The organism is Rhodanobacter sp. MP7CTX1, assembly GCF_014205795.1.
GTDB lineage: Bacteria > Pseudomonadota > Gammaproteobacteria > Xanthomonadales > Rhodanobacteraceae > Rhodanobacter.
In genome coordinates this window covers 1-57,671 of the sequence record NZ_JACHCN010000015.1, presented here as the reverse complement: position 1 = coordinate 57,671, position 57,671 = coordinate 1, and the positions used below count along the sequence as shown (strand labels likewise).

Here is a 57,671-nt window from a genome sequence, read left to right as displayed (position 1 = left end):
ACGAAACATTAAGGGAGATGCGATTGGAAGCAGGTCTACCACAGATCGACCTTGCGGAGCGCCTTGGACGAAGCCAGAACTTCGTCAGTCAAGCCGAACTGGGCTACAAGCGGCTAGACGGTCTTCAACTATGGGACTGGACACATGCTTGCGGTAGGGATATGGAACAGTTCGGAAAGGCCATAGAGGCGGGTATACGCCAAGCACGGAAGACGGTTGCAAACAGTCAAGCAGAGCAGCCAGCAACACGTACGAAGAAACTTGCCAGTAAAACCAAGGAAGGAACAACACGAAGCAAGGTAGCATCGTTGCCGCCCGCAAAGCGCAAGCCTGTACGCGGCTGACATCACAAGTCATCGAGGTTGCGATGACGACCAGAGCTAGTTAGTGCACGGCTTCGAGGGCATGTCATCAATGTCATCACCAGCTTCTAAGTTGGTGGAAAAATAGAGAAGGGGATAGCGCACCGCACCGCGCCAATCCGCATGCGCCACGCCGCTGCCGGAACTTCATTTTTTCCTGATGACTGAGATGACGCGACCGTACCGCGATGAAAAATCCAGCTATAGCGCCATTTTTGGGGTCACCTCTCACGGTTGCGAGCTAGTGGGGGCGTGATGACCACTGGGGAGGGTCCTGCATACCTTGGTCCGTTGGGGGGGGCGACCAGGCAATGGAAACCGCGGAATCAATCCTCCGGCCCGGGTGAAGGCAAGACATTCCCCAGTCGTGATTGCGTATTGCCAGGTAAATGACCAAGCATTGCCATCACAACTGACCACATCCGGCAGATGAGTTGACCAGCGTCGCCAGGCGCGTTGACCATCCAACTGGAGGTCTCTTGTCGACCCATACCCGACATCGGCAGTACGGGTTTGGACGCCCAGAAGCTGACGCTCGTACAGTCGAGTAACGAAGCCGATGTCGCCGCAGGCCTGTGCTCTCGATGAAGGTTGGCTGCCCCTTAGAGATCCGGGGACAAGCCACCCTGGTACCGCTGCATTGCAGTCGACCGCTTTCGATACCTAGGGCTTGGCTTTAGTTCCGCCCTGGGCCAAAAGCGCTGGAACTTTGCTCTCTGCGAACAACGTCTGCAACAACCGTCCGAAACGGTTATTTCTTTCGGCTCTGACGATGCGCCGGCATGCTTCCAAGAAATTCATCCCAGCCTGGCCGAAGTGTTTCTCGTGCATTTCGTGCTGCTCGAGAATGTCCAAACTTTTGAGTACGAAAAGCTTGAAATCACGACCCTTCAACGTGCGCATCGCAGTCTCGAAATCGTTGATCGTAGCCGCTCTCATCGCCGCTTCTTCCCGATGGCCCCATCCGTCGTTCTCAAGAAGGTGCTTGATGGCATCGACGACGGTCGCACTGTGAATTCGAGCATCGCGCGCATCGTCGAACGCTGCCTTAAGTTTTGGGTGTAGCGGCTGATGGAACGGTGATTCCCCGAATTCGGCCTTGTCGGCGATGGTTGCGAAGTGAGCCAACCAACCATCAATCAAAGCTTCTTCAAGTTTGGCACCGCCAGGTAGATCGGCCATTTGTTTTCCGAGCGCCGTGACAGTGTAGGCGTCAAGGTCGCCGACTCTGGCGATGAGCTTGACCGCATCAGCTACGAGATCGTCGTCGCAGTCTGTGACGTCCCAATTGAAACGTTCAAAGAATGCGTGCGCGAGATTTCTAGATTCGGTGCGATTCTCATTGCGTTGGTAGCCTTGGACGATGGCCTCAATCGCCTTTGCGTCGTGCTTTCCGTCGCAAACGAAGGCAACAACCAGTTCTTCAAATTCGTCCGAAGAATTGATCCCTAGCTTTGACAGCAGAACTTTCCATGCGGCCGGCGTTGAGTCCTCGGCTTTGTCTTTTGACGCATCGCCTTCCTGCCCGAGGTAGCGCCTCACAAAGTCGCTAGAACCTCGGTTGTAGCCTGCGACATACTCCAGAGTCGGCCCGTCTTTGATGGCTTTGTTTGCAAGAGCAGAAATGAGCACAATCGATGGAACAGTTCGTGCCTGTATCGCGAGAGGCATGTCCCCAGTCGCACCGAGGAGCCGAACCACAAGACGGTAAGCCTGACGGATGACCCGGATATTGGTGATCCCGCACGCGTCCACCGCAGTCCTGGCCGTCGCGCGGTAAGGGCTATCCAAGTTCGGAACCGCGATGTCAAACGCCTCCCCAGGTGTCGGCGTGAAACGAAGTTCTTCTTCGACTACCTTCTCTCGGAACGTCGCCCAGAGCGCGCTGTCGGTAGGTGCGGAGAACTGATCCGAGTTGAGGATCAAGAGGAATCGCGTACCAAAATTCTGAGAGTATTCGTCGACGAAGCCCAGGACCTCGTCAACTGATAACGAGGCGTGCTTGCGCTCGATGTCATCGATGGCTACGAATCGGTTGCGCAAGGCGACAGGAACTGCTACCAGCGCAAGCTCGTCGAGCGCCGAAAACCCCTCGTGGACCTTCTTCAAGGCGTCGACGCTGACCTTCCAAGTCTTCATCAGACCTTCGGTCAACGAGCTGCTGTCACCGCCTACTGGGAGCGCGCTTTGGACCACCTTGAGCTTGAGCTGATTGATATCTTTCAAGCCAAAGAGGGACACGTAGCGCGCGCCTTCGACAATCGGGTCCTGCGACTCTTTGCGAATCTCGTTCCAGAGGTAGGTTTTGCCGGTGCCCCATGCGCCTGTCAGCGCGATGACTTTTAGGTCGGCGTTGTCGATGAGCGAGATCAACTGCGTTTTAGATTGTTCGATCGTCATTTGCTTTATTCGGTGCTGAATCCAGCAGGCGGTCCCGCCAGTACGACGTTTGGGTTGCATCACTGGCGCACTCGACCAGCCAGTTCCTGTGAAGATTTTTCGCGATTCGAAGAGAACGCGTTGTCATTTCTCAATTCTGCACCAGAATCGGGCCATCGCGAGTTTATGGGCCGCTCCGAAGCTGCCGTTCTCGACCGGCAGAAAATGGCCGGTCCCCGCCATTTGCGAGCCTGGCAAGTTCGCCTGGTGATGTGGTCGTCACGTTCGATGCCTGCAATGTGCAGCTTGTTGGCAACAGTGGGCTGTTTGGTTGCCGGCCGTGGTCAGTTTTGCTGGCGAAGCTTGTCAACTGGTGTGGCGAAGGTGGGCAGGTGGCTGGCGTTTTGCACGTGATGCATGAAATGGTGTGCGCCGACCATGTTTGGGCAATGGCAACGACACTGCGCGGACAGCGGCAAAGTTGGTGCTGGATGGCGATTGAAGGCTAGCCAGCATGCCGCGACAGTAACTTTGACAGTAACTATTAGGATGCGCTGAAGGGAAACCGCTTGGTACATGGTCGCGCATGGCGTGATTGGATGCCTATTTCCGCACCAAGATTTCAAAGGCCTGCGCAAGCAGGCCTTTGTTTTTTTGGGGGTTTGAAGTCGTTCAGCGCTCCTCTATGAACGATCCGCGTCGAGCGTCCATAGCTCGGCCGCGCGCGGCAGTACGGGATAGCCGCCTTCAGTTGGCAAGCCTTTTGCTTCTTCATTCAGGCGTAAGCCGAAAATCTGCGGCCGACGCAAACCATTGGTTTAGCTGGAACACACCGCTAGAGCGTGAGACATGGACAAGGCCACCTATCGGCGCTTTCAGGGCAAGCGCTACAGTTATGAGATCAAATATGACCATGCTGGGTACGAAGTGAGCAGGAACGGCGAAATCAAAAGGATTGGTCTGGTGCCCAGGGCTTTTGACCGACCATTGCTGACTCATGCCGAAGCGATGGATCGTGGTCTGTTCTTTGCGGAGATTGATATTGAGGGACTGATTGGAATGGACGAGTAAGTCCATCGTCCTTGGTGCGTGGGTGCGGCCTGAGTTCCGGTGGGCATCGAGCGCCGTCGATGCGGCGCGATCCATGCCTGACATCAGGGCCTGCCGGCGTTGAATGCAGGCGACCGGTTGATGGGCGTCGTAACCTGTCGAACCATGCCACCCTGACGTATGCCGTGCCAGATTGAGAGCGTTAGATCGAGGAAGTATCCATGGCCAAGACGCTCGCAGAACTCCAGCAAATGCTTGATGCGTTGGACGCCGCCATGCCTGGGTTTCTGCAGCAACACTCTCTCGAAGAAGATTTCTGGGCAGCTTTTTCCGGCGTGGTCGACGAAATCGACGGCGCCACAGCTCCGGACGACTTCGGTTGGGTGCTGATCCAGGTCGACATCATTCTGAAGAGGTACGGCATTCTGAAGAGGTCTGGAGATTCAGCCGTAGCCGACGCCACGAAGCTTGATCCGCAGGACCTGGAGGGCCTCGCATGGGTCGCAGAAGGGATGGCTTCGCTGGTGCCCGAAGCGACTGCAGGCCACTTGATCATGGCGGGGCTCGTGCGGCAAACAGATTCGACTATCGAAGGTCACCTGGCCCTCGAGCTGACCTCCGCGGGGCTTGCCTTGATTCGGTCCAGCGATCAGTGAGTTCGACGCCCTGTCAGCCGGGCTGGTTTGTCAGGCCCGGCAGGGAAGTCGGCGCCATGAATTTCCTGGTCGCAACTCAGATGCGTACGGCGTCGTCTTCTGGACAATCGACGACAGCCAACAAGGTGGGCACGTAGTTGGGTACTCTTGCCCATGGTCCAACCAGGGGTACAGCGATGGAATATGGAATGAAGGCATGCCCGGCATGTGCTGAGCCGATCCAGGCCGCCGCTCACAAATGTCGTTTCTGCGGAACCGATCTGGATGCCTATGTCGCGACCAGAGACGCCGCGGTCGAGCAGACGCTCTTTTCCGGTCATCCCAAAGTGATCTACTCCTTTGGCCAGTACGTCCTCGTGGTCATCACGCTGGGCATAGCGCTGCTGATCTACTGGCTGCGCAGTCGCTCGACCAGGTTCACGATCACCACACAGCGCGTGCGGGTCGAGCGTGGAATCCTGTCAAAGGTGCAGGACAACCTTGAGCTGTTCCGTGTGGATCACTTCGACCTGTTGAAGCCTCTTGGCATGCGGATGCTTGACCAGTGCATGGTTCATCTGCGCTCGTCCGATCAGGAGATGGCATCGGTCTACCTCTATGGCATACCCGGCTTGGAGGCCTTGGCGGATCAGCTGCGTGAATGCTCCCTGCGTGAACGTACGCGACGTCGCGTGATGCCCATCGAACGTATGTAGGAGCGACTGGAGTCTGGCCGGCGCGCGGCCAAACGCTGCGAGCGCTGGCCCGATGACGTCGCCAGTGAGCTGGTTCACACCCGCTCCTCGAACCACACCAGGTCGTCGACATGGTGCATCCGGTAGGGCAGGGCATCACTGCGCAGTTCGATGTAGCGGACGGCTTCGGCAATGGCCGCCGGCGATTCGCATTCCGGTGCGCCGGAGTCGATCAGGGGGCAGCTGAGGTCGAACACCGGACGTCCCGTGCCGGCGGAGACGTTGCGACAGAACATTTCGATCTCCGAGCGAGCGAAACGATCGGCGATCTGCACGGCAAGGTCGCGTATGTTGGCCATCGGACGGTCGTTCATGAAAGCACCTTGCCCTTCGGCGCTGAGCGCGCCCTGGTGCATGCCTTGATGTCGACAATCGCGTCCGATCCAGCCGTCGAGGCTGCATCGCTTTGCTGGACTATTTGCTTGCTACTCATACGCTCGCCCTCCTTGGTGAGAGTGTCGCAGTTTCTTACGAATCGGGCATATTGGGAAGAGCTCATTATCGAAAACAGCGCAAAGACCCCTCCCACCGCCGCGGCGAGCAGCCCTGACACGTGACGACGGTCAACTTTCATCAGCGGGCGACGGGCGCTTGTCGGGTTGGCACTAGTTGCGGCAGGGCGAATGAGTACAGTGGCATGCAAGGGGCATAGGGGAGAATTCCATGCAGGTCATGTCGCGTCAGCGAGGCGTCTCGTTGATCGAGGTGTTGGTAGCGATCGTCATCTTCAGCGTCGGCGTGCTGGGTATCGCGCTGATGCAGATCAAGGGCGCGCAATTTGCCAAGCAATCTGGCATCCGCACGGTAGGTGTGCTGCAGGCGCGGTCGCTTGCCGAAGCCATGCGCGCCAATCCCGCCGGGGTATACGGCGTGCTGAATGTGGATGCCATTCCCAGCGTGAATAACAGCGTTGCGGGCAGTTATTACCTCTACGACGGTGTCGATGTGCCCAGCTGCACGGCGAACGCCGCCTGCACGCAGGCCACAGCGGACTTGAAGGCGTGGCTGGCGCAACTTCAGAACGGCACTGTGGCGCCGAACGGCACGGCCGTTCTTGCGACGGTAGCAGCAAGTACCACCAAGGCCGGGACACTGACCGTGACGGTCAGCTGGAACGGCATGATTCCCAACTCGGCTGGAGTCACCACGAATGACACGTACCAGTTCGACTTCCAGCCTTCGCCGCCGCCTCAGTCCTGACCGGCACCATGGCCCGGCTCTGAGATCGCTGCGTGGGTCGCGGCGGTCGGGCGGTTTTTCGCTGATCGAGCTGATGATTGCGGTGATACTCGGGCTGCTCGTGGTCGCCGGGCTGATCAACCTGTTCGTTGCCAATCGCAAGTCCTACCAGGTGCACTAGGGCAACAACTTCCTGCAGGAGGATCTGCGCATTGCCTCGGATCGCTTGAGCTGGTCGTTGCGCATGGCTGATTTCTGGGGTGGCGGCGACAATGTGGGTAGCAACGTCGTGATTGGGGCGGCAGCACCAGGTGTTGTGACCGCCAAAGGCAACTGCAATGGGGCCTGGGCCACGGCGGTCAATTCAACCGCGACGGGTGGTGGAGGCACATTTGGCTCTCGGTGCTGGCTTATCCCAGCATGCGCGACTTCATGCGCCGCAACCGTGCCGTGGAACAGTCCAACGGCATGCAGTCGAATCTCCAGTACGCCCGGGGGCAGGCCGCCGCGACGCGCAGTTACGTGTCGATCTGCCCGATGGTCGCCGGTGGCGCACAGACGTGTGATGTCGGCGCCACCTACGACAATGGTTGGTTGATCTACACAGCCTCGGCGCCCAATACCGCTTACGATGCGTCAGTTGCAGGAAGTCTGCAGCTTGCTGTAGCCGCGCCGACAAATACATCGATCATTGCCAATACGGCTGGTGTGCTTACTTACAATGCGCTCGGCGAATTGCTGACACCCGGCGAGTCCCAGCCGGGCACCAACGTCACTTTTCGATACCTGCGCCGAAGACACCAGCGGCAGCCCGATCAATACCGCGGCGGTTCCGGGTATTCAGCTAGCGGCTTCGAACAACGGTCGTATCGCCTCGAGTCAATTGGTGGCCGGTACTACCTGCACGCCACTGTGATTCAGGGGCGGCGGGGCCAACGGAGTAACGGCCCCTTTCCGATGGCGGTTCTCAGGCACGCTCCTGCAGATCGCCCTGCAACCGATCGCGCAAGCCACCCTGACGCCGAATCGGTCGGCCAAGCGCTGCGCGCAGCGAGGCATCGGTGGCCCAGATTTCAGCGTGGCTTCTTGCACGTGAGATGGCGGTGTAGACCAGCTCGCGGGTGAGTACGCGGTTGTCTTCGTTGGGCGGCAGTACGACGGCCACATCGTTGTACTCCGAGCCCTGACTGCGATGGATGGTGATGGCCCAGGCGCTTTCGTGGGCGGGCAGGGCGCGCGGAGAGAAACTGCGCAGGCCGGCGTGGCCTTCGCGATCGCTCACCTCAAACCACACGCGCAATCCTTCGGCACCCTCCAGTGCGATGCCGACGTCGCCGTTGAACAGACCGCGGGCGTAGTCGTTGCGGGTGATGATCACGGGGCGTCCGTGGTACCAGGCGTGGCTGGTGTCGACCGCGAAGCGCGCGCCGAGGCGACGTGCGATCAACGTGTTGATGCCTTGCGCGCCGAATGGGCCGTCGCGTAGCGCGCACAGTATCTGTAACTGACGCAAGCGATGCAGCGCTTCGCCGGCGTCGATGGCTGGCACCAACAACGTCTGTAGAAGTTCGCTGTGGCGATCGAGCCATGTGTCCACGCGTGCGCGCAGGTCGTTGCTGTCGGCGCAGCGGCGCAGGTGCAGGTCGCCGTCAGAGCGCTGGGCCAATAGTGAATCCAGCCAGGCCGGGTCGGGCGTGCCACGCAAGGCTTCGATGCCGCGTTGCAGCCCGCTGCCCGCACGCCAGCTGTGAGTGAGCGTCAGCACATTACCGGCCAGTGGACTGCTGTGCGCGGGCATGTTTTCCAGGCTTGTGTCGGGTACGTCCTGCAGCAGCGGTGCGAGCATGCGGGTCATGCTCGCCGGCAGCTGGTTCGGCGGTGTGCTGGCGACGATGTCCGATAGCACTGAGCCGGCATCGACCGATGCGAGCTGGCCTGGATCGCCCAGCAGGATCAGCACGGCGTCGGGGCGCAACGAATCCAGCAACTGGCGCATCATGCCCAGATCCACCATCGATGCCTCGTCGACCACGATGATGTCTTCGGCCAGCGGATTGTTGGGGCCGCGGCTGAAGCTGTTGTCCCGGGGCTGATAGCCGAGCAGGCGATGCAGCGTGCGTGCGTCGGCGTGCGGGATGTGTGGCAGCAGGTCTTGCAGGTTTTGCTGCGTATCTGAGCTGTCGCGACTGAAGTCGCTCCCACAGGATGATAGGGAGGTTTGCAGTTCGGCTTTGCCCCTGGCGATGGCTTGCACCAGTCGTTGCGCCGCTTTGCCGGTGGGTGCGGCCAGTGCGATCGACGGCAGTGTTGGCAGGCCACACGCATGGGCGTGATGTAACAGCATCAGCAGCATGCGTACAACGGTGGTGGTCTTGCCGGTGCCGGGGCCGCCGGTCAGTACAAAGAAGCGCGCGCCGGGGGCCGCAGCCACCGCCGCGCGTTGCCAGTCGGTTGAGCCGGATGGCATCGTGCTGAACAGTGCGGCGAGGTCATCGGCCAGGATGTCGGCGGGAATCGGCAACGAACGATTCGCGCAACGCCGCAGGATTGCGGCAGCCAGTTTCGATTCGTGCTGCCAGTTGCGCCACAGGTAGAAACGATTCTGCGCATCCAGTACGAACGGCGTGAACTGCTGGCCGTCGCCGACCCAGGCGTGCTGGCGCAGCGTCGTCAGCGCTTCGGCGTCGAAGCCGGCGTCGGTGAATGGATCAGTCAGTTGGGCGCAGGAGTGTCCGAGACTTTCGGCGGTGCTGGCGGCGCGCACGGCGCTGGCGAGCAGGGGCGAGCCGGTGCGCTTGAGCACCCACTGCGCGAGCATCTGGTCGATCGCGCGCTCATCGGTCTCCAACATCGGGTTGAGTGAACCGTTCATGCGGCAGCCTCCTGCACGCCGGCGAATGCATCGTCGAGCGCTTCAATCAGCGCTGCTGGCCAGCGCTGGCGCCAAACGCCAAGGCTAGCTTGAGCATCTGGCTGCAATCCCAGTGCACGCACAAACAAGTACCAGCTGTCGCCAAGCTGACGTTCAGCCGTATAGCCGTCCAGTCTCTGCCGCAGGTAGCGGTGCAGTGCCACGGTGTAGAGCAGGGCCTGCAGTGGGTAGTAATGCTCGGCCATCGCCGCGTTCAGCGAGGCACCGTGGTAATCGTGCAGGTGCGCGCCGAGCCAGTTGGTCTTGTAGTCGAGCACGTGGAAGCGGCCGTTCCATTCGAGGATAAGATCGGCAAAACCGGTCAGCATGCCGTTGAGGGTGGTCGCGTCGAGGCTGCTCGGCACCACGTCGGGGTGGCCGTGCGCGATACATAGTTTGCGCAGCCGCGCCAGCGGAACCTGTTGCACCGGGAACTGGAATTCAAACTCGACGATGCGCCGCTCGGGCGGCACGTCGATCAACCGCAGACCGTCTCCCAGATCGGCGTGGCGGATACGGTCGATCAACCGGCCGACGCGTTCCAGCGCCTCGTCCGCGGGCAGGTTGTTCGCCTTGATGGCCTGGGCGGTGAGTTGGGTGTTCAACAGTTGACGCTGCTCGGGCCACACCTGACCAGGGCCGGCCAATTCGAGTACGTGATGTACGGCGTCGCCGAAGCGCGGACCCCGCAAGGGATACAGCGCGAGCAGCCGGCTGTCCTCAATGACTTCGATGGATGCCGCTGCGATGCTGAGGTCTTCGTCCGCATCGGACGAGTCAGCGCCGGCTTCATCGGCGGCACCGCTGTCATCGATCACCACGGCAGCTGCCGCATAGCGGGTCAGGCCGCTGAAACTATGCAGCCACTGGAATGCTCGCGAGTGTGGCAACGGTGTCTGCGTGGCACGGGGAGCCGGTGTTTCCGCGGGGGCCTGATAACGCGTGGTCACATCAGCGAATGGTGCGCCCAGCCGCATGCCGCCAAGGATCTCGCACAGCTGGTCAAGTGAGGCTTCGTCCTCGCTCAGGCCCAGTCGATGCTGCGCCTGCTGGATCAGCGAGTCGATCGCGGCGATTTTCCAGGCTTCGTTATCGTCGCTGGGTTGCTTGCCGCGATCGACCCAGTACACATGCAGCGCATGAACCGCGCGGGTCAGTGCGACGTAGAGCAGGCGCAAGCGCTCTTCGAGTTCTTCGCGAAAATGGCGGCCGCGATGCTCGATAAAATCCGCCGAACCCAGATCCATACAACGTTGACCGGCATCGTCGTGAAAGCTCAATACGCTGGGCGGCCGCCTGCCGCGATCACTGATACGCCAGGCCAGCGGCAGAAACACGATCGGAAACTCCAGTCCCTTGCTGGCGTGGATGGTGAGCAGCTGCACCCTCTTTGCATCGCTTTCGATGCGCAGCTGCCGCTCGTCGGCCGCATCGGCATCGCCGTCGCCACCTTCCTGACGCATCTCGACGAGCCATGCGTACAGTCCATCCAGTCCCTGCCGCGCACTTTCTTCCGCAGCCAGCAGTTCGCCCAGATGACGCAGATCGGTGAGCACGCGCTCGCCCTCCGGCAGCGCCAGCAACGCGGTGGCACGGTCGGCCAGCAGTGCTTCGATCAGTGCCAGCACGCCGCGTGTGCGGATCAGTGCCCGCCACGCCTCGAAACGCTCCAGCTCGCGCTCGAACGCGGCCGGATCGATTTCCCACGCGGTGAATTGATCGAGGTCGATGCCGAGTAGCTGGGTGGCCAGCGCACCACGCACGGCTTGATCGTCGTCCGGATGCAGCGCAGCGTAGAGGATCAGCTCCAGCTCGCGAGCCACCTCGCCAGCAAAGATGTTGCCGCGCCCGCTGCCGACACAGGGCACCCTTCGATGAATCAGCCGCGTGCGCAGCGCGACGATCTGCCTGTTGGACGACAACAGCACGGCAATATCGCCCGGCGTGACACGCTGGCCACCGATCTGCTGTTGCGGGTCGTTGAGCAACTCGGCGATGCGGTTCGCGCAGTCGTCCAGTGCCATCGATTCCAGCGCGCCGAGCGCCGCCAAAGGTGCATTCTTTTTGTCCACGGCATTGCCGCGGAACGGATGGATCACCAGCGGTTGCGCGACTGCTTCGCCGTTGACCGTGTACGGTTTGCTGTCCACCTTGCCGGCCGGGGTGACCGGCTGATAGCGGATCTGCGGATGGCCAAAGCCGCCTTCGGTATGGCCGTACCACGCGTTCAGCGCTTCGACCAGCGCGCGGCTGGAGCGGTGGTTGGTGGCCAGCGAATAGCGTTGGCTCGCCTGCGTGCTGGCGCGCAGGTAGGCGGCGATGTCGCCGCCGCGGAAACTGTAGATGGCCTGCTTGGGGTCGCCGATCATCACCAGGGCGCCTCGCTCACGATAGATCCGGTCGAAGATTGCGAACTGGCGTTGGTCGGTGTCCTGGAACTCGTCGATCAGGGCGACCGGAAACGCTTCGTACAGGCGATCGGCAAGCACGCCGTCAGCCTGTTCGCCGCACAGCCGCTGAGAGACCGCGTCGATCAGCATCGAGAACGTCTGCACATGGCGCTGACGGGCGCGACGCGGCATGTCCTCGCGGCAGGCTTGCGCTGCCTCGGCCAGCACCGCACCACGTGTGAAGATGGTGCGTAGCTGCAGTAGTGGGCGCAGTGTCTGCAATGCCTGGATCAGTGGATGAGCGGCAAGGACGCCGGCACTATCCATGGCTTCCTGTGTGATCAGTTGTTCTGGCTCAAACGTGTCATCGAGCGATTTTTGAAGTTGTGCCTCGTCGTAGTTCCACAAGGCAGGGACGATCTTGGTTAGCCGGCTGCGCAATGCCGAGTTGGCCCTTCGGTAAAGTGCTTTTTCGTCAGCTAACCTCTGCAATTCAGAGATGGCTTCGGGTAAGCGCAAGGCGGCGATCTGTCGTTCGAGATCAGCCAGTCCACCAGCCTCGATCCGTGCGTCGGTGTTGTTCGACAGGCCGCCCAAATCGCGCAGTAGCCCCTCAGGCCCATCCTTCAGAAGCAGCTCGGCCTCACGCGGATCGACGGTGCCATTCAAGTAGCGACGTCGCCAGAAGTCCTCCACGCATTCGCGTTGCAGCTGTTGTTCGTCGAACAGCTTGTCGTTGGCAAACGCGGCGCCGCTTTCCAGCGGGTAATCACGCTGGATGCGCTGGCACAGTGCGTGGATGGTCGAGACCGGCGCGTGATCGAGATCGGTGCGGGCGAGCTGGATCTTGCGTAGCACACGCTGGCGACTGTCTTCGTCGGGGCACAACGACGACAGATAGCTTGGCAGCGAATCGTCGTCCTCGGCCGCCTCGGGTGCTATGGAGTCAAGCAGGCGTTCGGCTTCGATCAAACGCCGTCGCAGGCGCTCGCGCAGCTCCTGCGCAGCGGCATCGGTGAACGTGGTGACCAGAATCTGCTCTACGCGCAGCTCGCGTTCCAGCAGCAGGCGCAGATAGATCAGGCCGATGTTCCAGGTCTTGCCGGTGCCGGCGCTCGCTTCGATCAGGATCCGGCCCTGCAAGGGCATCCGGCGCCAGTCGAGCGCGGGCAGGGCGGCTGGCGCGACGGCATCGACGGCGCTCATGATTTTTCTCCGTCGACGGCAACAGGTTCGGACGCCGGTGTTTTCAGCAGCATCGTTTGCAGCGGATCAAGCACCTCGCAGACCAGCTCAGTAGCGGCGACGAACGCCTGATACGCGGAACTACGCTCTTCGAACAGCTCCAATCCGCGACTCAATAGCGCGGCATAGCCGGGAGCGTAATCGCGTTCGCCGGTGCGTCTGAAATCGTCACCCTCCCATGCGTCGGAGGCCTTGGCGAGACGATCTTCCGGCGCACTTTTCGCATAGGCCAGCGCACTCTGCGCAAAGAACAGCAGCGGCTGATGTTCGGCCGCGATGTAGGCTTCGACCAAACGGCGCAATCCGCGACGCAGTTGATCCGTGTCCTGCGCATGCACGGGGTCGAGCATCGCCGGAGTGCCCCTTTTATTGGATGCAGCCTCCAGATACGTGCCCTGCACACCCTCGGCGTAGGTCAGTCGCAGGGCAGCCCAATCGATATAGAAGGCCAGAATCTCCCTGAGACCGGCAGCACCGGACGGCTTGGCATCGAACAGCAGCAAGCCACCTTCGGCGGCGTGAAATACGCGATCGACCACACCGGTCAGGCGCAGGCCATCGTGGAGATCGAGGTCGATCGCCTGAGCCTCGGCTTGTGCCCGGCCATCGACAAACAGACCTTGCGCGTTCTGGAGCAGGCTTTGCAGCGAATCTCGCAACCCGGCATACGCCGCGACGCCGATCGCGCCCCCGGCCAACATGCCGGAACGCGCCAGCCATGCCGGTGGTTCGGTGGGCAGGCTGTCGTTGCCCGCGGCAAGTGCATCGAACAGCAGTCGATGTTCGATACGTTCCCGACGGTCGAACTGGGTTTCAAGTGGTTCGCGATCGGGCCAGCCGGTACTGTCGAGCGCTTGCAGGCTGATGCCGTGGCCGCGCAGCAATGCGTCCCTGGCCGGGTCGCGCCAGAAGCGTTTGAGCGCGCCCAGCGCGATCTCGCTGCCGGCGGCGGTCGTCTTCGCCGCACCAGCCGGCGAGTTGAGGAAGCGTTGGACGTCGCTGGCCGATGGCTTGGCGAGGAATGCCGGATCGTAGGAAAACAATCGCGTGTCGTGTCGTGGTTGACCATCGGCGTCGCGCTCGTAATAGCGTGCGTCGAACGGTTGCAGCGGATGATGGATGCGCCAGGGTCGATCCGCTTTTTCATCGTCCGCGAGGTCGTGCTGTTCATCGAGAAACTGCAGCAGTTCAGCAAGTGGTGCAGCGGGGTTGCGCGGTTTGCCGTCGCGCACGCCTTCGCCGACGAAGCTGATGTGCAGCACATCGCGGGCGGACATCATGGCTTCGAGAAACAGGTAGCGATCTTCGCTGCGGGTATCGCGGTCGCCGTGGCGCGGCTGGCTGAGAATTTTATTGAGGCCGGCGTCACCATTCGGGCGGGGAAATTCACCCTCGTTCATACCAAGCAGGCAGACCACTCGGAAGGGGATCGAGCGTTGCGGCACCAGCCCGCAGAACGTCACCCCACCGAGCAGGAACGGTTGGCGCTCCGGCACGCCATCGAGCGCGCCACGCAGAGCTTCGCGCACGACGCTCCACGATAACGCGGTGCCAATGCCGACCTCGGCGGCCTGGGTGCCGAGGCTGGCGGCCAGGCGTCGCAGGCTGTCGAGTGCGCCGTTCTCTGTGTCGTCGCGCAGATCGGCGAGAAACAGCGAGTCGATCAGATCCAGCAACCACTGGCTCCACGCGGCGAGCGGGCGTGGGATGACAAAGGCGTCGCGTGCCCCGCGCAATTCACCCAGGAGGCGATCGAACTGTCCGAGCGCCTCGACCGCCGTGCCGGATACGCCATCCAGTGGCAGGATGCTGTCCACCAGGTGGCCGTCGAGTGATTCACCGCCGTTGTCCTGACCCGTGATCAGCCCGGCATAGATGCGGTCGAAGCCGAACTGCCACGAATTTGCGTCGATCGGCGCCGCGCCGACTTCCGCCTTCATCTCGGCATCCAGACCCCATGCCACGCGGGCGCGACGTAGCCAGCGCTCCAGCGCATCGCGCCCGCTGCGGTCGATCGCAAAGCGTCGCGCAACGGCGGGCACGTCGAGAAAATCCAGTACCTCGCTGACCGTGAAGCGGCTTTCGGCCAGATCCAGCACTTGCGCGAATGCGCTCATCAATGGGTGCGCACGCGCCAGCCCGACATCGGAGAGGTGCCAGGGAAGGTGTAGCGGATCGACGCGGTATTGCGCCGGTTCGCCGAATACTGCTGGCAGGTAGGGTGCATATGCGCCGATGTCCGGCGCCATCACCACGATGTCCCGGTGTTGCAGCGTGGGGTCCTCGGCGAGGCAACGCAGCAACGCGTTCTTCAGTACTTCCAGTTCACGCAGGCGGGTGTGGCAGATGTGCACGCGCAGGCTGGAATCACCACGTAGCGCGGGCAGCACTTCGCTCAATATCGCACCGGCGTCAACTTGCTCGCGGACTGTTGCGCCGACCACCTCCGGTTGCAAGCAGCGGATGCTGGATTGCAGTTGCGCCAGCAGCGACGTTTCGCGGACGAGTGGTTCGGCTTCATCGAGCGGGTCACGTTCCTCGATGGCGTCGCACTCATCCAGCGTGATGCAGAAATCCTGTGCGATGCGACCCAGCGCCACCAGCAACGGATGGCCAATCTCGTAATACAACGCTTCCGGATCGCCTTTCTGCGCCAGCTGAAAGCGCCGGCTGCGCAGATCCGACCAGTATTCGCGGCATGGATCAGGGAAATACAGGTGTACCTGTGTACGCAGCGCATGGACCTGCAGTGCGGCCAGTACATCAGGCGGCAAATGACTGACGCCGAATACATGCAATGGCGGGTGTGCGTATTCGGCGCCCGTGTGACTGCTTTCTGCATGCAGCGCATCGAGCAGCGCGACACTGCGCTGGGCACGGTGTGGGCGGCCGATCGAGGCCTGCACCTGCCGCCACAGCGCCGCCTGCCAGTCGCTTCTGGCCTTGCCGGGGTGCTGTTCCCAATCGAGCACCCAGTCCGGCCGGTAGATCAGGTATTGCGTGTACAAACCGGCCAGATGCTCGGCCAGCTGAAAGCTGCGCCGCGCGGCATCATCGCCAGCCAGGTAGGCGGTGACCTCGGGCGAAGCGAGCGTCGGGAGCGCCATGAGCAGGCGCCAGCGCAATACTTCATGCCGATAGGCGCCGCCGATCAGCGCCTCATCACCCAGCACCCGGCGGGCGGTGCGTTCGTACCACTGCCATGGCAGGATCATCTCGATGTTGGCGGCGATGCCGTGACCGCCATGGGGGTTGGGTCGGTGGGCGAAGCGGCCCAGCAGCCAGCGCTGCAACCCCGGATGCGCCACCACCACGGTCTGCGCTTCCAGCGGATTGGCTGGCCGCTGCGCTTCCAGCTGCTGCGCCAGCGTATCGGCCAGCCACTCGGTGTGGCTGCCGCGATGGACGATCAGTCCGCCTTGGTGTTCCTTCATCAATTCCAGCCTGAATAGGTCGATGACACGATGGGTACAGCATACCGAGGCTCTGTCCCAGAGCTTGAGAATATTTCCAGAACTTGATGGGTGGATGTGTCGATACCGGAAATGTCGATCTGTCCGGTGGCGGTTCGTCGTATCGTTAGAGCCTGGGTTCAAACGGTGTTCCGTTCGCCAGCCCGGCTCCCCACCCCCAACTTGAAGGAGAGACGAAGATGCGATTCATGGTGATGGTCAAAGCCAATCAGGACTCGGAGGCCGGCGTGATGCCGAGCGAAACCTTGCTGGCCGAGATGGGCAAGTTCAACGAGGAGCTGGTGAAGGCCGGCGTGCTGCTGGCGGCCGAAGGGCTGCAGCCGACGTCGAAGGGCGCACGGGTGAGGTTCTCCGACAGCAAGCGCAGCGTGATCGACGGGCCGTTTGCCGAGTCCAAGGAACTGATAGCCGGTTTCTGGCTGTGGCAGGTAAAGTCGATGGAAGAGGCCATCGAATGGGTCAAGCGTTGTCCGAACCCGTTTGAGGGGGAGTCGGAAATCGAGATCCGCCAGGTGTTCGAGGCGGAGGATTTTGGTGCCGAGTTCACGCCTGAGCTGCGGGAGCAGGAAGAGCGTATTCGCGCGCAGATGGCGGTGAACCTGTAGTTTGGTTCGATACGGGCATCCCCCTGCTCTTTGGGAGGGGCTGATCTTCAGCGCGAAGAGCGACCTCACCCCAACCCTCCCCTGCGAGCAGGGGAGGGAGCACATCCGTGAGCAGGAGAGGGGCACATCTACTGCTGGAAAAGCGGACCGAGCAGCATCGGGCACCATGGCCGCCCTTGCGTCGACGAGGTTCAGGTGATGTGATCAGTCGTCATGACAGCGACCGATACCCACCGCACCATCGATGCCGTCTGGCGGATCGAATCGGCCAGGCTTATTGCCGGCCTTGCACGCATCGTGCGCGACGTCGGTCTGGCCGAGGAGCTGGCGCAAGATGCGCTGGTCATTGCGCTGGAACAGTGGCCGCAATCCGGCGTACCCGACAATCCGGGTGCGTGGTTGATGACCACCGCGAAGCATCGCGCGATTGACCGGCTGCGTCGTAGCAAGTTGCTCGAGCGCAAACACATCGAGCTGGTGCACGAGCTGGAGGCCGAACAGGAACAGACTGGGCTGAAGATCGAAGCCGCTCTGGACGACCCCATCGGCGACGACCTGCTGCGCCTGATGTTTACCGCCTGCCACCCCGTGTTGCCGGTCGAGGCGCGCGTGGCGCTGACCCTGCGGTTGCTCGGCGGCCTGACCACGGAGGAGATCGCGCGGGCGTTCCTGCAGCCGGCATCGACGATTGCCCAGCGCATCGTCCGCGCCAAGCGGACGCTTGCCAAGGCCGAGGTCCCCTTCGAGGTACCGCGCGCTGATGAGCTTGCGGCGCGTCTATCGTCGGTACTCGGTGTGATCTACCTCGTCTTCAATGAGGGTTACTCGGCGACCGCCGGCGATGACTGGATGCGCCCTACGTTGTGCGAGGAAGCACTGCGTCTTGGGCGCGTACTGGTGGGTCTGATGCCACGGGAGTCAGAGGTGCATGGCCTCGTTGCGTTGATGGAGATCCAGGCATCGCGTTCACGTTCGCGCGTCAGTCCATCGGGTGAACCGATCCTGCTGCTCGAACAGAACCGTGCGCAGTGGGATCGCTTGTTGATACGTCGCGGATTCGTGGCCCTCGATCACGCAGAAAAACTCGGCGGTGCGCTGGGTCCGTACACCCTGCAGGCGGCGATTGCTGCGTGCCACGCGCACGCGCTCGCGGCGCAAGACACTGACTGGGAGCGCATCGCAACACTGTATGGAATGCTCGCGCAGGTCGCGCCTTCGCCCATCGTGGAGCTGAACCGCGCGGTCGCCGTTGCCATGGCTTTCGGTCCCGAGCAGGCCATCGAACTGGTCGATGCGCTGAGGGCCGAGCCGGCGCTGGCCAACTATCATCTGCTGCCGACCGTGCGCGGCGACCTGCTGGCCAAACTCGGGCGCCTCGACGAGGCACGCGCGGAGTTCACGCGTGCCGCTTCACTCACCCAAAATGCGCGTGAGCGTGAACTCCTCCTCGGGCGTGCTCAGGCATGCGCCGGCAGTTTAGGATACTCGACGCCGCGCTAAGGTACGCGACCGACCGACCGACCGACCTTGCCGCGGCGCGGGGATTTGCTTGCAACGGACGACCGAGCCTTCGCTGCCGCGCGAGGTAATCAGCGGCGCATTTAAAGTCCGATCTGCCGGAGCGTCCCACTCTGCTGAAGGACGGAAATCCCGATAGCGATCAGCATCCATGGAAGAATAACCTCACCATAGTGCTTTATGCGCGATCCAAGGACTGGGTGTGAGACTAGATAGTTGGCGCCGGAGCACCACACTCCCATCATCGCGAGTAGCGTCAGGGTTATGACGGCGTCGTCCGACACGGCTCGGCCTGCATAAAGAGGCGTGTAGACCGCAACGTTGTCAGACCCGTTACTGATGGCGACTACGGCGACCAGCCACGCGGAGATGGGTTTTCTGTCAGTGCGAGGCGACTCACCGGCACCGGCGATATCGCCGGCAAACCAGCGCCTGAAGAGCTTCGCGAGTCCGATGCCCAGCGGCACGATTTCTAGAAAACCAACGTACGAATGCGGTACAGAAAGCATGAGCCCGGCACAACCTAGAGCGAACGCAATCAGCACCAGGGAACCACAGACGTGACCCAGCATGACTACACCCGTATGCCCTTTGGATGCGCCCAAAAAGGCAAGAAGCACGGTCAGGTTGTCGACGTTCGTTGCTGCGTACGCGATGACGGAAACCATCAGTAAATTCAGCATCGACTACCTTGGTTTCTGGTTGAAGCTTAACGGAGAAACCCATTCGCAAGCTGCAGGCGCGAAAAGAGTTGGAAGTTTTTTTTGGCTGGCCGTTCTGTCGGCAGGTATCGCTTTCGGGCGCCACAAATCTTGAGTGGCAAGTCAGAACAAGAAGCCGATAAGTTCCTTGCTGAAGGTTTTAATGGAATCTCGCTGAGCCACAAGGGACAAAAGGTAGCAGCGCGGTGACGACCATCGCAATGGCGCGCTGATGGTCGAACAGCTCGATGCGCATACGGCGAAATGCTCGCGCTCCAGTACCTGGATGACTCCCGTGCGCTCGGCACCACGCGCGCCACCCGCACCGAGACCGGCCGAAACCGAATTCATGCAACTGAGATAGCCATCAAGGCTCGCAGTAAGCGTATCGGCATGGGCGCGGTTGTGCTCCGCAGAAACAAGCGAAGGCCGCCATGGCCTTTGATGCGCCCGATGCCCTTGTCAGTGCAGATTTTTGCTGCAGGCTGCGCGCGTGGGAAGGGCAGAAGCAAGTACAAAAACTTACGAACTCACACTTGGCGTAATTTCTTTGGCGTCATAACAGGACTCTTACGATAATTGTTCTACGTTTGCTTCACGGCGGTGAGACCAGACGTTCGAGTCCACGGCCTCGATACGCGTAGTTCGCGTGTCATTGAGCAGTGACGTGCCACGGACCCTTCCAATCCCCGTGCGCCGCATGGAGGTATGCATGGTAAAGGCGGCTGTAGCGGATGCATCTCTTTCGCTTGCCTGGGGCGCAGGCCTGTTTGCAGGAGGCTATGTTGCGCAGCTCGCCTCGGGTGTCTTACGGGGCTTTCATTCGGAAATTCCCATGATCTGGTTTCCGGGAGCGGTGCTGCTCGCCGCGCTCTTGAGTGCACCGTTGGCAAGTTGGTTGCCTTGCACCGTGGGGATGCTTGCTGGCCTCGCGGCGATTGCGTTGACGTTTCAAATAGAAGTACTCCAAGCGTTGTTTACGGCGCTCCCTGTCATTTTGGTGGTGCCTGTCTTCGCGTACTTCATCTTGCGCCGGCAGAGAAATATGCCGGCATTTGAAGATTTTAGAGCGGTCGGCGGATTTCTGATACTGGCGGTTGTGCTTCTTCCGCTAGTCAGTGGAACGGCTGTCTATCTTGTCAGCAGCTATGCGACATTGCGTGACGTAGCCATTGGTGGGTGGCTAAACACGGTATGCGCCCACGCTTTAGGCTATGTCCTCTACGTGCCCGTTTGGCTGAGCCTGGCGAACCCCAAGTGGTGGTTCCAGCGCGACAGGCGGGATTCGTCAACCGTGGCTATCGCAGTTGTTCTGCTCGTCGCGCTCTGGTGGACGTGGCTAGAATTTGGCACTCAGCCCATAGTCAGGCCGATGCTGCTGATTGCCCCTATTCTCATCGTCATCTGGGCTACGCTTCGACTGCGCATGCCTGGGATTTGCCTCATGTTGCTGGCGATTGCGGTTATCGCCGCCCATATGAACCTTGCGGGCTTCGGCCCATTCATGGAGCAGGGCGTCGAACACCCTGCACTAAGTCTTCAGCTCTGGACGCTTACGTTGTCCATGGCATCGTTGCTGTTGGCTACGCTGATGGAACAGCGTCGATCCGGGCAGCAAGCGTTGGTTAGCAAGCATCGTGAGGTGCATGATCTCGCTCTGCGGCTGATCGCGGCACAGGAGCAGGAACGCACGCGGATCGCTCGTGACTTGCATGACGACATAAGCCAGCGGCTCGCGTCGTCCTCGATAGAGCTCAGCGCGCTGCGCCGCCGGGCCGATCCCGCGTTGCGCGGTGACATCAGCCAGGTCCAGAACGAACTGATCTCGCTATCGAAGGACCTACGCCATATTTCGCACGAGCTGCATCCAACCATGCTGCGCCAAACGGGGCTTGTGGCAGCTCTGAATGAGCTCGGCGTGACCCACGGACGGATGGAAGGTCGTGAGATCGAATCGCATATATCTGCGCAGGCGGATCTACTTTATGACGAGGCCGCTCTATGTCTTTATCGTGCAGCGCAAGAGGCGATCAGCAATGCGATTCGACATGGGGACGCGCACCATATTGTGGTGTCCCTGGAAGTTGGAGGTTCGTTTGCGGAGTTAACTGTCGTTGACGATGGCAGAGGATTTGAGGCGGGAAAATCGGGCGAGGCTGAAATGCCTGGTCTGGGCTTGGTAAGTATCGATGAGAGGGCAAAGCTACTGGGGGGTAGCTTCGACATTCGCACCGGCTTGGGAAAGGGGACAAAAGTATGCATACGCATCCCGATTTCACCGTATCCATTGCACTATCCGAGATATCAGGGGGACAGCGTTCCCGGATCCTAGTGGCAGACGATCACCGCATTGTCGCCGAAGGCATCAAACGCCTGCTTGAAGATGATTTTGACCTTCTCGAAATCGTTGTCGACGGACCGGCTCTCATCAATGCCATACATCGGCATTCGCCGGATCTGGTCATCTCGGATATCACCATGCCGGGCTGCAATGGCCTGGAGGTGCTTAAGCAGGTACGTGCCGAAGGCAGTAGCGTGCCCTTTATCTTTCTGACCATGCACATCGAACCAGCTCTCGCCGTATCGGCAATGAGCGCTGGCGCCAATGGTTACGTATTAAAGTGCTCAGCTGGTGAAGACTTGCTCACCGCGGTGCGCCAAGTGCTGCTTAGGGGTACCTATGTGACGCCATCATTGGGCGCGCGATTCGTCAGTGGCAATTTGTATGAGTTGAATAGTCTGACGGCCAAGCAACGTGAGGTGCTGCGGCTTGTTGGGCGAGGTCTCAGATCGAAACAGATCGCCGGAGATCTTGGAGTTTCAGTGCGCACTGTTGAGGCGCACAAATACACGATGATGCAGATACTTGGCGTGCATACGACGCTCGAACTGGTACGTCGGTCCGAGGAGCTCGGCCTTCTCTTTTGAAGCTTGCGGATTGTGCTTAGTCCGGAGCGGTATTTTTACCTAGCTAAATTCAGTTCAATTTCTCTAGCAGGGAGTTCGCCCACGAACGAGACTCGTCACAATTCATCATTCATGACGAGTGGGCAGCATAGTGAATCGAGCCACAATCATTCTCGCGGACGACCATCAGCATATCGCCACGCAGCTTCGTTATCTGCTTGGTGAGACATTCGAGGTAGTTGCCGTTGTAGGTGATGGCCAAGCTCTGGTCAAAGCGGCGGCTCGATTGCATCCAGACATGGTGGTGACTGACATAAGCATGCCGGGCATGGATGGCATTCAGGCGGCGCGGGAAATGCTTACTCGTCAACCCATGCTTCGCATCGTATTCATCACGGTACATGAGGATATTGCGCTTGCGCGCATAGCGATGGAGGTCGGGCAGGGCTATGTGGTGAAAGCATCTGCGGGGGACGAGCTGGTCGAAGCAGTGAACGCGGTGTTGAATGGCGGGAGGTTCGTTTCCGCCTCTCTGGGGCCGCTTGATGATTCGTTTTGATCATGGCATCGAATCCGAGGCTCTGTTAAATGGCGTCGAAGCAGGCTTGCAGAGAATGCCTTGGATGATCTTGCCCTGTGTTATGTGCAGACGGCCCTCCATATCACTGCGAGCTACGCTTTACAAAACGTCATTCATGTCTGCAAGACTCGGCACGAGAAGCCGGCGCGGAGCACGCCACATGGGGGTGCGGAGATCGTGAGCCACACGCAAGCTTTGCAGAGCGACGGTATAACCGGGGCAACGCTCGAAGCTGAGAGACCCTTCGAGCCATGGGAGCTTGCCAATGCGCAGATGAGCCCATTCAACCTGCGGTCCCGGACCACATGGTTTGGGCCGGTAGCTCCAGCTCGGCCCCGCGTTTGCTGGATGCGCGATCACACGCAGTCGATCGCACCATCGATTGTCAATCAACTGGCGCCACCGGTCTTCGCGCTGAGTCGGTGGGCAGTCCACCTCGTGCCCGTCGATTCGCTGGAGCTCGACAAACACCACAGCGTCGTGCGGTAGCACCCGAAAGAGAAACCCAAGTACCGTCACGCAGTCCTGATCGCTGGCAAGCACCCAGCGCTTTTCCGCGTAGAGGAGGCGGCTCAAGGCATCGTATTCATCAGGCGATGGGTTGTGGCGATCCATGGCATGGGCCAATTTCATAAACTCGGCGCGATCTTGCTTGCGTTGCGGCAGGCGAGGGATCCATAGCGCAGGTGCGCGGCGTGCATCTTTCACACTTGGGAGGAGGGCGCCGAAGATGCGCTGCACGGACTCATCCGGGCACCCCATGACTTCAGCGATTTGCCGGGCGGGAATGCCGCTGACTATCAGTTGGCACACGATGGGTACCGTCGTGATGCGCAACGATCCGCGAGGAGGAGCCTTAAGGCCTATCTGATCAGCAGTCGCTTGGTGTACGCGGCGCTGTAAGTCGCTGGCATGAACGGTTTCCCAGTGGATGAGCCACAGTGCCTGGGCACGGGTGACGTTCTCCCGAATTCCGGTGGAGGCCGCCTCGCGCCACTGCTTGATCTGGCGACGTTGAGTGCGTTCGCGCAGATCAGCCAAACGCGCGATGAGCTCGGTCGGCAACTCCTTAAGATCGCGGGCCAGCACCCACGCCTGGTAGAGCGGGCGAAGATGCAAATAATGGTGGAGCCCGGTGAGCGGTGAGCTGTGCCCCAATAGGCGCGCCAATGACTGCGTCCACGTGGCGGGCAGACGGTTGGGCGGAGCCAGCGCCGCGTCAGGGCACAGTGTCAGGACCAGGCTGGCTACCCGGGAGGGTTTGAAGCGCTCGGGGTCAAGTCCTTGTAGGGGCAACGAGCCGATGCCAGGAATCTCCCAGGAGAGCATCTGCAACATCAGCCAATTGGCCGCAGAGTGACGCAGGCTGTGGAATGTGATATTTGGATCGCCGGTGACCTCACGAAGCGCGGTGACCAGCTGATAGCGCTGATCCCGGGAGGGTGGTGCCTGCGCGCGATCAGGCGTAGCGAACAGGTACGTTTTCGTCGGAAGACGACCCAGTGCTGTGAGTGTCTGCGCATGGGCATGCAACCGTTGTCGTTGATCGGCGGAGAGCAACTCATGCAGCGGGATATCTCGACGACTCGAAGTTCTCTTAAGAGAACGGTCCGCGTGTGCGCGGATCTCGAGAGTCAGGCGCCCGTCGGGAAAGATCTTCAGGTCGCTGAGCCGAGCGTGCGTGAGCTCGCGCAAGCGACACGCCGAGGCATAAGCGACCTCCCCCAGAAGGCAGCTTCCAGTTTCCGTGGGCTTCATCACCTTCACGCGGTTCACCGCGCGCGCCACCTCCTCATCGGTGACCACGATCGCGCGGGCACGGTGGGGAAAGTTAAGGTCTTCGATGTCTTCCAGATCGCATTCCTCCAAGATCGGGAAGTGCTGGGTGGCGAAGCGGTGCAAACGGAACAACTGCTGGGGCGTCTGTTTGTCCGAAGATAGGCGTGGGTGGGCGGCCGCCAAAAGGATGCTTTCCCAACTTTGTGGGTCCGCCTGCCACGTGCCTTCTTTGTTGCAGACAAACGGCATTTGCAGGCCTGCGGCATGTGGCACGTGACGCAAGGCGGACAAGTAACGGGCCACCGAGCTTGGTTTGGCTTTATAGGTGTCGAGATAGTGTTTGGCCAGCGACGCCAGTAATGCGCACAGCGGGTCGGGTGCTGCGTCGCGCTGCCGGTCAACTGCGTCGATGATGGACGCCCTGTTGGATCGCTTGCCTTTCAGGTCCTTTTGCAATCCCTCAAGGAAGACGTTACTGACCGCAGGAGCCGCGGGAAGATCAGCCGACCAGCTTCCGCTCGTCAGCGTCATTTCTTCCTTCCGCTCCTTCACTTCCTTGAGGTGCTCATGAACCAGCAACGGTAAGCCCGACATCACGCGTGCCCGTGCGGAGGGCAATAAGGAAGTGTCGGTGACCCTGCCGAGAATAAGTTCTACCAGCCAGTCCGGCGCGTCGCGTCGTACGCGCATCTTTGCCGCATCGAGGAACTGCTTCAAATTGACGTTTTCGTCTAGCTTGGCCAGCAGGAAATTGAGTACATTGGCCACTTCCTGGTCGCGCAACAGCGTTTCGCGATCTCTATAACGCGCCTGGAACGCCCGAAGAGCGAGGACAGCCTCCGGGGGCGGTACGATCCACGGAAGGGCCACCGATTCATCTCCCTGAGGGATGTCATCACGGATCAGTGTTTTCAGAGGCATTCGTGCTAGCGCTTCCAGCGTGGTCTCCATAACCAGGCCACCTCGACAGACGCAGAGAAACAATATTTCTGCAGCGGCCAAGTCCGGCGTGAGTTCGGCGGGCGGCAGCTTCAACCGCCAGGCGACATAGCGCTTTTCCAAGCGGTCTGCGACCGCCGCTCCTCGCTGGCATGGCGAGCTCAGTGGGCTCGGCGTCGGATGATAATCCGTCAGCGGGCCGGGGACATCGATGCCGGGGTAGTCCGCAGGTACCACGACCTCATGTACCACCAGCATCAACTGACGCAGCCTGGGGTGCTCAACGTGGGGATGGTGTTTGCGCCAAGTATGCTCACGGTTATACAGATGCCTGAGCTCAAGCGTACCGCGCCTGGCGACCAGTTGCTCGAAGAAATCGGCCATCTCGATGGCCACCTGACGCATTGTCTGGGCGAGTTCTTCGGAAACGGACATGCGGGCCAGGACATCGTCTGCGACAACAAAAGTCATTCGTCGGTCCGATGGGGATTCAGGAAAACATTCCTGAGGTGACGGATGAGTGGCATGGTTGTGTCGCGCAGAAGGGGGCCGCTGGAATGGTGCAGTGGCCGAAAGTCTTCTCGGCCCCATGCGTGATGACCCAGTAGCGAATCGATGGCCGCTGGCGGGTAGTTGCCCTCGGCGAGGACCGAACGGGCGGCGTAACGCAGGCCCGCTGGCGATATGCGTTCACCGTGTGCCTTCCACGCATTGTGCAGATCAGCCATGCATACAGGACGCCAGAGCCACTTACCCTTCTGCACAATGAGTTGTCCCATCGGTGGGGACCGAGCGCCGGTGTTTTCTCCGCGTAAGGTTCGCTCGGCTGCGGCGAGTGATTTACGGACCTCGTCGCCGAGGTCCGGATGGTGTGCGTCGCGCAGGGCATCGGCCAAGCGCGAGAGCCCCATGTGGTCGATGTCGTCCAGCGGCAGCGAACGCAAGTGGTTCCCTTTGTCTGCAAAGGTCCAATAGTCACTCGTGATGGAAAGTGTTGTCCCTTTGCGCCAAATATTGCGACGAGCCCGTAGCGCACGTCCTGCAGTGAGTTCGAAAACGGTCAGCAACACCGCCGTATTGATCCGTGAAGCAGCATCCCTTCCACTGCGAACAACTAATTGCATGGCGCGTTTGGCGTCTCCCTTGAGAAGGGAGTGACCTTTTCGAACCGCCTCAGGCGTTAGGCAACGACGGGAACCGACCCGTCCCTCAAGTGGAGTGATGTCAGGCGTCGGGAGGTCAAGTTTTTCTCCGCACAACGCCTGCCATGCCTTGACTTGGGTATTTATGAAAATCCGCGCAAGCTGGGACCTGGGGACGTTGGTGTAAATCGCTTGCGTGCTTGCGGCCTTGAACAACCACGGGGCCACCAGGCACGCAAGCCCCGGGTCAGTCGTACCGGCCTGGGTCAGCGCGGCCAGATGCATACCCATAGTGTTGCCGGCAGTGGCGCGCATACCGGGGTAGGCAGTCGCCAGACGTTTGGCCATCTCATCGATTGTGTGCGCCCACCTATGGCTAGGCATTTTCACCAGGTGTGACGTTTCGTTGTCATCGCTTTCCCAACGGGCACCGACTTCGATGAGGGTATGCGCGAGCCAGATAGCTATGGTCGGGTGGATGGGCAGCACGATGCGCTCGAGGCTGGAGTGCAGCCAGTCTGGGTCGCATTGCGACATGGCAAACGGCGCAGCCAACGTGGGGAGAGGTACTTGCAGCGTTGCGGTGATGTCCCCATTGCAGCGATAAATACGTAACCCCGACTGCGTCCGGTTGCGTGGGCTATGCAGCGCGATTCGCGCTAGTTGCCGGATGCCTACGCCAAGCACGGTGACGAGGACTAGCGAGAGCTTCGTATAGGGCGAGCTTCTAGGTGCATCCCACCAGAGCGGCCCCAGCCCGAGATCCGTCTTTTGCGCGCGAATCCAGAGATCCTCCCCTCCTGTATCGAGATCCTCCTGCGAGTGCGTGGCTGGACGCTCTGCCAGGGCGATGGCGGCGCGTCGCTCATTGGCAGTTGCGCTGGGGGATAGTCGGATCTCTACACGAGCGGAACCTATGGGCCAACGATCGCCATCGCTGGCCGGTTGGTCAGCATCGCCTTCGGATGCCCAGTCAGTGGCGTCACACTCATTGCCCTCGTCCTCGGCTTCAGATGCCCAGTCAGCGGCATCACACTCATCGCCCTCATCCTCACTTTGGTCGAGGCTTGGAGAGCGGGTAAGCACGCGAGGTGGAAGATTGCCATGATGGCCATCGGCCGCGTCTTCGTCCTGGCTGGACACGTACAGGTACTGGCGAAGATCCTCGCAATCCTCCAATCCGTCGGCTTCGACTCTCGGACCTCGCATGCCACGCTGGATGCCGTAGACCCCAGGCCGGTCCGCATTGACGTTTCTTCGGGCCGAATCGTGTAGCAGTTTTCCAAGCGCTATCAGGGTATCTTGAGCGCCATTGGTGCTGGAAAATACCTCTTCGTCATCACGGGTGTCGCCTTGGACGGGCAGGCATTGCACGATAGCCGCTACCGAATTCAAGGTCTCCAGATCCGCCGGCGGCGCGTACGCAAAGCCGCTCCCGGACCGAGGTGGCTCAGCGAGGCGACGAAGTTCTAACCCGACCTTGTAGCAGCGCTCGTCAGTGAAGACATCGGGCGATCTCATTCGCGCCATTAGGATCGTGGCGATCAACGCGCCGTGCACGGGTGGATCGACGTAGGTCAGTGGCGTTGCCAGCGCGCAGAGCAGAGGCTCTTTGAAATACCAGCCATGCATTCGTAGTGGTGAGGTGACCGGTTTATTCAGTGCAACGTCCAGCTCAAAAAGAAGAGGCTCCTCATCAATGGCCTGACATGCCCGAAACCATTCAGGGGCGTCAGAGGTGTCATTGAAAAGGTGTAACAGCGTCGGAAGCACCCACCGCAGGCCGACGCGGCAATGGTCGACAAACGGTGGAACGGCGGTCATTTCACCTGAGCTGCTGGCGAGCGCTAAGACGGCCTCGATCAAGGCAAGAGCGAGAGATTGATGCGCAGGCATAACAATGTTGTCACTCATATCGTCGTCCCTGCGGTCTCGATGATCGTTTTGCGGCGGGTGTACGTTCGTGATGCGCCCGCTTCCTGGCGGACGCGTTTGACCGACCGTTTTGAACAACTGAAACGTCTAGCCAACTCTTCGATCGAAAGATCCATCACGCTGCAATGCGATGTCCGAAGCAGCCGACGCAGTAATGAGGTTCGATCTCTGAGGTTGTAGCGCGCCAGAGCGATCTCGCGTGCCGGCCATTGCGACCAAAATCCTGCAGTGAGATCGGAGGCTGATATAAGGATTGCGAGCACGTATACCGCGATATTCCGTTCGTTGGCCTGGTGAAGAGCGCTCGTATACGCGTCGATGCCTCCGACGACACGGGGCGGCTTCTCCTCGGTGATCAGCACCGTGCCCGAGGACCACAGTGGCACTGCATGACCAAGCGAGAAAGGCAGAAGCGGCACGTTCGTCGAGCCGTCCTTTAGCGGGATATCTGTGTGAAAGCCGACAAATTGTTTGACGGAAAGGCGTTTCACTATCGATACAGTCATACGCGGCCGTCCTCCGCGGTGTGACAGTTTCCCCTGAGATCGGGGAGGCCACTGGCGACAAGGTGCTGAGGCAGTACGTTCGCGTTTTGAGGGGGGATGGGACGAGAAGGCATGAATGTATCTCCCGGCTGATGATCCTAGTTTGAGGCCGTCCGCCGAGGGTTCTTGCCAGCAAACCCCCTTCTCAAGCTCGTTCTACGGGCAGAAAACACATATGGACCCAAATTTTGGCCCAAGCAGCTGATCATCACGTGGTGAAGGTGCCTCCTTTTGCCTTCTGGGGAACTCGCGCCTTCGTGCCGCAAATTTTCGCGGCCTTGCCACAATCCAAACGTGTGTCACATACATGCGGCTGGCGGACGCCAGCTCTATGTGAGGAGTGACGCTGATGAGCAAGCCCGTCTGGATACCAGAAGAACGCGCCCTGGGGATTCCGACGCTCGAAGCGTTCGCAGGCACATGGCAAACAGAGCGACTGCCGGAATGGAAACGCTCCCACGCCCGTACGGTAGGAGAGGCACTGGATTTTTGGGTGCTACCGTCGATTGGCGATCGTTCCTTGGATGCCATCGCGCGTGCGGATCTCCTGGCTTTCCGTGCTTGGATGCATTCGCATGACCGCCATCCTTCCGCAGCGCGCATCAATAAAGTGGTTGGAGTCCTTGCGGCCCTCTTGCGCGAGGGCACACAGCGTTACGGGTGTCCGGATCCGACCATAGGACTTAAAGCTTTGCAGATTGTGGAGCCCGATATTCATCCGTTTTCGCTGGCGCAGATGGAGGCGATCCTCGGCGCACTGGAGCCGCGCTGGGCCGATTATTTTTCGGTGCGCTTCCTCACAGGTCTTCGCACGGGCGAAGCGGATGGATTGATGTGGGCGGATGTGGATCTTCAGGGCGCCATGTTGTCGGTGAATCGCGCTTGGGTCGACGGCGAATGGGAAACCCCTAAAACCCGTGCAGGCCGACGTGATGTGGTTCTCGCGGCGCCGGTCGTGGCTGCCCTTGAAAGGCAGCATGACCGCACCGGTCGTGGAAGCCTGGTCTTCTGTTCGCGCAATGGCACGCCACTGAATCGACGCAACGTCACCCGGCGGACGTGGTACCCCGTGCTGGATGCCTTGGGCTTGACGCGCCGGCGCGCCTATCAAACGCGGCACACCTACGCCACGTTGATGCTGGCTGCCGGGGAGAATGTCGAATTCATTCGACGCCAGATGGGGCACAGCGATGCGCGGATGCTATTCACGCGCTACGCACGTTTCGTTCCCAATCTCACCCGGCAGGACGGCACGGCGTTCGGTGCGCTGGTCCGGGGTATCGCATGACAATGGGTGAATACCGCCAGAGCATGTGAGTGAGAAGGGGCGGACGGGTGGTGTGTTTTGTCGGTGCTGTAAGTCGTGGAGATCCTGAGCGGTGGGGGCTCTTGCGCTACAGGCGAGGAGTGGTATCCATGAGGTGAATCACTCTACGGACAAGGGGCTCCTCATGGAAAAGATCCACGGTTTCACTCTCACGGAAATCTTCGAGCACGCATCGATTAGCACGTTGGATGTGTCGTTCGAACTGTTCTGCAGCTCTCCGGTGACCACGCTTCAGTTGGTCGGCCAATGTGACGCGATTGACATCATGAGTGCGAGATTTCGGCCTTTGCTACCTGTGCAGGTCAACCTTCGGCGCACGCTCGAGGCGCAGTGGCAACTGGAGGGTAATCCGGCAGAGCCCCATCGGCGGCGGAACACGACACATCAACCTGACGTTCCGATGGTGTGTGGCCACCGCATCGCGTTGGTCGCCTGATGACGATGGCATTCAACGAGGCCGTGTCCGGCACCTGCCAAATCCAGTGCTGGGCGGTTAGGCCTTGCACGCACCCATTGGCCTTCGGCGTTCCCCTTTTTTGTTATTGGGACAAGGACGGACGTTTGGTTGAGACGGCAATCACGCCACTGCCGCGCATGGGCGAACAGTGTCCGCAGGTGGGCGAGGTCCTCGCCTCCATCACCGAGCGGCCGAGCCTGCAGTTGATTCTCGACGAGGCACTGGAGGGTACGCCTCACGCCGTCTTCGATGCCATCCACGCGCATCTCGTGCACAAGTGGCTGATCTCACCCGAAGGTGAGTCTCGGGAAGTCGATCGGCGTGATCCCGTGGCTGGCGTCCTCGTCACTCCAGAGGGTGAGATCGCCGCCCCGGTCACCGGCATGTATCGGGATGTCATGGGCGTCATCACTGTCGAGCGACGTGTGCGCGGTGCAGACGTTCGCGTCCGCTGGGTCGCACCCTGGCACTTCACCGCTGACCGCGAAGGGTTCGCCGTCGCGTGTGAGGGGTTGACCCATGAAGATCTGCTCGCCGGTCTGGACGGGTTGACTCCGATGATGGCCATCGAAGGGGTTGCCCTGTTGCTCAACGATCCCCGACGCATGGTGCCGAATCTGGTGGCTGGCGCGCTCATCACCCGGGTCATCGCGGAGCTGGGCGACACGCATCCGGCCCGCTGTCGAGGGTTGGCCCTACTCGATCAAATCGAAATGGCGGAAGGCCACCTCTCGGCGGCCGACTACGTGGACTACACCGATGCTTTGGCCCTGTTACGCCAGCTGCTTGTGCTGGTTGCCGATAAGCGTCAACTCGGAAAAGAGCCTCTTTACGACGAATTGGCTTGTCGGCCGTCGTGGCAGGACCTGTATGAGTCCATCGTGGACGCCATGGTACGTGTGCATCGAGTCCTGGACGGCCGTGCACCGGAACGGAATCTTGTGCGCTCGTCGATCGAGCAGGTGGCGCTAACCAGTCGCGACGCCTACAGCGAAAAGATGCGCAGTTTGCGCGGTCGCATCGTGTCCGGCATCGGGGATCTGGCCGCGCACCCGCAGGAGGGGCGGGCCGGTGAAAGTGAGCTGGAAAGTCGCTTCCGATACATCGCGCGACTACTGGGTGCGTCGGGGTGGGAGATCGCGCGTCCGTACGAGGCCGGCGTCCTGGCGGCCGCCATCGGTGGATGGTGAGGAATAGGGCAGAGATGAGGGGGAGGATGTCAATCGGCGACAAAGCGGGACCACAACAAGTATCTATTAATGGAGGAAGGCAATGAATGAATCTCTGAAGGCTTTTAAAGACGGCTTCATCCAGGGGGTCCGGGAAACGCCACGGGGTTTTTTTGCACCTGTCTTGGCCCTGTGTCACTGGCTAAACCGGGTCACGGACGATGCCATGAGGGGGAAGGGGCGCAAGGATGAGCGTCGCCCCATCATTCACTCTGAGCCCGATCAAAGGATGGAACCGTCTACTGTCGACAGCAATGCGGAGCGGTCCAAGGACACGTGGCACGCCACCCTGACTCATCTGCTCGAGCGAATTACGGTGCTGGAACAGCGTCAGGACGAGCTGGATCGGGTGATGCGATCCGCGCGTGAAGTGCAGGGGCCGGACGATTCGGCCATCGATGAGAAGGAGTAGGTCCTCGATGTTCAAACCCCGATGCCCAATGACACCGCGTCAACGTGATCCGTTGGATGCTCAGTACGCCGACCTGCCCGCCTTACGGCGCGAACTGGCGACGATGAACGTTAATCCGCAAGGAAAGCGCGCGCACGGGATCTCTGCGAAGAGTTGGTCTATCTGAGGCGAGCGGCGCAGATCGACTGTGCCGGCCGTAGGCTTTGTGTTCATGTTTAAGGAGAGGAAAATTGGACTATGAAACCGTTGCACTCGTTATTTGTGGAGGAATCCTTTTCATTGCCATGTTCAGTTATATGGTCATGAAAGGAAAACCTACCCATGTGCCGAGCAGAAGGTCAGCAAAACGGCGTGCTGACTGCAGTCCGTACATTGGCCCATGCAATGATGATCCAATGCGCGTCAACCCCGCCACGGGTCTACCGATGGCAGATCAAAGTATCGACATCGGTGGCAACGTTTACGGAATGATCGATCAACACCTATTGTCTCTGAATGCGACTAGCGGCCTTCCCATGCTAGATAGTGGTCTGGATATCGCTGGCCATATGTCCGGCCACTATCCGTGCACTGGCGTAATCGATGCGGATTCGATGGGCATCAACCTCGCCACTGGTCTATCCATGACAAACCACGGTATCGACATCGGCGGCATCGTTCACGGAGAATTCGGTCAACACATGTTGTCTTTTAATCCAGCTAGCGGCCTTCCAATGTTAGATGGTTGTATCGATATCGCGGGTAATGCGTTCGGCCAATCGAGCTGCCTTTAGATAACCTCGTCGAATAAAAACGCCGGCGGCGCTTTCCAAACAGTGCCGCCGTTTTTTTGGCGGTCCGAGCTAACTATCGACAGGTAGATTTACCCCGGGGAAAGAGGCGAAGTCAGTCCGACTTCACCTTGAAATCGCATCCCGGCTGGCCACCACCATCGACCGGTGGCACCACGACCACCACCATCAACAGCGCGCGCGTGCTATCAGCCTGGAATTGCTGCCAGCGCTTCGCGAATTTGCTGTGCCCGCTGCGCGGACCACTCCCGCCACTCGTCGGTCGCCAGGTCCCGCCGGGACGTGTCTTCCCAAATTTCCGCAGCGATCACCATCGATTCGCGATCGTTTGTCTTGAACAGCGGCTCGGGCGCCAGCGGTGGCACCGCGTTCTGCGCCCCCACCGGTACCCAGCGCATCGGCGTCATGTCGTATATCGGCGCCAGTCGGAGTCGGTAGGGCGGGCTGGTACCAACGATGAAACTCAGGTTTCCCATGTGCATGTCGGTGTTGAGCAACAGGTGGCCGATGGTGGCGATGTGACGCACCTTGGCCACGTCCTCTTCGAGGAGTGCGTCCCGTTTCTGCAGGTGTTCTGCCGCCTGAACCCACCCGTTTGCCGGCCCCTGGTACTGATAGCTGTACGCCAGCGCGCGCAGGGACACCATACCCTCACGACCACGCGCGCCGACACGGTCAAAGCGCGTGGTTTCCAGCCATATGCGATCGTCGTGCATCCAGACCTCGGTGGCGGCCGAGTCCAGCCCATGGATCGCCATCGTCTGCTGCGCAACGGCTTCGGTGAGCATGATGTCTCCCCAGCGCCGCGCCGCCGGATTACCCGTCATGCGGGGCGAGAACTTCACCAGCACCGAGCGGCGGCGATCCCCTTCGGCAACGATGGCGGTGAACTTGGGCTGCTCGCCATCCGCCGAGGCGCCGATCATGACGCCATCGAGGACGAGGTTGGCGCGCCTGGCGTATTCCTTCCTTCGATCGCCGATGGCAACGACGCCGTCTTCCATCGGGTGGAGGGGACCGAGCGACAGATGGCCTCGCCAGTCCCAAGGCACCTGCAGCGCGGCGGACAGGATTTGTTGATCCGTCCAGGATTGGATGTCCAGCGACCAGCCCTGTGCGGCAGCGTGCTCACGGACCCAGGTGCGGCCCAGGAAGCCGGCGGGCCGGAAAGCATCCATGAACCAGGGCAGGCCCTGGTAGACCGGCAGGGTCTCGCTCAGCTGCGACAACGGCATCCACCACGGTTGCGTGGCCGCGTCATCCCAGGTCCACTGATTTGCTTCCAGCGCTACAAGGTTGCCGAGGAAGGAGTCGCTCCCGTCTTGATGGCGCATGTAGAGGGGCGATGGGGGAATGTCGGTACGCGCGATGGCATACCCCCGATTCCGCTTGGACCCAAGGCGAATCAGGTTTGGGGTGTCGCTCAAGGCGCGCTGAAAGCTGCGCTCGCTCCCGAACTCGTCCTGTACCTTCTGGTAAAGGTCTTGGGAGGGCAGAGCGCCGTACCGGATCAGGGCGACGGCGATGGGTAGCATCCGTGGCTGATTCACTGGCGGAAATGGCTCCGGAAAATGTTCTTTGATTTCCGCAGCCTACGCGTATTTTGGCGAATACGATCACCAGCATGGCTGTGTATTCAGTCTACATTTATAAAGTTAGTCGGAATTGCCGGCGGAATACGTCTCTGCAAATCTATTGGTAATCAGATACTTACTGGAAAAATGGCGGATATAAATCATATATTGGCCATCATATTCAGCATTTGTTTATCTAAGCGGGTTGCGCCATGCAGGAGGAGGCCCGCCACGCCATCCCCGGCGAAGGGTGCGCTCAGACATGGGTCGCGTTTGATGTTGTTGGCAGCACTCTTGATATCGAGCTGTCCCGGCAGGCGCCCGTTTGGGATCAATACTGTTGCAAAGTCAGCTGAACCGGTGAGCACACGCTGGTGCACTTCATGCCCACTGTTCGTTGAGCGGAAGCCGCCACGATGGCACCTCTGACCAACCCGTCGGCGAATGCCCAGAAATCCTCGTTCATGCTTTTCCTCCTCTCATAGTGTGCTTTGGCGCCCATCGTTGTTTGGCTGCGGCGCCATGCAAGGCAGCTTTGGGTTCTGCCGTAGGATCACGATCGCGCAACACGGCCAACTCATGTAGTGGGAGGACCACACCGTCGGCAACCGCCACCCCTCGCGGCGTGATTCCGTCGACGACGCGGGTCACCCTTGCGCGTTTTTATCCCACGGCGATCGGGGCCATTCGGTACTCGAGCCAGCGATCGGTGCTTCCAAAAAGAAGCGTGACGCCCCCGGCGACACCGAGAACCACGCTCGGTATAAATGCCCCGATCTGTGCAACAAGACAGATCAGTCCGCCGATGAAAAGAGTCGCCGCCACCGTCGATCGGCGCTGACGCATCGAGCGGATCTTCTCTTCAATTTGCTGATTTGCCATTCGCGCGCGTTGGTTGAGTCCCGTCAGATCCGCTTCCCTATACGTACTGCGCGTGCTGCGCCTGCCCACCGCCGCGACACGGCCTCGAAAATGGTGAATGGTGAAGCGGTAGTTGCCCTGCGCTCCCGTTGACTTGTAGTACTCGACACCAAGGAGCGCGTTGGCCCCAAGGCATCACGCATTCCATTGGAGTTCTTTTCTCGCTTGGTCCGGCGACTGGCGGGAGGCGCCGTGGACGATCCAGTCGCAGATCTCAACGAGCTCCCATCCGTGCAACCGGTCCGTCTTGGAGATCAGCACGTCGTCAGGTAGCACGAACGTGGTCACGCGGGTTCGGCACACCAGCGATAGTCTGTCGGCTCGGTAACCTTGGGGTGTGGTGCGCTCATCAAACGTGATCATGGCTTCGCCACCAATCTTGGCGATCTACGCGGCATCCGTGAACGACTCCTCGCGAAAAAAATAGTCCTTTCCATCATCGCCTTTGATGAAGCCGTAACCCTTGTCGCTCAAATAGGCCCTGAGGATTCCCTGCAAGACCTGCTCCCGATGTGTGTGAATGGTGTGCTGCATCAGCCCGTGCAAAGGCATCTGACTCTGATCACAGGCTCAACCTCACGCCGGCGGAAACCACCCGGGTGTTCGTATCGCCACCGGCCACCTGGCCATCCAGGTTGAGGAACCACGACCATCCGCGGCGTAGCTGCGTGGTCACGCCAAGACCCGCCCATGCACTGTTGCGCGGCGAGTTCACTCCCTCGACCGAGAACGTCGCAGTCGACGCACCGGCGTAGGCGGCATGGAAGGCCAGATCGTCGCCGCTGAAGACGCGCTGGTAGAGGGCGTAGCCCGACACATACGTACGACCACCGCTCCACAGCCAGTCGTAGGTCAGGCGCGCGCCGACCTGGCCGTCGGTCTGGTCGAAGCCTTCGCTATGTGCCATCAGGCCAAAACCACCGGCGCCGGCCTCGTTGATCGCGCCTCGATGCAAGAGGTTGTAGCCGAGCGAGGCGAACGGGATCAGCGACGCAGTAGCGAACGTGAGGTGATACCCCGTCTCACCGTAGAGGAACGTCATCGTGTCATCGCGCTGACTGGCGATGGTGTCGATGGCATCACCCAGCAAGGCCCAACGATTTATGTCCGACGTGAGCCAGTCCTGTCCGACACGGCCCGTGACATAGGCATTGCCTTCGCCGAAGCGACCGTACAATGACAAGCCGCTGCTACGCGTGGAACTGGTGCCAGTATCTAGCGCGTAGGTTGTACTCAGATGATTCCAGGTCAGGGCCGCACCGGCGATCAGGTTGGGCGACAGCGGCAGGTCGTAGCCGGTCATCGCACCGCCGCCGCTGTACTTGCCGCTTGCAAAGCCGGCGCTACCGATATCGCCATCTACACCCGTACCCTGAAACCACCCACCGGACGAACTTGACGCGCCGGGATCGGAAAGGCGATCAGCCAGCGTGCGGTTGACGATGCCTTCCTGCTGGAAGCTCAGCGCCTGCGATGATGCGTGGATCTGGCCGGCAAGGCTGTCGATCGACGCGGAAGCCACCGCCATATTCGCAGCGGACAAGAAGGCACTGGCCGACTGCAAAAACGGGGCGTGCGCGGTCGGGTCGTTTACCGCCCACTGGTCGGCCTGCAGAAGCGCCGCCTCGATGTGCTGTGCCGTCTGCTGCGTGGAGAAGGCGGCGGCCGGTAACCCTTCGGATGCCACGGCTGCGACCGACGAGCGCGTGACCGTCGCGTTAACCGCGTTCGCCGTGTAGGACAGCGTGCCGGTCGCAAAGACACTGCCCAGATCGAGCGTGCTGAACGTGCCGGTCAGTCCCGTACCCGTTGTGAGCACCGGTTCGACGGTTTTGACGACATAGCTGGACGTAGCCGAAAGCGCCAGGGCGCCGCCGTTGATCGTGGCACTGCCGCCAACCATCAGCGGTGTGCCGAGCTGGACCATGGTGGTGCTGGTGCCGTTCGCCGTGTAGTTGCCCTTGATGGCTAGGTTGCCCTTGGTGTTGTCGAAGGTGCCGCTGTTGATCATGTTGCCGTTGATCACACCCGTGCCAGAAGCGCCGCCTTCCACGCCACCGTTGCCGTTCACCGTCAGGTTGCCGACGGAGCCCATCACTTGTAGCCGACCGCCGTTGACGACAGTGCCGCCGGTATAGGTGTTCTGGCCAGTCAGCGTCAGCGTGCCTTCACCGTCAAGCTGCAAGCTGCCAGTGCCGGAGATGGCATTGGAGAAGATGCCGGTCGCCGTGCTGGGCATCGTCACATCGAAGACGCCCCAATCGAAGGCGCCCGGTCCGTTGACGGCCTTCGCCGCATTCACCAAACCGTAGCCGTACAGCGCTGGATTACCCAGCGACGTTGCCGTACCCAGCAGCGTCTCCTGCACGTTGTTGCCGGTGAAGTACGGGAACTGCTGCCACACCAGGGTCGCGACACCGGTGACGATCGCCGTTGCGTTGGAGGTGCCATCAGCATGCCCCGTGCTGAACGTCGTGCCGGTCACCGGAGAAAAGAAGACGTCGCCGGGCGCGCCCAAGCACCACGCCGCGGCAACGCCGCACGCATTCGACGGCGTGGCTGTCGACGTATCCAGTCCAGTCACCGTGCCGCTGCTGCTCAGCGTCACGTTGACGACGGTCAACCAACCTTTTTGCAGGTTGGGTTCGAGATACGGCATGCCGCCTTCCATGCTCGGTTGGGCAGCCCCCGTGTTACCTGCGGCCCAAACGAGCAAACCGCCGGCAGCGACGGTGGGAGCGTAAAAGCCATGTTCTTCAGTGATCACCGAATTCGGGTCGCTCGGCACGCCATCAGCGCCGGACGTCACCATGCTTGCTTCGCCGAAGGACATGTTGAACAGGCGAACGCCTTGGTTGAGCAAGGACGTCAGCGCGCCGGGGGCCAGCGACGACTGGATGGTGCCGGTGTCGTCACCCACTCGAGCGATGTAAAGATCGGACAGAGGCGCGACACCGCCGTAGAACTCGTCGCCGCCCGAACCATCCGCATTGGCTGTGCCACCGATGATCTCGGCCATGACCGTGCCGTGCCCAAAGCCATCCATCGCCGTGGTGTTGCCAGGGATGACAAAATCCAGGAACGAAGTGATGCGACCCGCTAGTGCCGCATTGGTCGGGTCAGCGCCGGAGTCCAAGATGCCGACTTTCACGCCCTGACCCTGCAACAGCACCGTGCCATTCTGATTCTCTGCCCACGCGGCCGGGACATTTTCCGGGTCGAGCTGGCTGCGCAGCGGGTTGTAGCTCGTCGTGACCGACGGCGTAACCGGCGGGGTCACTGGGGGCGTGACCGGCGGGGTAACGGGCGGAGTCACCGGGGTGGACGGCGGAGGCGTGGTCGGCTTCGTGTTGCCACCGCCGCCACCGCAGGCAGTCAGCGAGGTGGTGATGCCAGAGATCAGTGCAATGGCCAGAACGCGACGGCTATACAGGGTCATTGGTGCAGCTCTATGGGTGGGTGATTTCCAACGTGGCATGGTTCGTCATTCGCGCAAGGGGCCCGGTCAAGGCGGGTGCTGTCGTCGGGAAGTCTTGCTGGCGAACGACGCGACGGCCGTTCCCTGATGTCATGCATCGGTGCCGTCGCGATCGTGTGCGGCGGATCGCCTATGCGCCTCAAGCGTGACGGCGAACAGCACACACAGATGCTCCGTGGCATCGGCGTCGTGAACTGTGCTGAATACGCGGTGCAGTGACTCCAGCAACGCCAGGCGGTCGTGCGGTTTGCCATGGCGGCAGGTGCCGTCTGTCGCTAACCGCCACGCGTCAAAGACTTCAGCCGCCATCGCCGTGTCGCGGGAGCGCGTGGGCCAACCGGTGCGGTGAACCCAGTCGAGCACTCGTAGCAGCTTTTGGGGAAGATCGCTTTCGGTGGGGATGTGGCGGGGCATGACGTTCCTCGGGGTCGCTTGTCTGACCGGAGAAAAGCACGGACGCCGATTCGCGCAACCCCTGCAATTCGACCCCGTGAGAGTCTGTCGGAACGCCTCGTTGATCGAGTAGCTCGGCCGAACAGCGTCACTTGGTCCACGTTGGACACGCGGCTGTTCTGCCCGCGATGCGCATGTCGTTGGCCATCGCATGTGACGCCGCGTTCGGACCATGTAGCATATTCAGTGTGGAGCGCCACGCTTGCCCGACGTCGTCATCGTCAGCTGATCCATCGCCGCTAAGGGCCAGCCAGGCCCTTTTCAATGAGCCCGTGTGGCCCTTTGTCAGCGGCCACGAAACGAAGGGTCTTCGGGAGGCGAAAGTGACACGCTGGCCCTTTGGCCATATGACGCAGCGCTCAGGCCGGGCATCGATAGGGGCGGGTAGTCGCCTCAGCAAAAGGCCATGTGGGCCCTCTCGCGGCGGTCACGGTGAAGAACGTCGCCGCATCCCGCCGCGGTTTGCGTGCGGAATGTCCGTGGTCTGCGACAAAGAGCGCCGCCATTGCCGACGTGCGCCGGCATGCCTGATAACGACAAAGGCCCGGCGATGCCGGGCCTTTGTCGTTATACGTGGTGGGCGGTACAAGGATCGAACTTGTGACACCTGCCGTGTGAAGGCAGTGCTCTACCGCTGAGCTAACCGCCCGCCGAGAACGCGAGATTTTAGGGGGAGTTACGTGGCTGGTCAATGGCTGCGTCCGTTTGACCGCCCGGACAATGCATATTGGCCGGTTGCAGCCGGGCTTGGCGGCGATGCGTGCCGGGGGTTGTAAACTCGCCGCTCTTCAAACGCCAAAGCGCCCGACCATGGACTTTCTCAGCACTGAATTTGCCCACATCCTGCATGCCTTGCAGCATTTCGAGCTGACGCCATGGAAGATCGTCGGCCTGCTCGGCTCGGTGATGTTCACCAGCCGCTGGTTCGTGCAGCTGTACTACACGCGTAAACACAAGCGGGTGGTGATGCCGCTGTCGTTCTGGTGGCTGTCCGTGGTGGGCAGTGCGCTCTTGCTGGGATATTTCACCATCGGCAAGAACGATTCGGTGGGCATCATCTCGAATTTCTTCCCGGCGTTCGTCTCCGTCTACAACCTGATTGTTCATCTGCGCCATCACAAGAACAGCGCGACCGGCGACACGATTGCGTAGAACGTGTGGGAGCGACTTCAGTCGCGATGCTCCGGGTTTGCTGTTTGGGACGCTTGCTTCAGAGGCCATGAGCGTTTCGTCCTCCCGCGGAGGACGAAACGCTCTGCACTTCAAAGCAACAAATCAAAGCAGGGCATCGCGACTGAAGTCGCTCCCACAAGAGCAGCAATTTCCCGCGGGCACCTGCCCCTAACCCCAGCCCTCTCCCCACCGGGGAGAGGGAGCAGAGCGGTTTACTCGGGGTCGTAGTCGAGGTTGGAGGCAAGCCAGCGTTCGGCTTCGAGCATCGTCCAGCCTTTGCGTTTGGCGTAGTCCTCGACCTGTTCCTTGCTGAGCCGGCCAACCACAAAATACTGACTATCCGGGTGCGAGTAGTACCAGCCGGAGACGGCTGCGGTGGGATACATCGCGAAGCCTTCGGTGAGTTCGATACCGGTGTTGCGGGTGACGTCGAGCAGCGCGAACAGCGCAGTCTTCTCGGTGTGGTCGGGGCAGGCCGGGTAGCCTGGGGCGGGCCTGATACCGCGGTATTTTTCGGCAATGAGCTCGTCGTTGCCGAGTGACTCGTCCGGCACGAAACCCCAGAACTCGCGGCGCACGCGTTCGTGCATGTGTTCGGCAAAGGCCTCTGCCAGGCGGTCGGCGAGTGCCTTCAGCAGGATCGACGAATAGTCGTCGTAGTCGGCCTCGAAGCGTGTCAGATGTTCTTCGATGCCGATGCCAGCGGTGACTGCGAAGCCGCCGATCCAGTCCGGTTTGTCGAACTCTTTCGGTGCGATGAAATCGGCCAGGCAGAAGTCGGGGCGCTCGATCGGCTTGTCGACCTGCTGACGGAGGCTGTGCAAGGTGGCAAGCCGCTCTTTGCGTGCGGTGCTGGCATATACCTCCACGTCGTCGCCGACATTCGCGGCGGGCCACAGGCCGATCACGGCGCGGGCGGTCACCCACTTTTCGCCGATCAGGCGATCGAGCATCGCCTGCGCGTCCTTGAACAATTCACTGGCCTGTGTGCCGATCACTTCATCGGTGAGGATGGCCGGATAGTGACCTGCCAGTTCCCAGGTCTGGAAGAACGGTGTCCAGTCGATGTACGGGCGTAGCGTGGCGAGGTCGTAGTCATCAAACACGGTGACGCCTGGCTGGCGCGGCTGCGGCGGTTCGTAGGCCGCCCAGTCGCAGCTAAAACGCTGTGCGCGGGCCTTGGCCAGCGGCACCAGCTGCTTGCCGGGGCCGCGATTGCGATGACGTTCGCGCACGTCGGCGTAGTCCGCGCGCACCTTGGCGAGAAAGTCTTCGACCAAGTCCTTGCTGACTAGCGACTGCGCCACGCCGACTGCGCGCGAGGCATCTTTTACCCAGACGGTGCCGGCCTTGTAATGCGGCTCGATCTTCAGCGCGGTGTGCGCGCGCGAAGTGGTAGCGCCTCCAATCAACAGTGGGATATGGAAGTTCTGCCGCTGCATCTCGCGCGCGACCTGGCTCATTTCCTCGAGCGAGGGCGTAATCAGGCCGGACAGGCCGATCATGTCGGCGTTCTCGGCGATCGCGGTTTCCAGGATCCGCTGCACCGGCACCATGACACCGAGATCGATCACCTCGAAGTTGTTGCAACGGAGCACCACGCCGACGATGTTCTTGCCGATGTCATGCACGTCACCCTTGACGGTGGCCATAATGATCTTGCCGTTGTTCTTGCCGGTGTCGCCGGTGCGCAGCTTTTCTTCTTCGATGTAGGGCAGCAGATAGGCCACTGCCTTTTTCATCACGCGGGCGGATTTCACGACCTGGGGCAGGAACATCTTGCCGGCGCCGAACAGATCGCCGACCACGTTCATGCCGTCCATCAGCGGACCTTCGATGACATCGAGCGGACGCGACGACAGCTGGCGCGCCTCTTCAGTGTCCTCGACCACGTACTGATCGATCCCGTGCACGAGTGCGTGGCTGAGACGTTCGCGCACCGGCTTCTCGCGCCAGGCGAGCGTCTCGACAACCGCCGCGCCGCGTTTGCCCTTGTAGTTGTCGGCGATGTCCAGGAGTCGTTCGGTTGCGTCTTCGCGGCGATTGAGCACCACGTCCTCGACGCGTTCGCGCAATTCCGGATCGATGTCGTCCATGATCGTCAGCGCGCCGGCGTTGACGATGCCCATGTCCATGCCGGCGCGGATCGCGTGATACAGGAAGACCGAGTGGATCGCCTCGCGCACGATGTTGTTGCCGCGGAACGAGAACGACACGTTGGAAACGCCGCCGGAGATATGGCAGTCGGGAAAGCGCTTCTTCAGTTCGCGCGTGGCTTCGATGAAATCGACTGCGTAATTGTTGTGTTCCTCGATGCCGGTGGCGATCGCGAAGATGTTCGGGTCGAAGATGATGTCTTCGGGCAAAAAGTCGAGCTGGGTCGTGAGCAATTCGTAGGCGCGCGAACAGATTTCCACCTTGCGCGCGCAGGTATCGGCCTGGCCCTGTTCGTCGAACGCCATCACCACCGCGGCGGCGCCGTACTGCTGCACTTTGCGCGCGTGCTCGAGAAACGCCGCTTCGCCTTCTTTCATCGAGATCGAGTTGACGATGCCCTTGCCTTGCAGACAGCGCAGGCCGGCCTCGATCACCGTCCATTTGGACGAGTCGATCATGAAGGGCACGCGCGCGATGTCCGGTTCGGACGAGATCAGATTGACGAAGCGGGTCATCGCCGCCTCGGAATCGATCAACCCCTCGTCCATGTTGATGTCGATGATCTGCGCGCCGCTTTCGACCTGCTGGCGGGCGACGTCGACGGCCTCATCGTAGCGATCTTCCTTGATCAGCTTCTTGAACTGCGCCGAACCGGTGACGTTGGTGCGCTCGCCGACGTTGATGAACAGCAGGTCGGGCGTGATGATCAACGGTTCGAGGCCCGAAAGGCGGGTATGCCGCGCCATTTATGCAGCCTCCACTTCGGTTGCTGACGGCAACGCACGCGGCGCATGGTTGCGTACCGCCTCGGCAATCGCCTTGATATGCGCAGGCGTGGTGCCGCAGCAACCGCCGACCAGATTCAGCAGGCCGTCACGGGCGAAGCCGCCGATCACGTCGGCCATGTGTTCGGGTGTTTCGTCGTACTCGCCGAATGCGTTCGGCAGGCCGGCGTTCGGATGGGTGCTGACGAAACTTTCAGCGATGTTCGACAACGTCTGCACATGCGGACGCAGGTCTTCGGCGCCGAGCGCGCAGTTGAAGCCCACCGACAGGGGACGCGCGTGGCGCACGGAGTAGTAGAACGCCTCGGCCGTCTGTCCCGACAGCGTGCGGCCGGAGCGATCGGTAATGGTGCCGGAGATCATCACCGGCATGCGAGCGCCGCGCTGGTGGAACAGCTCGCTCAGCGCGAACAGCGCGGCCTTCGCGTTCAAGGTATCGAAGATCGTCTCGACCATGATCACGTCGGCGCCGCCGTCGATCAGGCCGTTGGTGGATTCGGTGTAGTTTTCCGCCAGTTCCTCGAACGTGACATTGCGGAAACCCGGGTCGTTGACGTCCGGCGACAGCGAGGCGGTGCGGCTGGTCGGGCCGAGCACGCCAATCACAAAGCGTGGTTTGTGTGGCGTTTTCGCGGTCATCGCATCGCAGGCGGCGCGGGCCAGACGTGCTCCTTCACGGTTCAATTCATACGCCAGATGCTGCAGCTTGTAGTCAGCCTGGCTGATGCGGGTGGAGTTGAACGTGTTGGTCTCGACCAGGTCCGCGCCAGCTTCCAGATAGGCCTCGTGGACGCCCCGGATGATCTCCGGCTTGGTCAGCGTGAGCAGGTCGTTGTTGCCTTTCAGGTCGCAACCCACCGGCGGTTCATGCGCCGAATGTTCATGGCTGTGGGCGTGGGCGTGGCCATCATGGCCATGCTCGAAACGCGCACCGCGAAAGCCATGTTCATCCAGCTCGTGCGCCTGCAGCATGGTGCCCATGCCGCCGTCGATGATCAGGATGCGTTGGCGCAGCGCTTGCTCCAGCAGGGCGACGCGGTCGGGGTGAATCCAGGGCAGCGTACTCATCAAACTTCCTTCGGTTAAGCATCTCTCCGCGCAGGAGAGTGGTGTTCAAGCTGGCTTGCGTGCCAGCAAACTGATCACTTCGAAATGCGGTGCCTTGCGTTCGCGGCTGAGCCGGTTGCAGCTCATCACCTCCAGGCGGGCAGCGTGGGCGAAACCGTCGAGCTGCTCACCGCTGAAACCGAGGTTGCGATGGTCGAATGGCTCGACGGCGGCGCGATGGTCGTGCTGGCCCAGGGTGACGGCAAGCAACCGGCCGCCAGGGCGCAGCACCCGTGCGGCCTCCGCCACGGCCTGGGCCGGATGTTCGGCATACGTCAGCGCGTGCAGCATCAACACCAGGTCGAAGCGCTGCTCGCCCAGCTCCAGTGCGTGCATGTCGCCTTGGCGCACCTGCACGTTGGTAAAGGACTTCAGGCGTTTGGCAGCAGCCTCGACGACTCGCTCGCTGCTGTCGATACACACGATCGAATGCGCGTGCGGTGCCAGCAGTTCGGCGGTGATGCCGTCGCCGGAAGCGATGTCCAGCACGTCGCCGGTACCCAGCAATTGCAGCAGCGAGCGCGCCAGCGTTTCCCAGGTGCGGCCGGGGGAATAGTGGCGCTCCATGTCGCCGGCGACGGTGTCGGCCCAGCCTTCCTCGCGTGCGCGATTGGCCAACACACCCGGCAGGCGCGCGGTGTCCTCGCGCAGCAATGCGTCGTCGATGCTCTCGCGCAGCGAGCTGAGCAGATTGTGCTGGGCTTCGTCGCCTTCGTTGTTGGCGCGGTAATAAGCCGATACGCCTGCACGTCGGTCGCGAACCAGCCCGGCCTCCTTCAACTTGGCCAGATGCGTGGACACCCTCGGTTGCGCCAGATGCAGCACCGCGGCCAGTTCAGCCACGGTGAGTTCTTCGTTTTCGAGCAGCGCCAGCAGGCGTACGCGGGTAGGGTCGGCCAGCAGCCGGAGCACGCTGGAGGCGGTCGCCAGATCCATCGGGCATCCTTATATCGCGATACAGAGATAACAAGTCTGGCCGGGGTTTGCCGGGGCGTCAAGCGGTAGAAGGCGGGTTGTTCATACAGCAGCGGTTTCCAGCGGATCGCCGCTCCCTCGCGGTGCATTGAAAGGGCTTCCTGAGGGGCGGCCGGCGGTGGGGCACGACGCCAGACCCGCCGCTCGCTAGAATAGTCGGCTGGCTGCGGCCTCAGATTCAGTCTTGATCAGCTGCTCATGGCGGCGCCGAGGAGAAGTTTATGGATTTCCGTTTTACTGAAGATCAGCTGTCGATCCAGTCGATCGCCCGCGATTTTGCGCAGAAGCGCATTGTGCCGGTGGCGGCTGAGCTCGACGCCAAGGCCGAGTTTCCGCTGGACAACATTCGCGAGATGGGCCAGCTCGGCCTGATGGGCATCGAGGTGCCGGAAGCCTACGGCGGTGCGGGCATGGATCCGATCGCCTATGTGCTGGCGATGATCGAGATTGCCGCGGCCGACGCGGCTACGGCGACCATTATGTCGGTGAACAACTCGCTGTTCTGCAATGGCATCCTGAAACACGGCAACGAGGAGCAGAAGCAGAAGTTTGTGCGCGCGATCGCCCAGGGCGAAGCGATCGGTGCCTACGCGCTTACCGAGCCGCAATCCGGCTCCGATGCCTCGGCCATGCATACCCGCGCCAGCAAGAATGCGAACGGCGACTGGGTGATCAATGGCAAAAAGAGCTGGATCACCTCCGGCCCGGTGGCACGCTACATGGTGTTGTTTGCCATCTCCACGCCGGGCATCGGCGCCAAGGGCGTGTCGGCGTTCATCATCGATACCTCGCTGCCGGGCTTCCACGCCGGCAAGAGCGAGCCGAAGCTGGGCATCCGCGCCTCGGCGACCTGCGAGATCGAGTTCACCGAATACGTTTGCCCGAAGGAGAACCTGCTGGGCGACGAAGGCAAGGGCTTCTCGATCGCGATGGGCGTGCTCGACGCTGGCCGCATCGGTATCGCCTCGCAGGCGGTCGGCATTGCCCGTGCCGCCTACGAAGCCACCCTGACGTGGGTGCGCGATCGCAAAGCCTTTGGCCATCCGATCGGCACGTTCCAGATGACTCAGTCCAAGATTGCCGATATGAAGTGCAAGCTGGATGCGGCGACCCTGCTGACCCTGAGAGCGGCATGGACGAAGGGCGAGGCTGAAAAGAACGGTGGCCGCTTCGGCACCGAGGCGGCCGTGGCCAAGCTCACCGCCTCCGAAACGGCAATGTGGATTGCCCACCAGGCCGTGCAGATTCACGGTGGCATGGGCTATTCGAAGGAGATGCCGCTGGAGCGTTTCTTCCGCGATGCGAAGATCACCGAAATCTACGAAGGCACCAGCGAGATTCAGCGCATGGTGATTGCGCGCGCCGAAACCGGCTTGCGCTAACCGATACAGCGTTCAAAGAAAAAGCCCGGGCAGGGAAACCTGTCTGGGCTTTTTGCGTTTGTCTCGAACGTAGCTGCCATCCAGCTTCCGCTTCAAACGTGCCCTCTGCCGACGAGGAGAGGGCACAGGATCACGATCAGTGCTGCGGATGAGACTCCAGCGACTTCGGTTGGCTGTTGTCGGGCGGCGGCGTCTTGCCGTCACCGTCCAGCTTGTCACCCAGCAGGCGACGCACGCTGACGTAGAACACCGGGATCAGCAGCAGGCCAAGGAACGTGGCGAACAGCATGCCGCCGATCACACCGACGCCGATCTCGTGACGGGAAACCGCGCCTGCTCCGGTGGAGAGGACCAGCGGAAGCACGCCCAGGATGAAGGCCATCGAGGTCATCAGGATCGGGCGCAAGCGCAGTCGGGCTGCCGTGAGTACCGCTTCGGCCAGAGTCTTGCCCGCAGCCTGTTCCTCGACCGCGAACTCCACGATCAGAATCGCGTTCTTGGCGGCCAGTCCCATCACCGTGACCAGACCCAACTTGAAGTAAATATCGTTGGGCAGACCGGTCAGCTTGCAAAACACCAACATGCCGAGCATGCCCAGCGGCACCACCAGCAACACCGCTAGCGGTATCGACCAGCTTTCATACAGCGCGGACAGGCATAGAAACACGACGACGATCGATAGCAGCAACAGCATCGTGGCCGAATTGCCCGCCAGCACTTCCTGATAGGACTGGCCAGTCCAATCGGAAGCGTAGCCCGGGGGCAGGTCCTTGTTGATGATGCCTTCCATCACTTGCATGGCCTGACCGGTCGAATAGCCGGGCGCGGAATTGCCCACGATTTCGACCGCGGAGTAGCCGTTATAGCGCGGCAGCGCGGCCGCTCCTATGCCCCAGTTGGCCTTCACCACGCTGGACAGCGGCACCATGTTGTACGGGCTGATGGCGCCATTGCTCACCGAAGGATTGACCTCGGTGAGATAGCCGCTGGTGTTGACAGCCGTCGCGGCGGTGCTGCCCGTCCTGCCGATACCGCTGGGCGTATAGATGTGTTGCAGGGCATCCAGATTCATGCGGTATGGGGCGTCCGCCTGAATGTACACGCGCTTGATGCGACCGCCGTAGTTGAACTGGTTGACGTAGTTCGGCGCCAGCAGCAACTGGAGGGCACCGTAGACATCGGTGAGCGACAGCCCCATCGACTGGGCCTGCACGCGATCGACCTTCATCTGCAACTGCGGTGCGTCCGGCAGCGAGTTCGGACGGATCCCGTAAAGCTCAGGGCTCTTGCCGGCTTTGCCGAGCAGGGTGCCCATCGCTTGCGCCAGTTCCTGGCGGGATTGACCGGTGCGCGCCTGCAGATACATATCCACGCCGCCGAACTGGCTGAGGCCGCGGATGGTTGGCAGGTTGACCACGAAAATCTGTGCATCGGTGATGCTGTGCAAAATTCCATTGGCCTGCGGGATCAACTCCATCGCGGTTTTCCCGCGGATATCCCAGTCCTTCAACTTGATAAAGGACATGCCGACGTTTTCCGCGTTGCCGACAAAGCTGAAGCCCTCGGGCTGGAAAATCGCCGCGATGTCGTTGCCGATCGGACTGTGCATCAGCTTGTCGCGAATCTCGGCCATCACGTGGTCGGTGCGTTGCAACGTGGCACCCGGTGGAAGCGAAACGATGGCCAGCATGAAGCCCTGGTCTTCGTCGGGTACGAAGCTGGTCGGCAAACGGGTGTACAGAAAACCAGCCAGTACGGTAACCAGTGCGAACGCCAGCATCCAGCGTGGAGCGTGGCGAATCGCACTGCCGACATGGCCGTGGTAGGTATGGGTGACCCAGTCGAACGTCTGGTTGAACCAACGGAAGACGATGTTCTTCTTCTCGCCATGCGTCGGCTTGAGCAAGCTCGCGCAAAGTGCCGGGGTGAACGACATCGCCAGGAACGCCGAGAACGCCATCGAGATCGCGATGGTCAGCGCAAACTGGGCATACACGATACCGGTAGCGCCCGGCTGCAGGGCGGACGGCACGAACACCGCCGTCAGCACCACGGTGATCGCCACGATGGCGCCGGTAATCTGGCCCATGGCTTTGCGGGCAGCTGGGTGGGGATCCAGCTTCTCCTCGCTCATGATGCGCTCGACGTTCTCGATAACCACGATCGCGTCGTCCACCACGATGCCGATCGCCAGCACCATGCCGAACAGCGTGAGCTGGTTCAGTGAGAAATGCAGCAAGTACAGGCCGATGAATGTGCCCAGCAAGGCCACCGGGATCACCAGCGTGGGGATGATGGTGGCCCTCAGGTTCTGCAGGAAGATCAGCATCACCAGGAACACCAGTGCGATCGCCTCGAACAGCGTGCGCACCACATCGGTAATCGAGGCGACGATGAAGGGGGTGGTGTCGTAGGGGACGTCCCACTGCACACCGGGTGGCAGATCCTTCGCCAGGACCGCCATTTCCGACTTCACCGCCTTGGCCACCGCAAGTGCGTTGGCACCAGGCAGCAGGAAAAGGCCCAGGCCGCCGGCCGGCTTGTTTTTATAGATAGCCGCCGAACCATAGCTCTGCGGGCCGAACGTGATACGGGCGACGTCGCTCAGGCGTACTGTCGTGCCGTCGCTTTGGGCGAGCAGGATGATATTGCGGAACTGCTGCAGCGAGGAAAACAGCGTATCGGCCGCGACAGTCGCCGTGAACTCCTGCCCCTTGGTCGACGGATCGGCACCCAGCGAGCCGGCGGCGAATTGCGCGTTCTGGGCGCTGACGGCACTCAATACCTGCGTAGCGGACAGCCCATAGCCCTGCAGCTTGTCCGGATTGAGCCAGATGCGCACCGCGTATTCCGAGCCGAGCTCGAACGTATTACCGATACCGTTGACACGGGAGACCACCGGCTGAATCTGCGAGGCGACGATATCGGCGAGTCGAGGCGCGTCGATCGAGGGATTGTCCGAGGTCAGGCCGATGAACATCAGGATGTCGGGGCTGGCCTTGGCCACCACCACGCCCTGCTGAATGACCGAGGCGGGCAGCAGTGGCTGGGCCAGGGTGATCTTGTTTTGTACCTGCACCTGGGCGATGTCCGGATTGGTGCCGGTCGCGAAGGTCAGGGTGATCGTGCTGTTGCCGTTGGAGTTGGAGGACGAGCTGAAATACAGCAGGTTGTCGATGCCAGTGAGCTGTTGCTCGATCACCTGGGTAACCGTCGACTCCATGGTCGCGGCGCTGGCGCCGGGATAGTTTGCACTCACCGTCACCTGTGGCGGAGCGATGTCCGGGTAGGAATCGATGCCGAGGTTCAGCATCGCGATGACGCCGATCAGGGAGATCAGGATGGCGACCACCCAGGCGAAGATTGGGCGATCGATAAAGAAACTAGGCATGAGACGGCTTCCTTACTGTTTGTTGCCGGCGGACTGACCAGCTGGCGCCTTGGCGTCAGAACCTGCCTGAGTCGCGGCAGCCTGCGCAGGCTGCCACGGCGTTGCTTTCGCGGAGCCGCCTTCTTTCGCGCCTTGCAGGCCGGTCACGATCACCTGGTCGCCGTTGCTGAGGCCGCTGGTGACGATCCAGTTGCTTTCATAGCTGTTGCTGGCGTTGACGTCCTTGCGCACGACCTTGTCATCCTTGCCGACCACCAGCGCGTAAGCACCGACAGAGTCGCGCAGCAGGGCTTGCTGCGGGATCAGGAACACATTGTTCAACTGACCAAGGTTGACGGTGAGGGTTACGTAGAGGCCCGCCAGCAGCTGGTGATTCGGGTTGGGCACCAGGGCGCGCAGGTTGACCGCGCCGGTGTTCGCATTCACCGTCACATCGGAAAAATCCAGTGTGCCGAGTGGCTCGTACTTGCTACCGTCGGCCTGGATGATCTGCACGGTGGTCTTGTTCTGTGCCGTCAGCGCAACGCTGCCCTTGCTTTGCGCCTGTTGCAGCATCGCCAGATCGGCTGCGCTGATGGTGAAGTTCGCATACAGCTGATCAATCTGCTGGACGGTGGTCAGCAAGGTGCCGCCGGAGCCGACATCGCTGGTGCCATTGCCCACGGTCGCGCCTGCGGTGACCTGCTGCTGGCCGGCGATGCCGTCGATCGGCGAAGTCACCTTGGTGTAGCCAAGGTTGACCCGTGCGCTGGCCACGTTCGCCTCGTCCGCCTTGACCTTGGCGATGGCACTGCGCATGACGGCTTCGTCATTGTCGACCTGCTGTTGCGATACATACCCGTTGGGTACCAGCTTGTGGTCGCGGTCGACGGTAACCCGGGCATTGACCTGGGTCGCCTGATCCTGCGCCAGGATGCTGAGGCTGTTGTTGAGCTGCGCCTGGTAGAAGGTCGGATCGATCTCGAACAGCAACTGGCCCTGCTTGACCGCGCTGCCTTCCGTGTAGTTGCGCTTGAGCAGCACGCCGGAGACGCGAGCGGTTACGTTGGCACTGTAGTAAGCCGACAGGCGGCCGGACGTATCCCTGGTCAGCGGCGCGCTCTGCTGTCGCGCCGTGATCACGCCGACCTGCGGTGGCGGCGGCTGCGGTGGCTCCGGCTTTTTGCCACAGGCAGCGAGCGCCAGCAGACTCAAGCACAACACGGGTGTGCGCAGTAACGAGGACTTCATGGGAGCTCCAGAACTTGCTTGATCGGGGATGAAGGGCGTTGCCGGGACGCAGTGCAGCAAATCCGTTGACTAGTTACTGCATCGCGGCCGATGTGTCTTGTGTCATAGGTTGGTCCGGCGCTCACCCGCCTGACCGCCTGGGCGTTCAATGTAATCCTTCGACTAGGCCGCAGTAGGCCGAGCCCGCGAGACTATACCGTCCAGTTTACATTTTATTGGCAGCGTGAATCCAGTCATTGACAGCTATCGCCGCGTTGTGGGCAGCGTGAGGCAGCTGTGGGCTATCGAGGTGAATTCGCGCACTGAGAGGTAAGGCGCAGCAGACGTCATGCCGCTTACCGATCCGATACCGATGGACCGTGAGCATGGTTGCTGCAGCGCGAGCGCACCATTCGATGTGAGCCCATGCCAACGAGCACGGGCGATGCGTGATGAGTATCACCGCTGCATGAAGCATGGCATACCGCCAGCGCACTGCATCACCTTGCGAGATACGCTGATGTGACGGACCGCTGAACCCATGCGCGCGGGAATGGTGCAACTGCGCTGCTGTGGGTGGATTCGTCATGAAGCGCGGCGTATCCTTTCAAGGCTTTTTACCCCCATTCTCACCTCGTCTCCACTGACCAGTAGATGCCATGAATGTGACCCATGCGGCCAATGATCTCCCCCTTCCGTCCTTGGTGCTTGAAGAACTGAAAAAGAGTGGTTTGACACCCCAGCGCCTAAGTGAGGCGCAAGTTTTTTGCCAGGCTTTCTTCGCGCGCATCGCGGCCAGCGACGTCGAACTGCACACCCCGGAACAATGGACCGTGCTGATCGGAGGCCTGCTCTACTTCATGCAGCAGCGCCCGGCAGACACCGCCCTGGTGCGCGTGCTCAACCCTACCGACTCGCATGCCGGCCGCAGCCTGTTGCAGATCGTCACCGACGACATGCCGTTCCTGGTTGATACGGTGAGCATGATCGTTTCGACGAAGTTGCAGATCCACGCCGTGATCCATCCCATGCTCAAGGTGGTTCGCGATGCTTCCGGCGAGCTGCAGGGTATCGGTGACGAGGCTGGCGCGTCGCAGTCGGCAAAGCCCGAATCCGTCATGCATTTCGAGATCGACCGGGTGGCCGACGAGACCGAGCAGGCGCAATTGATCGCGCAGGTCGAAGCCGCCCTGGACGACGTGCGCGTCGCCGTGAACGACTGGGCCGCAATGCGCGACCGGGCACTGGCGATTGCTACCGATCTGCCGCAGCGCAAACTGCCGCTGGACGCTGCCTCGGTGCAGGAAGCCAGCGAGTTCCTGCGCTGGATTGCCGACGACAACTTCACCTTCCTCGGCTACCGCGAGTACGAAGTTGCCGAGGCCGATGGCGAGCGCGTGCTGCGCTCGCTCGAAGGCTCCGGTCTGGGCATCCTGCACAAGAACGATCGCTCGATGGCACCGCGCTCATTGCGCACGCTGGCCGCCAGCGAGTTGCCACAGTCCGGCGCCACCGACGCCATCATCCTGACCAAGACCAACGCACGCTCGCATGTGCACCGCGCCGGCTACATGGATTACATCGGCGTGCTGAAGTTCGACGCCAATGGCGTAGCGGTGGCCGAACAGCGCTTCCTCGGCCTGTTCTCCTCCAATGCGTACATGGCGCGCCCGCAGGATGTGCCGCTGGTGCGACACAAGGTGGAGGCGGTGCTGGTTCGTTCGGGCCTCAAACGCGATTCGTATTCCGGCAAGTCGCTGCGCCACATCATGGAAACGCTGCCGCGCGAAGAGCTGCTGCAGAGCAGCGAAGACGAATTGTTCTCGACTTCGATGGGTATTCTGGAGTTGCGCCAGCGTGCACGCACACGGTTGTTCGTGCGCCGCGATCGCTACGGTCGTTTCTTCACCTGCATGGTGTTTGTGCCGCGCGACCGTTTCAATACCTCGGTGCGCGAACGCATCGAAACGCTGTTGGGTAACGCGCTGCACGCCGAGCAGAGCGACTCATCGGTGCAGATGGGCGAGGCCGCGCTGGCGCGACTGACGATCGTCGCGCGACCGAAGATCGGTGACCAGCCGCCGTATGATCTGGTGGCACTGGAGCAGGGTGTCGCCGGCATCGTGCGCAATTGGCACGATGAGGTGCGCGATGCACTCGTGCGTTCGCGCGGTGATCACGAAGGCGTGGTGCTGGCAAATCGTTATGCCAAATCGCTGCCGGCCGGCTACGTCGAGGACGTAAGTCCGGCGGTCGCCGCCGAAGACGTGCATCAGCTGTCTTTGCTGCAGGGCGACAACGCTCTGCGGATGTCGTTCTACCATCCGCCCAAGGCACCGGAGACGCTGCGATTCAAGGTTTACCGCAGCGGTGGCGACATCGCCTTGTCCGAAGTGCTGCCGCAGTTGGAGAACCTCGGCCTGCGCGTGCTCACCGAACATGTCTACGAGATCCCCGGCGACGCTGGCGCGCAGTCGATCCAGGACTTCGAAGTGCAGCCGGTGGGCAAGCTCACATTCAGTGTGGAACAGGTCGGCGCATTGTTCGAGGATGCGTTCGAGCAGATCTGGCGCGGGAATGCTGAAAACGACGGCTTCAACCGGCTGGTGCTTGGCGCCAAGCTGAGCTGGCGCCAGGTCGCGATGCTGCGCGGCTACTGCAAATACCAACTGCAGGCTGGCGTGGCGTTCTCGCAGACCTACATGGAAACCACGCTCAACCGCTATCCGGCAATCGCCGGCTTGCTGGTGGAGCTGTTCCTGGCCAAGTTTGATCCACGCCGTGAAGCACTTTCCACCGAAGAGTTGAAGGTCGCCGGCGCCACCCTGGTGGCCGAGATGCAGGCGCTGATTCCACAAGAGGTGCAGACCAGCCATCCTGCGCTGATCGATGGCCTGAGCGCAGCGCTGGCATTGCCACGTGCCGAGCAGATCCAGACCGTGGAAGACGCCATCGGCCTGCTGCTGGAGAACGTCGACAGCCTCGACGAAGATCGCATCCTGCGCAGCTTCGTCAAGGTGATCCGCGCCACCCTGCGTACCAGCTTCTTCCAGCAGTGGGACGGCGCGCATCGCGATTACATCAGCTACAAGCTCGACTCGCACAAGGTGCCCGAGCTGCCCAAGCCGGTGCCGTATCGCGAAATCTGGGTGTGCGCACCGCGCGTTGAGGGCATCCACCTGCGTTTCGGCGCGGTGGCCCGCGGTGGTCTGCGCTGGTCCGACCGTCGTGAAGATTTCCGCACCGAGGTGCTGGGCCTGGTCAAGGCGCAGATGGTGAAGAACACGGTGATCGTGCCGGTCGGTTCCAAGGGCGGCTTCTTCGTCAAGAAGGCCCCTGTGGGTGGCGACCGCGACGTGCAACTGGCCGAGGGCATTGCCTGCTACCGCCTGTTCATCAACGGCCTGCTCGACATCACCGACAACCTGATCGAGGGCAAGGTGGTGAACCCGCATGACGTGGTACGCCACGACGCGGATGACCCATACCTCGTGGTGGCTGCCGACAAGGGCACCGCCACGTTCTCCGACATCGCCAACGCGATTTCGATCGAACACGATTACTGGCTTGGCGACGCGTTCGCGTCCGGTGGGTCCTACGGTTACGACCACAAAGGCATGGGCATCACCGCGAAGGGTGCGTGGGAGTCGGTGAAGCGTCACTTCCGCTCGCTCAACCGCGACTGTCAGACGCAGGATTTCACTTGCGTCGGTATCGGCGACATGTCCGGCGACGTGTTCGGCAACGGCATGTTGCTGTCCAGGCACACGCGCCTGCTGGTGGCGTTCGATCATCGTCATATCTTCTTTGATCCGAACCCGGATACGGCGCGTTCGTTCGTCGAGCGCGAGCGCATGTTCAAGTTGCCGCGTTCGAGCTGGGACGACTACGACAAGTCGCTGATCTCCACCGGTGGCGGCATCTGGCCGCGCAGCGCGAAGTCGATCCCGATCTCGCCCGAAGTGCGCGCGATACTGGGCCTCAAGCCCGACGTGCTGCAGCTGGCGCCGAACGATCTGCTCAGCGCGATCCTCAAGGCTCCGGTCGACCTGCTGTGGAACGGCGGCATCGGCACCTATGTGAAGGCCTCCAGCGAGACGCAGGCCGATGTGGGCGACCGCGCGAACAACGCACTGCGCGTCAACGGTATCGAGCTGCGCTGCAAGATCGTCGGCGAAGGCGGCAACCTGGGCTTGACCCAGAAGGGTCGCATCGAGGCGGCGCAGCACGGCGTGCTGCTGAATACCGACTTCATCGACAACTCCGCCGGCGTGGATACCTCCGATCACGAGGTGAACATCAAGATCCTGCTCAACGATGCGGTGCAGCGTGGCGAGTTGACCGAAGACGCGCGCAACGTGCAGCTGGCGTCCATGACCGATGAAGTCGGCCAGCTGGTGCTGTGGGACAACTACCGGCAGAACCAGGCGATCACCTTGATGGAGCACCAATCGGTGAACCGTCTCGGCTCGATGGCGCACTTCATCCGCACGCTCGAAGCGGAAGGCACGCTGGATCGTCAGGTGGAAAACCTGCCGACCGAGGCCGAGTTGACCGAGCGCAAGAGCCGCGGCCTGGGCCTGACCCGACCGGAGCTGTCGGTGCTGCTGTCCTACGACAAGATTCGTCTATACCAGCAGCTGCTCGATTCGGACGTGCCGGAAGATCCGTACCTGTCACGCGAGCTGGTGCGTTACTTCCCCGAGCCATTGCACGAAAAGTACGCCGCACACATGCAGCGCCATCGCCTGAAGCGCGAGATCATCGCCACCGCGGTGACCAACTCGACGATCAACCGCATGGGCGCCACCTTCATGATGCGCATGCAGGAAGACACCGGCCAGCGCCCGGCAGCGATCGCCAAGGCGTATACAGCGGCGCGCGAGATTCTCGAGGCACGCGAGCTGTGGGCCGAGATCGAAGCACTCGACAGCAAGGTGGCTGAGGACACCCAGATCGACGCGATCAAGCAGATATGGTCGCTGTTGCGGCATCTGACCCGCTGGTTGCTCAACCGTCCCGGTGGCACGCTGGATATCGCCGCCAATGTCGAGCGCTATCAGACCGGCGTGTCGGCCCTGCGCCTGGCTCTGCCGGAGGTGCTGACGCCTACCGGCAAGGGTGATTTCTCCTGCAGTCAGGAGAAATGGGAAGGGTTGGGGTTGCCTGCCGAGCTGGCCTTGCGGCTGGCCCGCATGCCGGAGCTGCGCGCGGCGCTGGATATGGTCGAGGTCGCGCAGCAGAGCGGCCAGCCGATGCAGAAAGTCGCCAACGTGTTCTACGAACTGGGCGAAGCGCTCGACCTGGAATGGTTGCGCGGACAGATCGAGGCGTTGCCGGTCGAGGGTCACTGGCATGCACAGGCACGCGGCTCGCTGCTCGATGAACTCAATCATCAGCATCGTGCGCTCGCGCTGCAGGTGCTGACCTTGGCCAGCGATCGCAAGGACGTCTCGCCGGTGCAGGCATGGCTGCAGCGCGACGATGCCACGCTGCAGTACACCCGCAGCATGCTGGCGGAAATCCTCACCCAGAACGCGGACTACCCGATCGCCTCGGTCGCCGTGCGCCGCCTGGCCCAGCTTGCGCAGGTGCCAGTGGGCTGAGGCTGCTTCACCCACAGAGCCTGCCCCGGATCGACTCCGGAGCAGGCTCTGTGCGCGAGGTCTCTGCGAGAGCCTGCTTTTGTGGGAGCGACTTCAGTCGCGATGCGCTACCGCACGTCCATCGCGACTGAAGTCGCTTGTATGTTTGACGGCGGCGAGTCAGAAAGGGCTTGCCGGGGTGGAGGGACCTTAGCCGCATCTGGCCGTAGGCACA

General features: G+C 61.2%; 39 protein-coding genes and 1 tRNA gene (1 of these 40 running past the window's edge). 19 read left to right on the top strand and 21 right to left on the bottom strand.

What is annotated here, in order from left to right; all coding sequences use genetic code 11:
• Window positions 1-344, top strand: the 3' portion of a protein-coding gene (locus HDE77_RS16320) for a helix-turn-helix transcriptional regulator (RefSeq protein WP_221444321.1). 76 nt of this gene lie to the left of the window's left edge; 344 of the gene's 420 nt are visible here — the last part of the coding sequence; the start codon falls outside the window, past its left edge; the stop codon is at window positions 342-344.
• A 681-nt stretch (window positions 345-1,025) separates the two neighbouring features.
• On the opposite strand, the gene HDE77_RS16315 is transcribed toward HDE77_RS16320, so the two are convergent.
• Entirely contained in the window at window positions 1,026-2,762 is a 1,737-nt protein-coding gene (locus tag HDE77_RS16315; protein ID WP_184418981.1) for a P-loop NTPase fold protein, read from the bottom strand.
• An 828-nt stretch (window positions 2,763-3,590) separates the two neighbouring features.
• On the opposite strand from HDE77_RS16315, the gene HDE77_RS16310 reads away from it, so the two are divergent.
• The 3 genes from HDE77_RS16310 (at window position 3,591) to HDE77_RS16300 (ending at window position 5,142) form a co-directional block, all read left to right on the top strand.
• Window positions 3,591-3,812: a hypothetical protein gene (locus HDE77_RS16310; protein ID WP_184418980.1), complete on the top strand. Its 222-nt coding sequence runs from the start codon at window positions 3,591-3,593 to the stop codon at window positions 3,810-3,812.
• Window positions 3,813-4,012: 200 nt separating this feature from the next.
• A complete protein-coding gene (locus tag HDE77_RS16305) occupies window positions 4,013-4,447 on the top strand; it encodes a hypothetical protein (RefSeq protein WP_184418979.1) in 435 nt (144 codons plus the stop codon).
• 188 nt (window positions 4,448-4,635) lie between these two features.
• Complete coding sequence (locus HDE77_RS16300) at window positions 4,636-5,142, top strand: PH domain-containing protein (protein ID WP_184418978.1); 507 nt, start codon at window positions 4,636-4,638, stop codon at window positions 5,140-5,142.
• A 74-nt stretch (window positions 5,143-5,216) separates the two neighbouring features.
• Here HDE77_RS16300 and HDE77_RS16295 read toward each other — a convergent pair whose 3' ends face one another.
• Window positions 5,217-5,495, bottom strand: coding sequence for a hypothetical protein (locus HDE77_RS16295; protein ID WP_184418977.1), 279 nt, complete (start codon window positions 5,493-5,495; stop codon window positions 5,217-5,219).
• Between the two features lie 349 nt (window positions 5,496-5,844).
• Between HDE77_RS16295 and pilV the strand changes: the two genes are divergently transcribed.
• Window positions 5,845-6,381, top strand: coding sequence for a type IV pilus modification protein PilV (pilV, locus tag HDE77_RS16290; RefSeq protein ID WP_184418976.1), 537 nt, complete (start codon window positions 5,845-5,847; stop codon window positions 6,379-6,381).
• Entirely contained in the window at window positions 6,332-6,541 is a 210-nt protein-coding gene (locus HDE77_RS16285; RefSeq protein WP_184418975.1) for a prepilin-type N-terminal cleavage/methylation domain-containing protein, read from the top strand. The genes pilV and HDE77_RS16285 overlap by 50 nt, the downstream gene beginning before the upstream one ends.
• A 786-nt stretch (window positions 6,542-7,327) precedes the next feature.
• Here HDE77_RS16285 and recD read toward each other — a convergent pair.
• From recD to recC, 3 genes are read right to left on the bottom strand one after another with little or no spacing between them, the layout of a single operon-like run.
• Window positions 7,328-9,232: an exodeoxyribonuclease V subunit alpha gene (gene recD, locus HDE77_RS16280; protein WP_184418974.1), complete on the bottom strand. Its 1,905-nt coding sequence runs from the start codon at window positions 9,230-9,232 to the stop codon at window positions 7,328-7,330.
• Complete coding sequence (recB, locus tag HDE77_RS16275; protein WP_184418973.1) at window positions 9,229-12,867, bottom strand: exodeoxyribonuclease V subunit beta; 3,639 nt, start codon at window positions 12,865-12,867, stop codon at window positions 9,229-9,231. The genes recD and recB overlap by 4 nt, the downstream gene beginning before the upstream one ends.
• Window positions 12,864-16,340 (bottom strand): exodeoxyribonuclease V subunit gamma, encoded by a 3,477-nt coding sequence (gene recC, locus HDE77_RS16270; protein WP_184418972.1) that lies wholly within the window; start codon window positions 16,338-16,340, stop codon window positions 12,864-12,866. Before recC ends, recB begins: the two co-directional genes overlap by 4 nt.
• Before the next feature lie 218 nt (window positions 16,341-16,558).
• On the opposite strand from recC, the gene HDE77_RS16265 reads away from it, so the two are divergent.
• Window positions 16,559-16,984 carry a YciI family protein gene (locus HDE77_RS16265; protein WP_184418971.1) on the top strand — a complete coding sequence of 142 codons (426 nt, stop codon included), beginning with the start codon at window positions 16,559-16,561 and terminating at the stop codon, window positions 16,982-16,984.
• Window positions 16,985-17,197: 213 nt separating this feature from the next.
• Window positions 17,198-18,484, top strand: a complete 1,287-nt coding sequence (locus HDE77_RS16260) for an RNA polymerase sigma factor (RefSeq protein ID WP_184418970.1) — start codon at window positions 17,198-17,200, stop codon at window positions 18,482-18,484.
• Between the two features lie 101 nt (window positions 18,485-18,585).
• Here the strand turns inward: HDE77_RS16260 and HDE77_RS16255 are convergent, their stop codons facing one another.
• Entirely contained in the window at window positions 18,586-19,185 is a 600-nt protein-coding gene (locus HDE77_RS16255) for a cadmium resistance transporter (protein ID WP_184418969.1), read from the bottom strand.
• 730 nt (window positions 19,186-19,915) lie between these two features.
• On the opposite strand from HDE77_RS16255, the gene HDE77_RS16250 reads away from it, so the two are divergent.
• The 3 genes from HDE77_RS16250 (at window position 19,916) to HDE77_RS16240 (ending at window position 22,669) form a co-directional block, all read left to right on the top strand.
• Window positions 19,916-21,535 carry a sensor histidine kinase gene (locus HDE77_RS16250; protein ID WP_184418968.1) on the top strand — a complete coding sequence of 540 codons (1,620 nt, stop codon included), beginning with the start codon at window positions 19,916-19,918 and terminating at the stop codon, window positions 21,533-21,535.
• Entirely contained in the window at window positions 21,535-22,131 is a 597-nt protein-coding gene (locus HDE77_RS16245; protein WP_343206128.1) for a response regulator transcription factor, read from the top strand. Before HDE77_RS16250 ends, HDE77_RS16245 begins: the two co-directional genes overlap by 1 nt.
• A gap of 130 nt (window positions 22,132-22,261) precedes the next feature.
• Window positions 22,262-22,669, top strand: a complete 408-nt coding sequence (locus HDE77_RS16240) for a response regulator transcription factor (RefSeq protein WP_184418966.1) — start codon at window positions 22,262-22,264, stop codon at window positions 22,667-22,669.
• Window positions 22,670-22,789: 120 nt separating this feature from the next.
• Here HDE77_RS16240 and HDE77_RS16235 read toward each other — a convergent pair whose 3' ends face one another.
• The 3 genes from HDE77_RS16235 to HDE77_RS16225 are packed head-to-tail and all read right to left on the bottom strand — an operon-like array spanning window position 22,790 to window position 28,991.
• Entirely contained in the window at window positions 22,790-25,879 is a 3,090-nt protein-coding gene (locus tag HDE77_RS16235; protein WP_184418965.1) for a tyrosine-type recombinase/integrase, read from the bottom strand.
• Window positions 25,876-28,464 carry a hypothetical protein gene (locus HDE77_RS16230; protein WP_184418964.1) on the bottom strand — a complete coding sequence of 863 codons (2,589 nt, stop codon included), beginning with the start codon at window positions 28,462-28,464 and terminating at the stop codon, window positions 25,876-25,878. Before HDE77_RS16230 ends, HDE77_RS16235 begins: the two co-directional genes overlap by 4 nt.
• On the bottom strand, window positions 28,461-28,991 hold the full coding sequence (locus tag HDE77_RS16225; protein WP_184418963.1) for a hypothetical protein: 531 nt from the start codon (window positions 28,989-28,991) through the stop codon (window positions 28,461-28,463). Before HDE77_RS16225 ends, HDE77_RS16230 begins: the two co-directional genes overlap by 4 nt.
• A gap of 388 nt (window positions 28,992-29,379) precedes the next feature.
• Here HDE77_RS16225 and HDE77_RS16220 point away from each other — a divergent pair, with 388 nt between their 5' ends.
• From HDE77_RS16220 to HDE77_RS16200, 5 genes are all read left to right on the top strand, one after another.
• Complete coding sequence (locus HDE77_RS16220) at window positions 29,380-30,318, top strand: site-specific integrase (RefSeq protein ID WP_184418962.1); 939 nt, start codon at window positions 29,380-29,382, stop codon at window positions 30,316-30,318.
• A 163-nt stretch (window positions 30,319-30,481) separates the two neighbouring features.
• Complete coding sequence (locus tag HDE77_RS16215) at window positions 30,482-30,793, top strand: hypothetical protein (RefSeq protein WP_184418961.1); 312 nt, start codon at window positions 30,482-30,484, stop codon at window positions 30,791-30,793.
• Window positions 30,793-32,004, top strand: coding sequence for a hypothetical protein (locus HDE77_RS16210; RefSeq protein WP_184418960.1), 1,212 nt, complete (start codon window positions 30,793-30,795; stop codon window positions 32,002-32,004). Before HDE77_RS16215 ends, HDE77_RS16210 begins: the two co-directional genes overlap by 1 nt.
• An 82-nt stretch (window positions 32,005-32,086) precedes the next feature.
• On the top strand, window positions 32,087-32,455 hold the full coding sequence (locus HDE77_RS16205) for a hypothetical protein (protein WP_184418959.1): 369 nt from the start codon (window positions 32,087-32,089) through the stop codon (window positions 32,453-32,455).
• 230 nt (window positions 32,456-32,685) lie between these two features.
• Window positions 32,686-33,228, top strand: coding sequence for a hypothetical protein (locus tag HDE77_RS16200; RefSeq protein ID WP_184418958.1), 543 nt, complete (start codon window positions 32,686-32,688; stop codon window positions 33,226-33,228).
• Between the two features lie 206 nt (window positions 33,229-33,434).
• Here HDE77_RS16200 and HDE77_RS16195 read toward each other — a convergent pair whose 3' ends face one another.
• The 7 genes from HDE77_RS16195 to HDE77_RS16165 form a co-directional block, all read right to left on the bottom strand.
• Window positions 33,435-34,781: a HipA domain-containing protein gene (locus HDE77_RS16195; RefSeq protein WP_184418957.1), complete on the bottom strand. Its 1,347-nt coding sequence runs from the start codon at window positions 34,779-34,781 to the stop codon at window positions 33,435-33,437.
• Between the two features lie 702 nt (window positions 34,782-35,483).
• A complete protein-coding gene (locus HDE77_RS16190) occupies window positions 35,484-35,702 on the bottom strand; it encodes a hypothetical protein (protein ID WP_184418956.1) in 219 nt (72 codons plus the stop codon).
• Between the two features lie 174 nt (window positions 35,703-35,876).
• Window positions 35,877-36,104 (bottom strand): hypothetical protein, encoded by a 228-nt coding sequence (locus HDE77_RS16185; RefSeq protein WP_184418955.1) that lies wholly within the window; start codon window positions 36,102-36,104, stop codon window positions 35,877-35,879.
• A 24-nt stretch (window positions 36,105-36,128) separates the two neighbouring features.
• Complete coding sequence (locus tag HDE77_RS16180) at window positions 36,129-36,275, bottom strand: hypothetical protein (protein ID WP_184418954.1); 147 nt, start codon at window positions 36,273-36,275, stop codon at window positions 36,129-36,131.
• Window positions 36,276-36,303: 28 nt separating this feature from the next.
• Window positions 36,304-39,180: an autotransporter domain-containing protein gene (locus HDE77_RS16175; protein WP_184418953.1), complete on the bottom strand. Its 2,877-nt coding sequence runs from the start codon at window positions 39,178-39,180 to the stop codon at window positions 36,304-36,306.
• Between the two features lie 129 nt (window positions 39,181-39,309).
• Window positions 39,310-39,633 carry a hypothetical protein gene (locus tag HDE77_RS16170; RefSeq protein WP_184418952.1) on the bottom strand — a complete coding sequence of 108 codons (324 nt, stop codon included), beginning with the start codon at window positions 39,631-39,633 and terminating at the stop codon, window positions 39,310-39,312.
• Window positions 39,634-40,246: 613 nt separating this feature from the next.
• A tRNA-Val gene (locus HDE77_RS16165) sits at window positions 40,247-40,321 on the bottom strand.
• Between the two features lie 161 nt (window positions 40,322-40,482).
• Here HDE77_RS16165 and HDE77_RS16160 point away from each other — a divergent pair.
• Window positions 40,483-40,824: a lipid-A-disaccharide synthase N-terminal domain-containing protein gene (locus HDE77_RS16160; protein WP_184418951.1), complete on the top strand. Its 342-nt coding sequence runs from the start codon at window positions 40,483-40,485 to the stop codon at window positions 40,822-40,824.
• A 233-nt stretch (window positions 40,825-41,057) separates the two neighbouring features.
• Here HDE77_RS16160 and metH read toward each other — a convergent pair whose 3' ends face one another.
• From metH to HDE77_RS16145, 3 genes are read right to left on the bottom strand one after another with little or no spacing between them, the layout of a single operon-like run.
• On the bottom strand, window positions 41,058-43,748 hold the full coding sequence (gene metH / locus HDE77_RS16155; RefSeq protein WP_184418950.1) for a methionine synthase: 2,691 nt from the start codon (window positions 43,746-43,748) through the stop codon (window positions 41,058-41,060).
• Entirely contained in the window at window positions 43,749-44,855 is a 1,107-nt protein-coding gene (locus HDE77_RS16150) for a homocysteine S-methyltransferase family protein (protein ID WP_184418949.1), read from the bottom strand.
• Between the two features lie 45 nt (window positions 44,856-44,900).
• Complete coding sequence (locus HDE77_RS16145) at window positions 44,901-45,830, bottom strand: metalloregulator ArsR/SmtB family transcription factor (protein ID WP_184418948.1); 930 nt, start codon at window positions 45,828-45,830, stop codon at window positions 44,901-44,903.
• Between the two features lie 260 nt (window positions 45,831-46,090).
• Between HDE77_RS16145 and HDE77_RS16140 the strand changes: the two genes are divergently transcribed.
• Window positions 46,091-47,251: an acyl-CoA dehydrogenase family protein gene (locus HDE77_RS16140; RefSeq protein WP_184418947.1), complete on the top strand. Its 1,161-nt coding sequence runs from the start codon at window positions 46,091-46,093 to the stop codon at window positions 47,249-47,251.
• Between the two features lie 136 nt (window positions 47,252-47,387).
• Here the strand turns inward: HDE77_RS16140 and HDE77_RS16135 are convergent, their stop codons facing one another.
• Window positions 47,388-50,642: an efflux RND transporter permease subunit gene (locus HDE77_RS16135; RefSeq protein ID WP_184418946.1), complete on the bottom strand. Its 3,255-nt coding sequence runs from the start codon at window positions 50,640-50,642 to the stop codon at window positions 47,388-47,390.
• 12 nt (window positions 50,643-50,654) lie between these two features.
• A complete protein-coding gene (locus tag HDE77_RS16130; protein WP_184418945.1) occupies window positions 50,655-51,872 on the bottom strand; it encodes an efflux RND transporter periplasmic adaptor subunit in 1,218 nt (405 codons plus the stop codon).
• Window positions 51,873-52,510: 638 nt separating this feature from the next.
• Between HDE77_RS16130 and HDE77_RS16125 the strand changes: the two genes are divergently transcribed.
• A complete protein-coding gene (locus tag HDE77_RS16125) occupies window positions 52,511-57,457 on the top strand; it encodes an NAD-glutamate dehydrogenase domain-containing protein (protein ID WP_184418944.1) in 4,947 nt (1,648 codons plus the stop codon).
• The last annotated feature ends 214 nt before the right edge of the window (window positions 57,458-57,671 follow it).

Bases quoted from the DNA above. Each gene is read 5' to 3' on its own strand.
- HDE77_RS16315 (WP_184418981.1), bottom strand. From the start codon at position 2,762: ATGACGATCGAACAATCTAAAACGCAGTTGATCTCGCTCATCGACAAC.
- HDE77_RS16310 (WP_184418980.1), top strand. From the start codon at position 3,591: ATGGACAAGGCCACCTATCGGCGCTTTCAGGGCAAGCGCTACAGTTAT.
- HDE77_RS16305 (WP_184418979.1), top strand. From the start codon at position 4,013: ATGGCCAAGACGCTCGCAGAACTCCAGCAAATGCTTGATGCGTTGGAC.
- HDE77_RS16300 (WP_184418978.1), top strand. From the start codon at position 4,636: ATGAAGGCATGCCCGGCATGTGCTGAGCCGATCCAGGCCGCCGCTCAC.
- HDE77_RS16295 (WP_184418977.1), bottom strand. From the start codon at position 5,495: ATGAACGACCGTCCGATGGCCAACATACGCGACCTTGCCGTGCAGATC.
- pilV (WP_184418976.1), top strand. From the start codon at position 5,845: ATGCAGGTCATGTCGCGTCAGCGAGGCGTCTCGTTGATCGAGGTGTTG.
- HDE77_RS16285 (WP_184418975.1), top strand. From the start codon at position 6,332: ATGACACGTACCAGTTCGACTTCCAGCCTTCGCCGCCGCCTCAGTCCT.
- recD (WP_184418974.1), bottom strand. From the start codon at position 9,232: ATGAACGGTTCACTCAACCCGATGTTGGAGACCGATGAGCGCGCGATC.
- recB (WP_184418973.1), bottom strand. From the start codon at position 12,867: ATGAGCGCCGTCGATGCCGTCGCGCCAGCCGCCCTGCCCGCGCTCGAC.
- recC (WP_184418972.1), bottom strand. From the start codon at position 16,340: ATGAAGGAACACCAAGGCGGACTGATCGTCCATCGCGGCAGCCACACC.
- HDE77_RS16265 (WP_184418971.1), top strand. From the start codon at position 16,559: ATGCGATTCATGGTGATGGTCAAAGCCAATCAGGACTCGGAGGCCGGC.
- HDE77_RS16260 (WP_184418970.1), top strand. From the start codon at position 17,198: ATGACAGCGACCGATACCCACCGCACCATCGATGCCGTCTGGCGGATC.
- HDE77_RS16255 (WP_184418969.1), bottom strand. From the start codon at position 19,185: ATGCTGAATTTACTGATGGTTTCCGTCATCGCGTACGCAGCAACGAAC.
- HDE77_RS16250 (WP_184418968.1), top strand. From the start codon at position 19,916: ATGGTAAAGGCGGCTGTAGCGGATGCATCTCTTTCGCTTGCCTGGGGC.
- HDE77_RS16235 (WP_184418965.1), bottom strand. From the start codon at position 25,879: ATGACTTTTGTTGTCGCAGACGATGTCCTGGCCCGCATGTCCGTTTCC.
- HDE77_RS16230 (WP_184418964.1), bottom strand. From the start codon at position 28,464: ATGAGTGACAACATTGTTATGCCTGCGCATCAATCTCTCGCTCTTGCC.
- HDE77_RS16225 (WP_184418963.1), bottom strand. From the start codon at position 28,991: ATGACTGTATCGATAGTGAAACGCCTTTCCGTCAAACAATTTGTCGGC.
- HDE77_RS16220 (WP_184418962.1), top strand. From the start codon at position 29,380: ATGAGCAAGCCCGTCTGGATACCAGAAGAACGCGCCCTGGGGATTCCG.
- HDE77_RS16215 (WP_184418961.1), top strand. From the start codon at position 30,482: ATGGAAAAGATCCACGGTTTCACTCTCACGGAAATCTTCGAGCACGCA.
- HDE77_RS16210 (WP_184418960.1), top strand. From the start codon at position 30,793: ATGACGATGGCATTCAACGAGGCCGTGTCCGGCACCTGCCAAATCCAG.
- HDE77_RS16205 (WP_184418959.1), top strand. From the start codon at position 32,087: ATGAATGAATCTCTGAAGGCTTTTAAAGACGGCTTCATCCAGGGGGTC.
- HDE77_RS16195 (WP_184418957.1), bottom strand. From the start codon at position 34,781: ATGCTACCCATCGCCGTCGCCCTGATCCGGTACGGCGCTCTGCCCTCC.
- HDE77_RS16190 (WP_184418956.1), bottom strand. From the start codon at position 35,702: ATGGCAAATCAGCAAATTGAAGAGAAGATCCGCTCGATGCGTCAGCGC.
- HDE77_RS16185 (WP_184418955.1), bottom strand. From the start codon at position 36,104: ATGATCACGTTTGATGAGCGCACCACACCCCAAGGTTACCGAGCCGAC.
- HDE77_RS16180 (WP_184418954.1), bottom strand. From the start codon at position 36,275: ATGCAGCACACCATTCACACACATCGGGAGCAGGTCTTGCAGGGAATC.
- HDE77_RS16175 (WP_184418953.1), bottom strand. From the start codon at position 39,180: ATGACCCTGTATAGCCGTCGCGTTCTGGCCATTGCACTGATCTCTGGC.
- HDE77_RS16170 (WP_184418952.1), bottom strand. From the start codon at position 39,633: ATGCCCCGCCACATCCCCACCGAAAGCGATCTTCCCCAAAAGCTGCTA.
- HDE77_RS16160 (WP_184418951.1), top strand. From the start codon at position 40,483: ATGGACTTTCTCAGCACTGAATTTGCCCACATCCTGCATGCCTTGCAG.
- metH (WP_184418950.1), bottom strand. From the start codon at position 43,748: ATGGCGCGGCATACCCGCCTTTCGGGCCTCGAACCGTTGATCATCACG.
- HDE77_RS16150 (WP_184418949.1), bottom strand. From the start codon at position 44,855: ATGAGTACGCTGCCCTGGATTCACCCCGACCGCGTCGCCCTGCTGGAG.
- HDE77_RS16145 (WP_184418948.1), bottom strand. From the start codon at position 45,830: ATGGATCTGGCGACCGCCTCCAGCGTGCTCCGGCTGCTGGCCGACCCT.
- HDE77_RS16140 (WP_184418947.1), top strand. From the start codon at position 46,091: ATGGATTTCCGTTTTACTGAAGATCAGCTGTCGATCCAGTCGATCGCC.
- HDE77_RS16135 (WP_184418946.1), bottom strand. From the start codon at position 50,642: ATGCCTAGTTTCTTTATCGATCGCCCAATCTTCGCCTGGGTGGTCGCC.
- HDE77_RS16130 (WP_184418945.1), bottom strand. From the start codon at position 51,872: ATGAAGTCCTCGTTACTGCGCACACCCGTGTTGTGCTTGAGTCTGCTG.
- HDE77_RS16125 (WP_184418944.1), top strand. From the start codon at position 52,511: ATGAATGTGACCCATGCGGCCAATGATCTCCCCCTTCCGTCCTTGGTG.